40 protein-coding genes and 2 tRNA genes (1 of these 42 cut by a window edge) are annotated in these 44,539 nt (G+C 68.5%); 25 read left to right on the top strand and 17 right to left on the bottom strand.

The genetic code is table 11. From position 1 onward, the window contains the following. Positions 1–109: 109 nt before the first annotated feature. The 6 genes from SM757_RS14705 to SM757_RS14680 all read right to left on the bottom strand — a co-directional run bounded on the left by SM757_RS14705 (position 110) and on the right by SM757_RS14680 (position 7,401). The gene (locus SM757_RS14705; protein ID WP_066337052.1) at positions 110–652 is read right to left on the bottom strand and encodes a histone; all 543 of its coding nucleotides are present in this window, start codon (positions 650–652) and stop codon (positions 110–112) included. 352 nt (positions 653–1,004) lie between these two features. Next, the gene (locus SM757_RS14700; protein ID WP_066336964.1) at positions 1,005–2,198 is read right to left on the bottom strand and encodes a ribonucleotide-diphosphate reductase subunit beta; all 1,194 of its coding nucleotides are present in this window, start codon (positions 2,196–2,198) and stop codon (positions 1,005–1,007) included. Between the two features lie 194 nt (positions 2,199–2,392). After that, on the bottom strand, positions 2,393–5,290 hold the full coding sequence (locus tag SM757_RS14695) for a ribonucleoside-diphosphate reductase subunit alpha (RefSeq protein ID WP_322466025.1): 2,898 nt from the start codon (positions 5,288–5,290) through the stop codon (positions 2,393–2,395). Positions 5,291–5,638: 348 nt separating this feature from the next. Beyond that, on the bottom strand, positions 5,639–6,241 hold the full coding sequence (ampD, locus tag SM757_RS14690; protein WP_322466024.1) for a 1,6-anhydro-N-acetylmuramyl-L-alanine amidase AmpD: 603 nt from the start codon (positions 6,239–6,241) through the stop codon (positions 5,639–5,641). Further along, positions 6,238–6,474 (bottom strand): PP0621 family protein, encoded by a 237-nt coding sequence (locus SM757_RS14685; protein ID WP_066336971.1) that lies wholly within the window; start codon positions 6,472–6,474, stop codon positions 6,238–6,240. The genes ampD and SM757_RS14685 overlap by 4 nt, the downstream gene beginning before the upstream one ends. 96 nt (positions 6,475–6,570) lie before the next feature. Further along, a complete protein-coding gene (locus SM757_RS14680) occupies positions 6,571–7,401 on the bottom strand; it encodes a cytochrome C assembly family protein (protein ID WP_322466023.1) in 831 nt (276 codons plus the stop codon). Positions 7,402–7,460: 59 nt separating this feature from the next. Between SM757_RS14680 and ffh the strand changes: the two genes are divergently transcribed. Continuing rightward, positions 7,461–8,840, top strand: coding sequence for a signal recognition particle protein (gene ffh / locus SM757_RS14675; protein ID WP_322466022.1), 1,380 nt, complete (start codon positions 7,461–7,463; stop codon positions 8,838–8,840). A 97-nt stretch (positions 8,841–8,937) separates the two neighbouring features. Here ffh and ftsY read toward each other — a convergent pair whose 3' ends face one another. After that, entirely contained in the window at positions 8,938–10,092 is a 1,155-nt protein-coding gene (gene ftsY / locus SM757_RS14670) for a signal recognition particle-docking protein FtsY (RefSeq protein WP_066336977.1), read from the bottom strand. A gap of 74 nt (positions 10,093–10,166) precedes the next feature. Here ftsY and SM757_RS14665 point away from each other — a divergent pair. The 3 genes from SM757_RS14665 (at position 10,167) to miaB (ending at position 13,709) form a co-directional block, all read left to right on the top strand. Beyond that, positions 10,167–10,243: transfer RNA gene (locus tag SM757_RS14665), tRNA-Met, on the top strand. Between the two features lie 109 nt (positions 10,244–10,352). Beyond that, positions 10,353–12,197, top strand: a complete 1,845-nt coding sequence (gene pabB, locus SM757_RS14660; protein WP_322466021.1) for an aminodeoxychorismate synthase component I — start codon at positions 10,353–10,355, stop codon at positions 12,195–12,197. A 165-nt stretch (positions 12,198–12,362) separates the two neighbouring features. Continuing rightward, positions 12,363–13,709 carry a tRNA (N6-isopentenyl adenosine(37)-C2)-methylthiotransferase MiaB gene (gene miaB / locus SM757_RS14655; protein ID WP_322466020.1) on the top strand — a complete coding sequence of 449 codons (1,347 nt, stop codon included), beginning with the start codon at positions 12,363–12,365 and terminating at the stop codon, positions 13,707–13,709. A 62-nt stretch (positions 13,710–13,771) separates the two neighbouring features. Here the strand turns inward: miaB and SM757_RS14650 are convergent, their stop codons facing one another. Together SM757_RS14650 and SM757_RS14645 are read right to left on the bottom strand one after the other, a co-directional pair. Further along, a complete protein-coding gene (locus SM757_RS14650) occupies positions 13,772–13,987 on the bottom strand; it encodes a hypothetical protein (protein ID WP_066337057.1) in 216 nt (71 codons plus the stop codon). A gap of 167 nt (positions 13,988–14,154) precedes the next feature. Continuing rightward, positions 14,155–14,439: a hypothetical protein gene (locus tag SM757_RS14645; protein ID WP_322466019.1), complete on the bottom strand. Its 285-nt coding sequence runs from the start codon at positions 14,437–14,439 to the stop codon at positions 14,155–14,157. Between the two features lie 119 nt (positions 14,440–14,558). On the opposite strand from SM757_RS14645, the gene hemA reads away from it, so the two are divergent. From hemA to SM757_RS14615, 6 genes are all read left to right on the top strand, one after another. Further along, entirely contained in the window at positions 14,559–15,860 is a 1,302-nt protein-coding gene (hemA, locus tag SM757_RS14640; RefSeq protein ID WP_322466018.1) for a glutamyl-tRNA reductase, read from the top strand. 62 nt (positions 15,861–15,922) lie between these two features. Beyond that, on the top strand, positions 15,923–17,011 hold the full coding sequence (gene prfA / locus SM757_RS14635; RefSeq protein ID WP_322466017.1) for a peptide chain release factor 1: 1,089 nt from the start codon (positions 15,923–15,925) through the stop codon (positions 17,009–17,011). Continuing rightward, on the top strand, positions 17,008–17,859 hold the full coding sequence (gene prmC / locus SM757_RS14630) for a peptide chain release factor N(5)-glutamine methyltransferase (RefSeq protein ID WP_322466016.1): 852 nt from the start codon (positions 17,008–17,010) through the stop codon (positions 17,857–17,859). Before prfA ends, prmC begins: the two co-directional genes overlap by 4 nt. Before the next feature lie 138 nt (positions 17,860–17,997). Next, positions 17,998–18,576 carry a hypothetical protein gene (locus SM757_RS14625; protein WP_066336999.1) on the top strand — a complete coding sequence of 193 codons (579 nt, stop codon included), beginning with the start codon at positions 17,998–18,000 and terminating at the stop codon, positions 18,574–18,576. 94 nt (positions 18,577–18,670) lie between these two features. Next, on the top strand, positions 18,671–18,988 hold the full coding sequence (grxD, locus tag SM757_RS14620; RefSeq protein WP_066337001.1) for a Grx4 family monothiol glutaredoxin: 318 nt from the start codon (positions 18,671–18,673) through the stop codon (positions 18,986–18,988). Positions 18,989–18,990: 2 nt separating this feature from the next. After that, positions 18,991–19,551, top strand: coding sequence for a UbiX family flavin prenyltransferase (locus SM757_RS14615; RefSeq protein ID WP_322466015.1), 561 nt, complete (start codon positions 18,991–18,993; stop codon positions 19,549–19,551). A gap of 40 nt (positions 19,552–19,591) precedes the next feature. Here SM757_RS14615 and SM757_RS14610 read toward each other — a convergent pair whose 3' ends face one another. Then, positions 19,592–20,194, bottom strand: coding sequence for a lytic transglycosylase domain-containing protein (locus tag SM757_RS14610; RefSeq protein ID WP_322466014.1), 603 nt, complete (start codon positions 20,192–20,194; stop codon positions 19,592–19,594). Next, positions 20,191–21,936: a proline--tRNA ligase gene (locus SM757_RS14605; protein WP_322466013.1), complete on the bottom strand. Its 1,746-nt coding sequence runs from the start codon at positions 21,934–21,936 to the stop codon at positions 20,191–20,193. The genes SM757_RS14610 and SM757_RS14605 overlap by 4 nt, the downstream gene beginning before the upstream one ends. A 134-nt stretch (positions 21,937–22,070) precedes the next feature. On the opposite strand from SM757_RS14605, the gene SM757_RS14600 reads away from it, so the two are divergent. Next, complete coding sequence (locus SM757_RS14600) at positions 22,071–22,652, top strand: RNA pyrophosphohydrolase (protein ID WP_066337010.1); 582 nt, start codon at positions 22,071–22,073, stop codon at positions 22,650–22,652. A 72-nt stretch (positions 22,653–22,724) separates the two neighbouring features. On the opposite strand, the gene proB is transcribed toward SM757_RS14600, so the two are convergent. From proB to rplU, 4 genes are all read right to left on the bottom strand, one after another. Continuing rightward, positions 22,725–23,843, bottom strand: a complete 1,119-nt coding sequence (proB, locus tag SM757_RS14595; protein WP_322466012.1) for a glutamate 5-kinase — start codon at positions 23,841–23,843, stop codon at positions 22,725–22,727. Then, positions 23,840–24,919 (bottom strand): Obg family GTPase CgtA, encoded by a 1,080-nt coding sequence (cgtA, locus tag SM757_RS14590; RefSeq protein ID WP_322466011.1) that lies wholly within the window; start codon positions 24,917–24,919, stop codon positions 23,840–23,842. Before cgtA ends, proB begins: the two co-directional genes overlap by 4 nt. Positions 24,920–24,993: 74 nt before the next feature. Continuing rightward, positions 24,994–25,251, bottom strand: coding sequence for a 50S ribosomal protein L27 (gene rpmA, locus SM757_RS14585; RefSeq protein WP_028996465.1), 258 nt, complete (start codon positions 25,249–25,251; stop codon positions 24,994–24,996). A 26-nt stretch (positions 25,252–25,277) separates the two neighbouring features. Next, positions 25,278–25,589, bottom strand: a complete 312-nt coding sequence (gene rplU / locus SM757_RS14580) for a 50S ribosomal protein L21 (RefSeq protein ID WP_066337013.1) — start codon at positions 25,587–25,589, stop codon at positions 25,278–25,280. A 202-nt stretch (positions 25,590–25,791) separates the two neighbouring features. Between rplU and ispB the strand changes: the two genes are divergently transcribed. The 9 genes from ispB (at position 25,792) to groL (ending at position 34,242) form a co-directional block, all read left to right on the top strand. Then, complete coding sequence (ispB, locus tag SM757_RS14575) at positions 25,792–26,781, top strand: octaprenyl diphosphate synthase (RefSeq protein ID WP_169805913.1); 990 nt, start codon at positions 25,792–25,794, stop codon at positions 26,779–26,781. Positions 26,782–26,846: 65 nt separating this feature from the next. Further along, positions 26,847–26,923, top strand: a tRNA-Pro gene (locus SM757_RS14570). A 243-nt stretch (positions 26,924–27,166) separates the two neighbouring features. Next, the gene (gene pilB / locus SM757_RS14565) at positions 27,167–28,903 is read left to right on the top strand and encodes a type IV-A pilus assembly ATPase PilB (protein ID WP_322466029.1); all 1,737 of its coding nucleotides are present in this window, start codon (positions 27,167–27,169) and stop codon (positions 28,901–28,903) included. 60 nt (positions 28,904–28,963) lie between these two features. Next, positions 28,964–30,193 (top strand): type II secretion system F family protein, encoded by a 1,230-nt coding sequence (locus SM757_RS14560; RefSeq protein WP_322466010.1) that lies wholly within the window; start codon positions 28,964–28,966, stop codon positions 30,191–30,193. 35 nt (positions 30,194–30,228) lie between these two features. Next, complete coding sequence (locus SM757_RS14555; RefSeq protein WP_322466009.1) at positions 30,229–31,122, top strand: prepilin peptidase; 894 nt, start codon at positions 30,229–30,231, stop codon at positions 31,120–31,122. A 13-nt stretch (positions 31,123–31,135) separates the two neighbouring features. Continuing rightward, the gene (coaE, locus tag SM757_RS14550) at positions 31,136–31,783 is read left to right on the top strand and encodes a dephospho-CoA kinase (protein WP_322466008.1); all 648 of its coding nucleotides are present in this window, start codon (positions 31,136–31,138) and stop codon (positions 31,781–31,783) included. 104 nt (positions 31,784–31,887) lie between these two features. Further along, on the top strand, positions 31,888–32,094 hold the full coding sequence (locus SM757_RS14545; RefSeq protein WP_066337068.1) for a DNA gyrase inhibitor YacG: 207 nt from the start codon (positions 31,888–31,890) through the stop codon (positions 32,092–32,094). A gap of 167 nt (positions 32,095–32,261) precedes the next feature. Further along, a complete protein-coding gene (locus tag SM757_RS14540; protein WP_066337023.1) occupies positions 32,262–32,552 on the top strand; it encodes a co-chaperone GroES in 291 nt (96 codons plus the stop codon). A 43-nt stretch (positions 32,553–32,595) separates the two neighbouring features. Next, a complete protein-coding gene (gene groL / locus SM757_RS14535; RefSeq protein ID WP_066337025.1) occupies positions 32,596–34,242 on the top strand; it encodes a chaperonin GroEL in 1,647 nt (548 codons plus the stop codon). Between the two features lie 92 nt (positions 34,243–34,334). Here the strand turns inward: groL and yihA are convergent, their stop codons facing one another. Then, the gene (yihA, locus tag SM757_RS14530; protein ID WP_322466007.1) at positions 34,335–35,120 is read right to left on the bottom strand and encodes a ribosome biogenesis GTP-binding protein YihA/YsxC; all 786 of its coding nucleotides are present in this window, start codon (positions 35,118–35,120) and stop codon (positions 34,335–34,337) included. 56 nt (positions 35,121–35,176) lie between these two features. Between yihA and SM757_RS14525 the strand changes: the two genes are divergently transcribed. The 5 genes from SM757_RS14525 to SM757_RS14505 all read left to right on the top strand — a co-directional run bounded on the left by SM757_RS14525 (position 35,177) and on the right by SM757_RS14505 (position 41,356). After that, the gene (locus SM757_RS14525) at positions 35,177–35,818 is read left to right on the top strand and encodes a c-type cytochrome (RefSeq protein ID WP_322466006.1); all 642 of its coding nucleotides are present in this window, start codon (positions 35,177–35,179) and stop codon (positions 35,816–35,818) included. Between the two features lie 136 nt (positions 35,819–35,954). After that, on the top strand, positions 35,955–38,114 hold the full coding sequence (locus tag SM757_RS14520) for a cytochrome c biogenesis protein ResB (RefSeq protein ID WP_066337032.1): 2,160 nt from the start codon (positions 35,955–35,957) through the stop codon (positions 38,112–38,114). Then, positions 38,111–39,457, top strand: coding sequence for a c-type cytochrome biogenesis protein CcsB (ccsB, locus tag SM757_RS14515; protein ID WP_322466005.1), 1,347 nt, complete (start codon positions 38,111–38,113; stop codon positions 39,455–39,457). The genes SM757_RS14520 and ccsB overlap by 4 nt, the downstream gene beginning before the upstream one ends. A gap of 227 nt (positions 39,458–39,684) precedes the next feature. Then, positions 39,685–40,677, top strand: coding sequence for a protein-methionine-sulfoxide reductase catalytic subunit MsrP (gene msrP / locus SM757_RS14510; RefSeq protein WP_066339077.1), 993 nt, complete (start codon positions 39,685–39,687; stop codon positions 40,675–40,677). 13 nt (positions 40,678–40,690) lie between these two features. Then, entirely contained in the window at positions 40,691–41,356 is a 666-nt protein-coding gene (locus SM757_RS14505) for a protein-methionine-sulfoxide reductase heme-binding subunit MsrQ (protein WP_322466004.1), read from the top strand. 131 nt (positions 41,357–41,487) lie between these two features. On the opposite strand, the gene uvrA is transcribed toward SM757_RS14505, so the two are convergent. Then, positions 41,488–44,539, bottom strand: partial view of an excinuclease ABC subunit UvrA gene (gene uvrA, locus SM757_RS14500; RefSeq protein WP_322466003.1) — the 3' portion only. The gene runs 2,618 nt beyond the window's last position; the window shows 3,052 of its 5,670 coding nt (coding positions 2,619–5,670); its start codon lies beyond the right edge, outside the window; it ends in the stop codon at positions 41,488–41,490.

Genomic DNA, 44,539 nt, shown 5'->3' with positions numbered 1-44,539 from the left:
CTTGTTTTTTTCAGACCTGCAAGAAGCGAAGCCCTTGAAAACACGCGGCCCGCAAGGCCGTGAGGCCTGCGGGCCGTTGCTGTACGCGCCGCTGGCGCGGCGCGACGGCTCAGGGCTTTTCGCCCGTCGGGAAGGGCCAGGCGGCGGCGGGGCTCAGGGCCGTCTTGGCCGAGGCCGTACCGGCAGCGGCGGCAGCCTTCTTGGCCGGGGCCTTCTTGGCAGCGGCCTTCTTGGCCGGAGCGGCAGCCTTCTTGGCGGCAGCCTTCTTGGCCGGGGCAGCAGCCTTCTTCGCCGGAGCGGCGGCGGCCTTCTTGGCGGCGGCCTTCTTGGCCGGCGCCGGAGCAGCGGCGGCCTTCTTGGCGGCAGCCTTCTTCGCCGGGGCCGCAGCGGTCTTGGCCGCGGCCTTCTTGGCCGGAGCGGCAGCCTTCTTGGCAGCGGCCTTCTTCGCCGGCGCCGGAGCGGCAGCAGCCTTCTTGGCGGCGGCCTTCTTGGCCGGCGCCGCAGCGGCCTTCTTGGCGGCAGCCTTCTTGGCCGGCGCGGGGGCCGGCGCCGGGGCCGCAGCCGCCTTCTTGGCGGCAGCCTTCTTGGCCGGTGCCTCGGCCGCCTTCTTCGCCGCAGCCTTCTTGGCCGGGGCCTTCTTCGCAGTTGCCATCACGTTCTCCTTGATCAAGTGACAAAGCGCCGCGCCGCGTTGCCGCGGCCCGGCTGCTCACCGTCCGTTGTTCTGCCCTCTAGGGGTGTCCGGTACGGTGAACGCGGGAGCGCAGGCCCGGCAGCGCTTCTGCTGTCGCCGCTTGGGCCTGCGCGGATCTTGATCGCTTGCTTCTTCTTATGGTCCGGTGACCGGCTCACGGCAAGGCGCCTGCCCGCGGGCTGCCTGCCTTGCCGCCGACTTCAGCGGGCTGCTGCGCAGAAAGGCCTGTGCGGCCTATGGGGCCTGGCCGGCCGTTGCGTCCGTCTGGCACCGGCTCCATGGGCCGGCACCGCGGACTCGGCCAGAGCGTTCAGTCCCAGCTCAGCGCGCCGCCGCTTTGATACTCGATCACGCGGGTTTCGAAAAAGTTGCGCTCCTTCTTCAGGTCAATCATTTCGCTCATCCACGGGAACGGGTTGTCCTCGTTGGGAAAGAGCGCCTCCAGGCCGATCTGCGTGGCGCGCCGGTTGGCGATGTAGCGCAGGTAGCCCTTGAACATGGATGCATTGAGGCCCAGCACGCCACGCGGCATGGTGTCCTCGGCGTAGCGGTACTCCAGGTCCACCGCCTTGAGGAACAGCGCCTTGATCTCGGCGCGGAACTCAGGCGTCCACAGCTGCGGGTTCTCAAGCTTGATCTGGTTGATCAGGTCGATGCCGAAATTGCAGTGCATCGACTCGTCGCGCAGGATGTACTGGTACTGCTCGGCGGCACCGGTCATCTTGTTCTGCCGGCCCAGTGCCAGGATCTGCGTGAAGCCGACGTAGAAGAACAGGCCTTCCATCAGGCAGGCGAAGACGATGAGGCTCTTGAGCAGCGTCTGGTCGGCCTGCAGCGTGCCGGTCTTGAAGGTCGGGTCCATGATCGCGTCGATGAACGGGATCAGGAACTCGTCCTTGTCGCGGATGGACTGGACCTCGTGGTAGGCGTTGAAGATCTCGCCCTCGTCCAGGCCCAGCGACTCCACGATGTACTGGTAGGCGTGCGTGTGGATGGCCTCCTCGAAGGCCTGGCGCAGCAGGAACTGGCGGCACTCCGGCGCCGTGATGTGGCGGTAGGTGCCCAGCGTGATGTTGTTGGCCGCCAGCGAATCGGCCGTGACGAAGAAGCCCAGGTTGCGCTTGATGATGCGGCGCTCGTCCTCGCTCAGGCCGTTGGGGTCCTTCCAGGTCGCGATGTCGCGCGACATGTTGATCTCCTGCGGCATCCAGTGGTTGGCGCAGGTGGCGAGGTACTTCTCCCAGGCCCACTTGTACTTGAAGGGGACGAGCTGGTTGACGTCGGTCTGGCCGTTGATGATGCGCTTGTCGGCCACGTTGACGCGGCGCTGGCTCAGGGCTTGGGCCGATGCGGAGGAAGCAGCCGGCTGCGCCTGCGGCGCGGAGGCGAACGAGGGGGCAGCGATGGAGGCGGCGGGCACCTCGCCCAGGCCTTGCGAAGGATTGCTTGGGGTCGTCTGCGGCGTATGCGCTTCGCCTTGGACGTCGTCTTCCCAGACCAGCATGTGTGTACTTCCTAATGTGTGGAAATTATGAGAGGGATGCGATCAAACACCAAGCACTTGTTGCCTCATTGCGCAGCAGCCTGAGGGCCTGCGCCAGCGCTGCAAAGCGGACTTCGTGCAAGAAGTCCGCTTTGCAACCATGAGGCGTCAGCAAGCGGCTTGCCGATCGCTTCCCGCCAAGGTCGCTGCAGCGCTTACTGGCAGGCCTCGCAGCCGGGGTCGTCGATGGCGCAGAACTTGACGTCGGTGGCCGGCACGTCGGCTTCGACGGTTGCGGGAGCCATCACCGTGGCCGGGGCCGACAGCGACGACACGGCGTTGAGCGCACCGGCCTTCACGGTGGACTTCTCCACGTGCGTGGCCGCCATGGTGCGCAGGTAGTACGTGGTCTTGAGGCCGCGCAGCCAAGCCAGCTTGTAGGTCTCATCGAGCTTCTTGCCCGAGGCGCCGGCCATGTAGAGGTTCAGGCTCTGGGCCTGGTCAATCCACTTCTGGCGGCGCGCGGCCGCTTCCACCAGCCAGTGCGTCTCGACCTCGAAGGCCGTGGCGTAGAGCTGCTTGAGCTCGGCGGGCACGCGGTCGATGCGGCGCAGCGAACCGTCGAAGTGCTTGAGGTCCATGAGCATCACGTCGTCCCACAGGTTCAGCGCCTTGAGGTCGCGCACCAGGTACTCGTTGATGACGGTGAACTCGCCCGACAGGTTGGACTTCACCGAGAGGTTGCCGAAGCAGGGCTCGATGGAGGCATCCACGCCGATGATGTTGGAGATGGTGGCCGTGGGGGCGATGGCCACGCAGTTGCTGTTGCGCATGCCGTGGGCCTTGATCTGCTCGCGCAGCGCGTCCCAGTCCATGGTGGAGGCCGTGTCGGCCTCGATGTAGCCGCCGCGCTCCTGGGCCAGCAGCTTGAGCGTGTCCAGCGGCAGGATGCCGCGGCTCCACAGCGAGCCGTCGTAGCTGGAGTAGTGCCCGCGCTCGGCCGCGAGCTCCGTGGAGGCCCAGTAGGCGTAGTAGCACAGCGCTTCCATGGAGCGGTCGGCGAACTCCACCGCTGCCTGGCTGGCGTAGGGGGTGCGCAACTGGTAGAGCGCGTCCTGGAAGCCCATCACGCCCAGGCCCACGGGACGGTGGCGCTCGTTGGCGCGGCGCGCCTTTTCCACCGCGTAGTAATTGATGTCGATGACGTTGTCGAGCATGCGCATGGCCGTGCGCACGGTCTTGCGCAGCTTGTCATGGTCGATGCCGCCGTCCTTGACGTGGTGCGCCAGGTTCACCGAGCCCAGGTTGCACACGGCGATCTCGTCGGGGCCGGTGTTGAGCGTGATCTCGGTGCACAGGTTGGAGGAGTGCACCACGCCCACGTGCTGCTGCGGGCTGCGCACGTTGCAGGCGTCCTTGAACGTGATCCAGGGATGCCCGGTCTCGAACAGCATGGTGAGCATCTTGCGCCACAGGTCGCGGGCGGCCATGCGCTTGAAGAGCTTGATCTCACCGCGGTCGGCCATGGCTTCATAGGCCACGTAGGCCTGCTCGAAGGCCTTGCCGAACTTGTCGTGCAGGTCCGGGCAGTTGGAGGGCGAGAACAGCGTCCAGGGGCCGCCTTCCATCACGCGCTGCATGAACAGGTCCGGAACCCAGTTCGCGGTGTTCATGTCGTGGGTGCGGCGGCGGTCGTCGCCGGTGTTCTTGCGCAGCTCCAGGAACTCCTCGATGTCCAGGTGCCAGGTCTCCAGGTAGGCGCACACGGCGCCCTTGCGCTTGCCGCCCTGGTTGACGGCCACGGCCGTGTCGTTGACCACCTTGAGGAAGGGGACGACGCCCTGGCTCTTGCCGTTGGTGCCCTTGATGTAGGAGCCCAGCGCGCGCACGTTGGTCCAGTCGTTGCCCAGGCCGCCGGCGAACTTGGACAGCAGCGCGTTTTCCTTGAGCGCCTCGTAGATGCCTTCGAGGTCGTCGGACACGGTGGTCAGGTAGCAGCTGGAGAGCTGCGAGCGACGCGTGCCGGCATTGAACAGCGTGGGCGTGCTGCTCATGAAGTCGAAGCTGGAGAGCACGTCGTAGAACTCGATGGCGCGCGCCTCGCGGTTGGTCTTCTCGCCCAGCGCCAGGCCCATGGCCACGCGCATGAAGAAGGCCTGCGGCAGCTCGATGCGCTGCTCGTCGATGTGCAGGAAGTAGCGGTCCACCAGGGTCTGCAGGCCCAGGTAGTCGAACTGCAGGTCGCGATCGGCCTTGAGCGCGGCGCCCAGGCGGGCCAGGTCAAAGCCCAGCAGCGCCTCGTCCAGCAGCTCGGCCTTCACGCCCTTGGCGATGAAGCCGGGGAAGTACTCGGCGTAGCGCGCGGCCATCTCGGCATGCGTGACCTCGCTGCCCAGTACCTGCTTGCGCACCGTGTGCAGCAGCAGACGGGCGGTGGCGCGGGTGTAGCCGGGTTCCTTCTCGATGAGGGTGCGCGCGGCCAGGATGGCGGCCTTGTGCACCTCTTCCATGGGCACGCCGTCGTAGAGGTTGCGGTGCGTCTCGGCCAGGATGGGCGCGGGCAGCACGTCGGCCCCCAGGTCCGCGCAGGCGGACTCGACCAGGGCGTGCAGGCGCGCCTCGTTCAGCGGCACGCGCTGGCCGTCCTCCGTCACGTGCAGCACGGGCTTGGCGGCCGCGGCTTGGGCGGCGGCTGCCGCGGCGGCGGCGCGCTGGGCGCGCTCCTGCGCATGGCGCTCGCGGTAGAGCACGTAGGCGCGGGCCACGTCGTGGTGGCCGCCGCGCATGAGCTGCAGCTCCACCTGGTCCTGCACGTCCTCGATGTGGAAGGTGCCGCCGGCCGGGCGCGAGCGCAGCAGCGAGCGCACCACGGCCTCGGTGAGCGCATCCACCGTCTCGCGCACGCTGGCCGAGGCCGCGCCCTGGCTGCCCCGCACGGCCAGGAAGGCCTTCATCAACGCCACCGCGATCTTGCTGGGCGTGAAGGCGACCACCGCCCCGTTGCGCCGGATGATCTGGTAGCCCTCGTAGGTCTCGCGCGCTGCCGGCGCAGAGGTCTCGCCGATGAAGACGCCTTCGGCGTCCGTGGGGGTGTGCAGTTCAGGTGCGCTCATGTCTTTCCTTCTGGTCAAGAGAGCCTTGCGCCGCCGCAAGCCTGTGGCTTGCGGCCGGGCAAAGGCTCCACAGCCGCCGCGGCGATGCCCAGGCATCAAGGGCCTGCGAGCCGGGGCGTGTGCAAAAACTTGTGGATAACCGGTGGGCCGCTGGTGGATAGCGGACACTACCTGTGGGGTGCAGAGACGTATTAGACCACTACATCTAGTGTCGGAAAAGCCAAAGTCACCAAATTGCCACGCTTGCGTGATGGCTTGCCCAAAACGGCATCCGGCTTGCAGTGGGCGCGCGAGAACCGCCGCAGCGGACGCGGGAGGTTGCGTGGGAAACCGAATTCGGACAAGGATTCAGGCGGGCCTGCGCAGCGAATGCCCTTGTGCCTGCCAGCCGCTCAGGCGCTCCAGCAGCGGCCAACTGAAGCCGGCGCCGGGGTCGTGCTTGCGGCCGGGCGCGACGTCTTCGTGGCCCGTGGCTTCGCTCAAGGGATAGCGTGCCGCCAGCGCCCAAAGCAGGCGGGCGAGGCGGCGGTACTGCACGGCGGTGAAGTGCTCGCCCTCCAGCCCTTCAAGCTCTATGCCTATGGAGTAGTCGTTGCAGTTGTCGCGGCCACGCCAGGCGGAGCGGCCCGCATGCCAGGCGCGCGCATCGCAGGAGACGAACTGCAGCAGCTCGCCGCCGCGGCGCAGCAGGAAGTGCGCGGACACTTCCAAGCCGCGTATCTGCTGGAAATAGGGATGGGCATCCCAGTCCAGCCGGTTGGTGAAAAGGCGCTCTATGGCGTCGCCGCCATAGACGCCAGGCGGCAGGCTGATGGAGTGGATGACCGCCAGGTCGATGCTCACGCCCGCGGGGCGCGGGCCGAAGTTGGGCGACGGGCAGCGCCGCGCCGCCGCGTACCAGCCCTGCTCCCAGGCCGCGCCGTCCGCGGGCGGCGGCACCCAGGCGCTCATGACGTGCGCGGACCGGCGATGCGGTGCGGAACGCTGCAGAACACCCGGCCCTGCTCGTCCAGCACCGCTTCGCTGCGCGGCAGGTGCAGTCCGCAGTGGCTGCAGCGCACCATGGCTTCCAGCCGCGGCGGGCTGTTGCGGCGCGGCGGCGCAGGCGGCGGCGGCAAGGACGCGCGGCGCATGGCCCACAGCACCACGAAGACCACGGCAATCAGCAGCAGGAACTTCAGCATGGTGCGGACCTCGCGGCGAGGGCCGGACGCAGGCGCGGGGCGGACGGTGTGTTCATGGCGGGAACGGCGGCGCGGGGCTGCGGCAGGGCGACGGCGTCACACGGTGCGGTGCAGCACCACCTCCATCACGAAGCGCGAGCCGATGTAGGCCAGCAGCAGCAGTGCAGCGCCCGCATAAAGCCAGCGGGTGGCGCGCCGTCCGCGCCAGCCCCAGGCCAGCCGTCCGCTGATGAGCAGGGCGAACGTGGCCCAACCCAGCAGCGAGAACACCGTCTTGTGGTCCCAGCGCCAATGCGGGCTGAGCCAGGCGCCCAACAGCAGCGCGGCGCTGAGCACCACGAAGCCGGCCTCGACGAAGCGGAAGGTCAGCCGCTCCAGCCGCAGCAGCGGCAGGCCGAACGGGCCGCCACCGCCCTGCGGCGGGATGAGTTTCAGGCGCATCTGCCGCTCGGCGCGGTCCAGCAGCATGGCGTGCAGCACCGCGGCGCCAAAAAGGCCATAGGAGGCGATGCCCAGCATCCAGTGCAGCGGCATCCAGGCCGAGCCGCTTTCGTCCAGGCGTATCTCGCCTGGAAAGGCCGCGGCCAGCAGCACCACCGGCGCACCCACCGTGGCGAGCTGGCGCCGCACGCCCGGCAGCGAGAAGAGGCGGCTTTCCACCGCGTGCACGGCGAGCACGAACCACACCGTCAGCGACAGCGCCGGGCCGAAACCGAAGCGCACGCCCGGCGGCTCGCGGCCCACGGCGCCTATCTCCAGCGCCAGCGCCACACCGTGCAGCACCCAGCCCAACTGCAGCGCAGCCGTGTGCAGCCGGCGGCCATCGGGCGCAGGCATCAGGGCGATGAGGTAGGCCACCACGGCGCCCAACGCGGGCAGCCAAGGCCATGCGACGGAAGCCGCGGCAGGGCCGGACGATAAAATCATACGAACAGTGTACTTTCGCGGCCAGCGCCTCCCGGCGCGCTACAGCCGCCCTCCCCGCCATGGCCTCTGCCCTTACCGACCGTCTGTCACGCCTGGTCAAGACCATGCGCGGCCAAGCCCGCATCACCGAGAGCAACGTGCAGGACATGTTGCGCGAGGTGCGCATGGCACTGCTCGAAGCCGACGTGGCGCTGCCCGTCGTCCGCGACTTCATCGCCCGCGTCAAAGAGAAGGCGTTGGGCCAGGAGGTGGTGGGCTCGCTCAACCCCGGCCAGGCGCTGGTGGGCATCGTCAACAAGGAGCTCGCCGCGACCATGGGCGAGGGCGTGGCCGACATCAACCTCGCCGCGCAGCCGCCGGCGGTGATCCTGATGGCGGGCCTGCAAGGCGCGGGCAAGACGACCACCACCGCCAAGCTGGCCAAGCACCTCATAGAGCGCCGCCGCAAGAAGGTGCTCACCGTCTCGGCCGACGTCTACCGCCCCGCCGCCATCGAGCAGCTCAAGACGGTGACCAAGCAGGCCGGCGCCGAGTGGTTCCCCTCCGCGCCCAACCAGCAGCCGCGCGACATCGCGCTGGCGGCGCTGGACCACGCGCGGCGCCACTACTTCGACGTGCTGCTGGTGGACACGGCCGGCCGCCTGGCCATCGACGAAGCGCTGATGGCCGAGATCCGCGACCTGCACGCCACGCTCAAGCCGGTGGAGACGCTGTTCGTGGTGGACGCCATGCAGGGCCAGGACGCCATCAACACCGCGCGCGCCTTCAAGGAGGCGCTGCCGCTCACCGGCATCGTGCTGACCAAGCTGGACGGCGACTCCCGCGGCGGCGCGGCGCTGTCGGTGCGCCAGGTCACGGGTGCGCCCATCAAGTTCGCCGGCGTGTCCGAGAAGATCGACGGGCTGGAGGTGTTCGATGCCGAGCGCCACGCCGGGCGCGTGCTGGGCATGGGCGACATCGTGGCCCTGGTCGAGGAAGTCCAGAAGGGCGTGGACCTGGATGCGGCGCAGAAGCTCGCCGCCAAGGTCAAGAGCGGCGACGGTTTTGACCTCAACGACTTCCTGGCCCAAATCAGCCAGATGAAGAAGATGGGCGGCCTGTCCGGGCTGATGGACAAGCTGCCGGCCCAGATCGCCGCCAAGGCCGGCCAGGCCGACATGGACCGCGCCGAGCGCGACGTGCGGCGCATGGAAGGCATCATCAATTCCATGACGCCGCTGGAGCGGCGCAAGCCCGAGCTCATCAAGGCCAGCCGCAAGCGCCGCATCGCCGCGGGCGCAGGCGTGCAGGTGCACGAGGTGAACAAGCTGCTCAACCAGTTCGAGCAGATGCAGGGCATGATGAAGAAGATGAAGGGCGGCGGCCTCATGAAGATGATGAAGCGCATGGGCGGCATGAAGGGTCTCAAGGGCATGCTGCCGCCGGGCATGGGCGGCTGACGCGCGTCACGCGAAGGCACAAGACAAAGAGGGCGGGCGCCGCGAGGCACCCGCCCTCTTCTCTATGTGACTGGGCCCTGTTGCCGCAGCGGCTGCGTCAGCCCAGCAGCGCCTGCGCGAACTCGCGGGCGTTGAAGGTTTCCAGGTCTTCCAGCTTTTCGCCCACGCCGATGAAGTACACCGGCACGGGGCGCTCGCGCGCGATGGCGGCCAACACGCCGCCCTTGGCGGTGCCGTCGAGCTTGGTGACCACCAGGCCCGTGAGCTGCAGCGCCTCGTCGAAGGCTTTCACTTGGGCCAGGGCGTTCTGGCCGGTGTTGCCGTCCACCACCAGCAGCACCTCGTGCGGCGCGTCGGCCTGGGCCTTGGCGATGACGCGGCGGATCTTCTTGAGCTCTTCCATCAGGTGCAGCTGCGTGGGCAGCCGGCCCGCGGTGTCGGCGATCACCACGTCGCAGCCGCGTGCGCGGCCGGCCACCACGGCGTCGTAGGTCACGGCGGCCGGGTCGCCGCCTTCCTGGCTCACGATCTCCACGCGGTTGCGGCCGGCCCACACGGCGAGCTGCTCACGCGCCGCGGCACGGAAGGTGTCGGCCGCGGCCAGCAGCACGCGCTGCTCGGCGTCGGCCAGGTGGCGGGTGAGCTTGCCGATGCTGGTGGTCTTGCCCGCGCCGTTGACGCCCACGACCATGACCACCGTGGGCGACGCTTCGCCAATGGCCAGCGGCTTTTCCAGCGGCGCCAGCAGCTCGGCGATGGCGTCCACCAGCAGCGCCTTGACGGCCGCGGGGTCGCTGGCCTTGGCGTCCTTGACGCGGCGCTTGAGGTCCTTGAGCAGGAACTCGGTGGCCTTGACGCCGGCGTCGGCCATGAGCAGCGCCTCTTCGAGCTGCTCGTACAAGTCCTCGTCGATCTTGGTGCCGGTGAAGACCTGGGCGATGCCGCTGCCGGTCTTGCGCAGGCCCAGCTTCAAACGCTCCATCCAGCCCGCGCGCGGGGCGGTGGGCTTCTCGGCGGTTTCCATGATCTCCGGCTCGGCGGCGGGCTCGACCGGCGCGGGCGCAGGCGCCGATATGGGGGCGGGTTCGGCCTCGGACTTGCCGAACAGTCCACCGAACCAGCCGCTGCGCGCCGCCGGAGCCTCGGCGGCCGGCGGGACGACAGGCGCGTCAGCGGCAGCGGGCGAAGCTTCAGGAATGACCTGCGGCTCGGCCGGCGGCGGGGGCGCCTTCTTCTTGAAAAAGCTGAACATGAAGAAATTGTCTGATGAATTCGCTAAGGGGCTTGCGTCGAAGTTAAAAATATCGATAGAATGGCGGTCTCGCAGGCGCTTTAGCTCAGTCGGTTAGAGCGACGGAATCATAATCCGCAGGTCCGGGGTTCGAATCCCTGAAGCGCCACCAAACACGAAGCCCTGCAGGCCACAAGCCTGCAGGGCTTTTCGCTTTGGGCGAACGGCGGGCACAGGCGAGAGTTCAAAGCAAAGATGCAGCAACGGGCATGCTCAGCGCCATGAAGTTTTTCTCATCTTTCGCACTGCTCGACGATTGCACCGCGTCGGACGCGGCGCCGCGCAGCCGGCTCTACGCCGATCTCGTGCGCGAGCACCGCTGCACCGACCCACGCACGCTGGACGCCGTGTGCGCCGCGGCCCAGTCCGACCTGCGCGCCGGGCTGCACGCCGTGCTGCTGGTGGACTACGAATGGGGCGCCAAGCTGCTGAACGCCGGACAGGAGGCATTGCCCCCCGGCGACGCCTCCTGCCTGCGGTTGCTGATGTTCCGCGAGCTGCGCCGCTTGAGCAGCGACGAGGTGCAGGCCTGGCTGGCCGGGCAGGACGCGGCCCTGGCAGCCGATCTGCCCACCGCCGGGCTGCTGCCGCTGCAGCCCAGCCTGGACCGCCAGGCCTTCGACGCCGCCATCGCATGCATCCACGAGGCCATACGCGCCGGCGAGAGTTACCAGGTCAACTTCACTTACCGGCTCACCGGTGAAGCCTACGGCGAGCCGCTGCGGCTGTACCGCCGGCTGCGCCAGCGCCAGAGCGTGCCTTACGGCGCCTTCATACAACTGGAGGACGGCACCAGCGTGCTGTCGTGCTCGCCGGAGCTGTTCCTGCGCCACGAGCAGGGACGGCTGACGGCGCGCCCAATGAAGGGCACGTCCGCGCGTCTGCCTGACGCGCAGGCGGACGCGACCGCGGCGCTGGCGCTGGCGCAGGACGCCAAGAACCGCGCCGAGAACCTGATGATCGTGGACCTGCTGCGCAACGACCTGGGCCGCATCGCCCAAACCGGCTCGGTGCGCGTGCCCGCCCTCTTCACCGTGGAGCCGCACGGCGTGGTGTGGCAGATGACGTCCACGATTGAGGCCCGCGCGCTGCCGGGGCTGGACCTGCCCGCCCTGCTGCGCGCCACCTTCCCCTGCGGCTCCATCACCGGCGCGCCCAAGCTGCGCACCATGGAGCTGATCGCCGGGCTGGAAAGCACGCCGCGGGGCCTGTACTGCGGCGCCATAGGCTGGCTGGATGCGCCACGCGGCGATGCCGCCTGCGGCGACTTCTGCTGTTCGGTGGCCATACGCACGCTGGTGCTGGGCCCGCAAGGCGAAGGCGGCCTGCGTCCCGTGCGCATGGGCGTGGGCGCGGGCATCGTGCTGGACAGCGACGCCGTCGCCGAATTCGAGGAGTGCCGGCTCAAAGCCCGCTTTGCCACCGGGCTGGGCCACGAGTTCGAGCTGTTCGAAACCCTGTTCGCGCAGCAGCCGCAGGGCTTCAGGCATTTGGACAGGCACCTCGCGCGGCTGTGCCGCAGCGCCCAGGCCTTGGGTTTCAAGCTGGACGAACAGGCGGCGCGGCGCCGGCTCGATGCCGCGCTCTGCGCCTTGCCCGCCGACGTGCCGCACCGCGTGCGCCTGGCCCTGGGCCATGACGGCCAGCTCGGCGTGACGCAGGCGCCGCTGGCGCCCCTGGCTGGCGGCCCCGCGGGCCTGCTGCTGGCCGGGGAGCCGCTGGCGCCCTCCCCGCTGTCGGCCCACAAGACCACGCTGCGCGCGCGCTACGACGCCGGCGTGCGTGCGGCGGAGCAGGCCGGCGCCTTCGACACGCTGTTCTTCACACCGCAAGGCCATTTGATTGAAGGCGGGCGCAGCAACGTCTTCGTCCAGCTCGATGGCCGCTGGTGGACGCCGCCCTTGGGCGACGGCGCGCTGCCGGGCGTCATGCGCGAGGTGGCGATGGGACAGCTCGACGCCGCCGAGCGCAGCCTGCGGCGTGAGGATTTGGCGCGCGCTGAATCTTTGATCGTCTGCAATGCCTTGCGTGGCTTGCTGCCGGCCCGCCTGGTGGCGGCCGACTAAAATTTCGCCTTTCGCCCGCGGGCCCTCAGGCCCGCATCCCACACAGCCCCTGGATCTACACCATGCCCGCTGTGCCGGCGCCTCCCTTGAGATGACCAGGGGGCGAGCCGCCGTCTCGCGCATGGATCCGGATCACATGCCAGCGCCTTGCGCTGAAGGATCCTCATGAGCGCCAAGAAAGTTTTCATCCGCACCTTCGGCTGCCAGATGAACGAGTACGACTCGGACAAGATGGCCGACGTGCTGCAGGCCGTCGAAGGCTACGAGCCCACGGACGACGTGGAGCAGGCCGACCTCATCCTCTTCAACACCTGCTCGGTGCGGGAGAAGGCGCAGGAAAAGGTCTTCTCCGACCTGGGCCGCGTCAAGCACCTCAAGCAAAAGGGCGTGCTCATTGGCGTGGGCGGCTGCGTGGCCAGCCAGGAAGGGGCGGCCATCATCGAGCGCGCGCCCTACGTGGACATGGTGTTCGGCCCGCAGACCCTGCACCGGCTGCCGCAGATGATCCAGGCGCGCCAGCAGCAAAAGCGCCCGCAGGTGGACATCAGCTTCCCCGAGATCGAGAAGTTCGACCACCTGCCGCCCGCGCGCGTGGAAGGCGCCTCGGCCTTCGTCTCCATCATGGAAGGCTGCTCCAAGTACTGCAGCTATTGCGTGGTGCCCTACACCCGCGGCGAGGAAGTGAGCCGCCCCTTCGAGGACGTGCTCACCGAGGTGGCGGGCCTGGCCGACCAGGGCGTCAAGGAAGTGACGCTGCTGGGCCAGAACGTCAACGCCTACCGCGGCAAGATGGGCGACGGCGACGAGATCGCCGACTTCGCGCTGCTCATCGAGTACGTGGCCGAGATCCCCGGCATAGAGCGCATCCGCTACACCACCAGCCACCCCAACGAGTTCACGCAGCGGCTCATAGACGTCTACGCCAAGGTGCCGCAACTGGTGAGCCACCTGCACCTGCCGGTGCAGCACGGCAGCGACCGCGTGCTCATGGCCATGAAGCGCGGCTACACGGCGCTGGAATACAAGAGCACCATCCGCAAGCTGCGCGCGGTGCGGCCGGACATCAGCCTGTCCAGCGACTTCATCGTCGGCTTCCCCGGCGAGACGCAGGACGATTTCGAGCGCACGCTCAAGCTGATCGAGGACGTGGGCTTTGACGCCAGCTTCAGCTTCGTGTTCTCGCCGCGCCCCGGCACGCCGGCCGCGGCGCTGCAGGACGACACGCCGCAGGGGGTGAAGCTCAAGCGGCTGCAGCAATTGCAGGCGCTGATAGAGGGCAACGTGCGCCGCATCAGCGACAGCCGCGTCGGCACGTTGCAGCGCATCCTGGTCGAAGGCCCCTCGCGCAAGGACCCGGCCGAGCTCATGGGCCGCACCGAGTGCAACCGCATCGTCAACTTCAAGGGCCAGCCGCGACTGGTGGGGCAGATGGTGGAAGTGCGCATCACGCAGGCGCTGCCGCACTCCCTGCGCGGCGAAATGGTGCTGCGCGGCGACGACGCGGCGGCCTGAAAGGCCGTCAGCACCTCCAAGTGCTGACGCAGCGGCCGCGAACGCCGCCTTGCCGCGGCGGCTCAGTGCAGATCGCTGAGCTGCACGCGCGGCGTGGCGAACTCGCGGCCCACCATGGCGCGGGCGTAGAGGTAGTTGCCGCGGGCCCGCTCACTCAGCCCGTCGATGTTGACGTGGCCGTGGCTGTCACACGGAAAAGCCAGCGCATGGCCTTCGCGGAACAGTGAAGGGAAGCGGATCTCGTAGGCCTGGACGGACTCGGCAAGGAACTGGGACATGACCTTCTCCTGCATTGTTCGGTGCTTGACGATCTCACTGTGCAGCCATGGGACTGTCACGGGACAGTCAAGTCCAAGCAACGTGCGTGCCGGCGTTTGGCGATACCGCTTGTCCGGCTTTTTCGGGAGAGCCTAGGCGTTGATCCGACGCCGCTTGCGTCGCTTTCCTACAAACGGGACGCTCGGGAGAAACCCGCCCACCACAGTGCCAGCGCGCAACTCAGCAGCATGACGCCGTAATTGAGCATGCGGCCGTCGCGGCCGCTGACCACCAGCATGGCCACCAGCGCCAGCGCCGCGGCGGCGCAGCCCCACAGTGCCAGCCGCTTCCAGGCAACGGTTGCCAGCTCGCGGCGCCAGCACAGCTTGGCCGCCGTCGCGCTCAACATACCCACGGCCAGCGCGGGTGCGAAAAAATCGAGCAGATGCCACAGCGCATCCAGCGGACCCATGGCGCGCTTCCCTCGTGTCGCTTCTTGAGGTTGATATTGGTCAAGCACGGCAGCCTGGACTGCGGCGACCATAACCGGCCGGAAAAGCGGCCCAAACCGCAGATCATACAATTCCCACCATGAGCGTTTTTGCACTCGGCCTGAACTACCAGACCGCCCCGCTGGACTTGCGCGGGCGGTTTGCTTTTGGCGCCGAGCAGCTCTCGCCGGCCCTGCGCGGCTTTCGCGAACGGCTGCAGCGCGCCATGCCGGAGGCGGCACTGGTTTCCACCTGCAACCGCACCGAGCTGTACGTGGCCGCCGAGCCCGGCCGCGCGCGCGAGCTGGTCAGGCCCGCCATGGACTGGCTGGCCGAACAGGGCGGCGTCGTGGGCACGCAGCTGGAGTCCTGCACCTACGTCATGGAAAACCGCGAGGCCGCGCGCCACGCCTTCCGCGTCGCCTCGGGGCTGGACTCCATGGTGCTGGGCGAGCCCCAGATCCTGGGCCAGATGAAGCAGGCCGTGCGTCAGGCCGAGACCGCGGGCACGCTGGGAACAACGCTGCATCAGCTCTTCCAGCGCAGCTTCTCGGTAGCCAAGGAGGTGCGCACCTCCACCGAGATCGGCAGCCACTCCATCAGCATGGCCGCCGCCGCGGTGCGGCTGGCCTCGCAGCTCTTCGAGGATCTGCGCGACATCAAGGTGCTGTTCGTGGGCGCGGGCGAGATGATCGAGCTGGTGGCCACGCACTTCGCCGCCCGCGAGCCCAAGGCCATGGCCGTGGCCAACCGCACGCTGGAGCGCGGCGAGAAGCTCGCCGGCCGCTTTGGCGCACAGGCGCTGCGCCTGGCCGACCTGCCCAGCTGCCTGCACGAGTTCGACGCCGTCATCTCCTGCACCGCCAGCACGCTGCCCATCATCGGCCTGGGCGCCGTCGAGCGCGCGCTCAAGGCGCGGCGGCATCGGCCTATGTTCATGGTCGACCTGGCCGTGCCGCGCGACATCGAGCCGGAAATCGCCCAGCTCTCCGACGTCTACCTCTACACCGTGGACGACCTCTCCGCCCTCGTTCAAAGCGCGGGCGAGAAGCGGCAGGCCGCCGTGCAGCAGGCCGAGGCCATCATCGACGCCGGCGTGCAGAGCTTCAGCCACTGGCTGGACCAGCGCGGCAGCGTTCCGCTCATCCAGGCCCTGAACCAGCAGGCCGACCGCTGGCGCACGGCCGAGCTGACCCGCGCACGCAAGCTGCTGGCGCGCGGCGAAGACATAGACACCGTGCTCGAAGCCCTGAGCCGGGGCCTCACGCAAAAGCTGCTGCACGGCACCTTCGCCGAGCTGCACTCGGCCGACGGCCCGCAGCGCGAGCAGGTGGCGCACACCGTCTCGCGCCTGTTCCTGCGCCAGACCAGCCGCAATCCCGAATCCGACGGCGGCCGCTAGCGGCCCCTGCCCTGCCGCCGGGTGCGCAGAGCTGCCGCGTGCCCGGCGCACACGCTTGCCCCATGAAAGACACCCTGCGCCAACAATTCGAACGCCTGTCCATGCGGCAGGCCGAGCTCGACGCCACGCTGGCCGATCCGCAACTGATGTCGGACATCAAGCGCTGGCGCTCGCTCTCGCGCGAGCAGGCCGAGGTGGCCGAAGTGGTGGCGGACTTTCGCCTGTACCAGCAGCGCGAGCAGGACCTGGCCACCGCGCGCGAGCTGCTGGATGACCCCGACATGGCCGACATGGCGCGCGAGGAGATCGCCGCCGCCGAAGCCGACCTGCAGCGGCTGCAGCAGCAGTTGCAGGCCGCACTGCTGCCGCGCGACCCGGACGATGCGCGCAACGCATTCCTGGAAATCCGCGCTGGCACCGGCGGCGACGAATCCGCCCTCTTTGCCGGCGACCTCGCGCGCATGTACCTGCGCTACTGCGAGCGCCAGGGCTGGCGCACCGAGATCCTGAGCCAGAGCGATTCCGAGCTCGGCGGCTACAAGGAAATCGTGCTGCGCATCGAGGGCGATGCCGCCTACGGCCGGCTGCGGTTCGAGAGCGGCGGCCACCGCGTGCAGCGTGTACCGGCCACCGAGAGCCAGGGCCGCATACACACCAGCGCCTGCACGGTGGCCGTGATGCCGGAACCCGACGAGACCGAGGACATCACCCTCAACCCGGCCGAGCTGCGCATAGACACCTTCCGCGCCAGCGGCGCCGGCGGCCAGCACATCAACAAGACCGACAGCGCCGTGCGCGTGACGCACCTGCCCACGGGTCTGGTGGCCGAATGCCAGGACGACCGCAGCCAGCACCGCAACAAGGCCAAGGCGCTGGCCGTGCTGGCCGCGCGGCTGCGCGACAAGGAAACGAGCGAGCGCGCCGCCAAGGAGGCGGCCACGCGCAAGGGCCTCATAGGCAGCGGCGACCGCAGCGACCGCATACGCACCTACAACTTCCCGCAGGGCCGGCTCACCGACCACCGCATCAATCTCACGCTCTACAAGTTGGGCGCAGTGATGGACGGTGACCTGGACGACGTCCTCGCCGCGCTGCAGGCCGCACGCGCGGCCGAGCAGCTCGCGGCGCTCGAGAGCAGCGGCCTGGCATGACGGCTCCTCAAGACACCACCGTCACGGTGCGCGAGGCCCTGGCCCGTGCCAAGGCGCTTGGGCTGGACCGGCTGGATGCCCAGCTGCTGCTGTCGCACCACCTGTCGCGCCCGCGCAGCTGGCTGCTGGCGCATGACGACGCGGCACTCACCCCGGCGCAGCACCAGGCGGTGGACGCCGACCTGACACGCCGCGCCGACGGCGTGCCCATGGCCTACCTGCTGGGCCAGCACGAGTTCCACGGCCTGATGCTGCAGGTCACGCCGGACGTGCTGGATCCGCGCCCGGACACGGAAACGCTGGTGGATTGGGCGCTGGAGCTGCTGAGCACCGAGCTGGCGGCACTGCCCGCGCCGCAGGTGCTGGACCTGGGCACGGGCAGCGGCGCCATCGCACTGGCCGTCAAGCACGCGGCGCCGCGCGTGCGCATGCGCGCCCTGGATGCCAGCGCCGCCGCCCTGGGTGTGGCTCAGGGCAACGCGCAGCGGCTGGGCCTGGAGGTGGGATTCACCCTGTCCGACTGGTGGAGTGCCTTCACGCCGCCCAAGCTGCACCTGGCCCTGAGCAACCCGCCCTACATCGACGGCGACGACCCCCACCTGGCCCAACTGCGCCACGAGCCGTTGCAGGCCCTCACGCCCGGGCCGGACGGGATGCAGGCCATTCATTGCATCGTGCAGGGCAGCCGCGAGCACCTGGAACGCGGTGCCTGGCTGCTGCTGGAGCATGGCTTCGACCAGGGCGCCACGGCGCGGCAGGTCTTGCAGTCGCACGGTTTCACCGACATCACGACGCGGCGTGACCTCGCCGGCCACGAGCGCTGCACGGGCGGCCGCTGGCCGGGCTGAAGCCGGCGGCAACCCATTACTGTGCAGTGTTTCACCCGGGTCGCGGACCCGGGGTTGGCACGGGTCAGGCCCTGCCCCACAGCCCTGCCGTGGCGGCGTAGCATGCTTCGACAGTGGACTTGCAAGGGGGGTACCGCGATGAAGGCAATCCGGGATCTGGCCGTGCTGTGCATGGCGCTGGGCAGCATGGCCGCGCAGGCCGATGGCGGGCTGCGGGTGGCACCTGAGCAGGCGCCATGGCCGCGCTGGCAGGCGCGCATCGGGCTGGACCAGGCTGCGGCGCCGTGGCGCGGCGATCTGGCCCCCACAGGCAACGGACTGCGCAGCATGAAGCTCCTGGGCGACGTCTACCTCAGCGGCCCGGGCTTTGGCGCCGGGCAGGTGGTGGGCGGCCTGCGCGCCACGGGCGGGCTGCTGTTGGGCAGCCGCTCGCCGCTGCTGGGTGCTTCGCCCAACGGGAATCCGCTGTCGCTGAGCGTCACGCAAAGCCTGCTCACGCCCGGCCGCGGCGAGGACGCCTCCGAAGTGCCGCCCGTGGGCTACTTGGGCATTGGCTACAGCAGCCTGTCGCTGCGCGGGGGCTGGGGCTTCAGTGCCGACTTGGGCGTGATGACGGGCTCAGGCCTGCGCCCGCCGGAAACGCGCAACCTGGACGACGCGGTGCGCGAGCTGCGCCTGCGGCCCGTGCTGCAGTTGGGCGTGTCCTACGCTTTCTGAAGCGCGTTCTGCCAGGGAATTGAACCTGTTCACGGCGGCGGCCTGCCGCATGCCGTATAACGCGGGCTGTTTGAATCCCTCGTTCAGAGACACCATGGAAGACGTTCAAAAGCGCATCGACGACCTCGTGAAGGGCAACCGCGTGGTGCTGTTCATGAAGGGCACGGCGCAGTTCCCGATGTGCGGCTTCTCCGGCCGCGCCATCCAGATCCTCAAGGCCTGCGGCGTGCAGGACCTGCAGACCGTCAACGTGCTGGAAGACGAGGCCGTGCGCCAGGGCATCAAGACCTACGCCAACTGGCCCACGATTCCGCAGCTCTACATCGACGGCGAGTTCGTCGGCGGCTCGGACATCATGATGGAGATGTACCAGGCCGGCGAGCTGCAGCAGGTGCTGTCGCCCAAGAGTTGAGCATGCAACGGCTGGTCGTGGGCCTCACCGGTGCCAGCGGTGCGGTCTACGGCGTGCGGCTGCTGCAGCGCGCGCGGGCCCTGGGCGTGCACACGCACCTGGTGGCCACGCCCGCGGGCGTGCTCAACGCCCACCACGAGCTTGGCCTGGATCGGCGCTCCCTGGAGGCGCTGGCCGACGAGGCCCATGCGCCCGGCGACGTGGGCGCCTGCATCGCCAGCGGCTCGCACCCCGTGGACGCGATGCTCATCGCTCCCTGCTCCATGAAAACGCTGGCCGCCGTGGCGCACGGCTTTGGCGACAATCTCCTCACCCGCGCGGCCGACGTGATGCTCAAGGAGCGCCGCCGCCTGCTGCTGCTGGTGCGCGAGACGCCGTTCAACCTGGCGCACCTGCGCAACATGACGGCGGTGACGGAGATGGGCGGCATCGTCTTCCCGCCCCTGCCCGCCTTCTACAACCACCCGGGCAGCATCGACGAGATGGTGGACGACACGGTGGAGCGCGTGCTGGCCGTGGCCGGCATCACGGCCGCTCAGCCCAGCGCCTGGCAAGGGCTGTGACGGGCCAAGCGGCGCTTTTCAAGCGCGCCGCCCCTTCGGCTCAAGCGTCCGGCATTGCCCATTGGCGGCGGGCGCCAAACACCATGTTGGGATATTCCGGCCGGCCGCGGCTGCCGTTGTAGCGCCCCAGCGCCATGAAGAGGTCGCCGTCCTCGCGCTCCAGGTAGTGGCGCAGGATGACGCAGCCAAAGCGCAGGTTGGTCTGCATGTGAAAGAGCCGGCTGGCGTCGCCGTCCCCGATGAGGCGTGCCCAGAAAGGCATCACCTGCATGTAGCCGCGCGCGCCGGCGCTGCTCACCGCGTACTTGCGGAAATTGCTCTCCACCTGCACCAGGCCCAGCACCAGATCGGTTTCCAGCCCGGCGCGGCGGCTCTCGTACCACAGGGTTTGCAGGAACTCCACGCGCGTGCGGCGCTCGGCCTTGCGCGGCTGCAGCCGCTCGCTCATGGCGGTGAGCCAGTGCAGGTAGGCCATGCGCTGCGCGGTACCGGCGAATTCGGGATGGGGCGGCGCATCGGCCGCGATGGCGGCGGACAGCACCGAGCGCACGGCGTCCGACAAGTCCTCTTCCCGCTGCGCACCGGCCCGGGCAGGCCCAAAGGGCAACCCCAGCGCGGCACCCAGCAAGAGGCGCCGCTTCACGCCAGCAGCTTGTCCTTCAGGAAGGCATCGACCTCGGCCTGCGCCACCGGCGTGGCCTGCGCGTCGCGCCGGCCCTGGTATTCCAGCTTGCCTTCCTTGAGGCCGCGGTCGGAGATGACGATGCGGTGCGGCACGCCAACGAGCTCCCAGTCGGCGAACATCGCGCCCGGGCGCTCGCCGCGGTCGTCCAGCAGCACGTCCACGCCCAGGGCCTGCAGCGACTGGTACAGCCGCTCGGCCTCGGCGCGCACGGCCTCGCTGCGGTCCATGCCGATGGGGCAGATCACAATGCGGAACGGCGCCATGGCGTCCGGCCAGATGATGCCGCGCTCGTCGTGGTTCTGTTCGATGGCCGCGCCCAGCAGCCGCGTCACGCCGATGCCGTAGCAGCCCATTTCCATGAACTGGGGCTTGCCCTTCTCGTCCAGGTACGTGGCGTTCATGGCCTTGGAGTACTTGGTGCCGAGGTAGAACACGTGGCCCACCTCGATGCCGCGCTGGATCGCAAGCAGGCCCTTGCCGTCCGGTGACGGGTCACCCTCGACCACGTTTCGCAGGTCGGCCACCACGTCGGGCTCAGGCAGGTCGCGGCCCCAGTTGACGCCGGTGTAGTGGTAGTCCTCGTCGTTGGCGCCGCAGACGAAGTCGGACATGCGGGCCACCGTGCGGTCCACCACCACCTTCACCGGCTGCTTCATGCCAATGGGCCCCAGGTAGCCGGGCTTGCAGCCGAAGTGCGTGTCGATTTCGGCCAAGGTGGCGAAGCGGAAACCGCCCTTGAGGCCTTCGACCTTGCTGGCCTTGACCTCGTTGAGCTCGTGGTCGCCTCGCACCATCAGCAGCCAGACGGTGGACTTGGCGACCTTGCCGGCCTCGTCGAACTCGTCGGTGGCCAGCACCAGCGTCTTGACCGTGCGCTGCAGCGGCAGGCCCAGGAACCGCGCCACGTCGGCGCAGGTGGCCGTGCCCGGCGTGGATGTCTTTTCCAGCGGCAGGGTGGGCGCAGCGCGCTCGGCCAGCAGCGGCAACGCCTCGGCCAACTCGATGTTGGCGGCGTACTCGCTGTTTGGGCAGTAGATGATGGCGTCCTCGCCCGTATCGGCGATGACCTGGAACTCGTGCGAGCGGTCGCCGCCTATGGCGCCGGTGTCGGCCGCGACAGCGCGGTACTGCAGCCCCATGCGGTCGAAGATGGCGATGTAGGCCTTGAACATCGCGTCGTAGCTGCGGCCGGCGGCCTCCACGTCACGGTCGAAGGAGTAGGCGTCCTTCATCGTGAACTCGCGCCCGCGCATGATGCCGAAGCGCGGCCGCCGCTCGTCGCGGAACTTGGTCTGGATGTGATAGAAGTTTTTGGGCAGCTGCTTGTAGCTGCGCAACTCCTGGCGCGCGATGTCCGTCACGACCTCTTCGGACGTGGGCTGGATGATGAAGTCGCGCTCGTGCCGATCCTTCACACGCAGCAGCTCCGGCCCCATCTTGTCGAAGCGCCCCGTCTCCTGCCACAGCTCGGCAGGCTGGACGATGGGCATGAGCAGCTCGATAGCGCCGGCGCGGTTCATCTCCTCGCGGATGATGCCCTCCACCTTGCGGATCACGCGCAGCCCCATGGGCATGTAGTTGTAGATGCCCGCGCCCAGGCGCTTGATGAGCCCGGCGCGCATCATGAGCTTGTGGCTCACGATCTCGGCATCGGCGGGGGCCTCCTTGAGGGTGGAGACGAAGAACTGCGAGGCTTTCATGGGTAGGGAATCTGCAGATTGCACAACGGCGCCGCGGGGGGTGCCGCAGGCTCGGAGGTCACGGGTTAGCGAGGTAACGCAAGCCGTGCCGAGCCGGTGCAATAATGAAATCAATTCAAGAATTGGGGTTGATTATGCTCGACCGTGAAGGCTTCAGGCCCAACGTCGGCATCGTCCTGCTCAATGCGCGGAATCAGGTGTTTTGGGGCAAGCGGCTGCGCACCCACTCCTGGCAGTTCCCGCAAGGCGGTATCAAGTACGGAGAAACGCCTGAGCAGGCCATGTTCCGCGAACTGCACGAGGAGGTGGGCCTTCGACCCGAGCACGTCAAGGTGCTGGCCCGCACCCGCGACTGGCTGCGTTACGAGGTGCCTGACCACTACATCCGGCGCGACGCGCGCGGACACTACAAGGGGCAGAAACAGATCTGGTTCCTGCTCAAGCTGTTGGGCCGCGACTCGGACATGAACCTGCGCGCCACCGACCATCCCGAGTTCGACGCCTGGCGCTGGAACGACTACTGGGTGCCGCTGGACATGGTCATCGAGTTCAAGCGCGACGTGTACCAGATGGCGCTGACCGAGCTGGCCCGCTTCCTGCCCCGCGCCAACCCGCACAACCGCTACCTGCGCGCGGGCATGCGCTCGCACCAGCGCCATGAGGACCCGCCGGACTCCTCAGTCGTGCCTCCGGTCACGCCGGGCGGCAGGGCCTGAAGAGATCAGGCCCAAGGCAAAAAAACAGGCCGCTTGCAGCGGCCTGTTTTTTGGCAGTCTCTCGGGGCTGACTCAGGCCAGCACGAGGTTGGCGCGATCAATCAGCTCGGGCTCGTTGACGTAGCCCAGCAGCACCTCGATCTGCGAAGACGGCTTGCGCATGATCAGCCGTGCCTCGGCGCTGGAGTAGTTGGCCAGACCCCGAGCCACCTCGGCGCCGGCCTGGTCGCGCACGGCGATCACGTCGCCCCGATGGAACTCGCCCTGCACTTCCATCACACCTATGGGCAGCAGGCTCTTGGCCTCCTCGCGCAGCTTGGCCACGGCGCCGGCGTCCACCACCACGCCGCCGCGCAGTTGCAAGTGGTCGGCCATCCACTGCTTGCGCGCGGCCAGCTTGGGCGTGGCGGCGATCAGCGCCGTGCCTATGGACTCGCCCTGGGCCAGGCGCAGCAGCACGTCGTCCTCGCGCCCGTAGGCGATCACGGTGCTGGCGCCACTGCCCGCGGCGCGCTTGGCGGCCAGGATCTTGGTGATCATGCCGCCGCGGCCGATGCTGCTGCCCGCGCCGCCGGCCATCTGCTCCAACTCCGGCGTGCCGGCGGCCGCCTCGTCGATGAAGCGCGCGTCCGGGTTCTTGCGCGGGTCGGCCGAATACAGGCCACGCTGGTCGGTGAGGATCACCAGCGCATCGGCCTCCACCAGGTTGGCCACCAGGGCGCCCAAGGTGTCGTTGTCGCCGAACTTGATCTCGTCGGTGACCACCGTGTCGTTCTCGTTGATGACCGGGATCACCTTGAGCGACAGCAGCGTCAGCAGCGTGGAGCGGGCATTGAGGTAGCGCTCGCGGTCGGCCAGGTCGGCGTGCGTGAGCAGCACCTGCGCGCTGCCCATGCCCTGCTCGCGCAGCTTGCTCTCGTACATCTGGGCCAGGCCCATCTGGCCGACGGCGGCGGCGGCCTGCAGCTCGTGCAGTTCCTTGGGCCGCGCCGTCCAGCCCAGGCGCTTCATGCCCTCGGCGATGGCCCCGCTGGAAACCATGATGACCTCGCGCCCCTGCTGCGCCAGTGCCGCGAGCTGGCGGCACCAGTTGCCTATGGCCTCGGCATCGACGCCGCGGCCTTCGTTGGTCACGAGGCTGGAGCCCACCTTGACGACGATGCGCCGCGCCTGGCGCAGCACCTCGCTCATGCGGCGCCTCCGTCGGTGCTTTGCACGCCGTCAAAGCGCGGATCGACTTCCGGCGCCACAGGGTGCTTGTGCGCCTGTACATGGTCGAAGATGGCGCGCAGCAGCGGGTCCAGCCCCTCGCGCGCCAGCGCCGAGATCTCGAACACCGGGCCCTTCCAGCGGTAGCGCTTGACGAAGTCCTTCACCCGCGCGGCACGTTCCTCCATGGGCACCATGTCCAGCTTGTTGAGCACCAGCCAGCGCGGCTTGTCGTAAAGCGTCTGGTCGTACTTCTTCAGCTCGGCCACGATGGCCTTGGCCTGCGCCACCGGATCGACGCTCTCGTCGAAAGGCGCCAGATCCACCACGTGCAGCAGCAAATGCGTGCGCTGCAGGTGGCGCAGGAACTGGTGCCCCAGGCCCGCGCCCTCGGCCGCGCCCTCGATCAGGCCCGGCACGTCGGCAACCACGAAGCTCTGCTCCGGGCCCACGCGCACCACGCCCAGATTGGGATGCAGCGTGGTGAAGGGATAGTCGGCAATCTTGGGCCGCGCGTTGGAGATGGCAGCGATGAGCGTGCTCTTGCCCGCGTTGGGCATGCCCAGCAGGCCCACGTCGGCCAGCACGCGCAGCTCCAGCTTGAGCTTGCGGCGCTCGCCGGGCCAGCCCGGCGTCTTTTGCCGCGGCGCGCGGTTGGTACTGCTCTTGAAGTGCAGGTTGCCGAAGCCGCCGTCGCCGCCCTTGCAGATCAGCACCTTCTCGTCCGGGACGAGCAGCTCGGTGAGGGTCTCCTCGGTCTCGGCGTCCTTGATGATGGTGCCCAGCGGCATGCGCAGCACGATGTCGTCACCCGCAGCGCCGAACTGGTCCGAGCCACGCCCGGCCTCGCCGTTGCGGGCCTCGTGGCGGCGCGCGTAGCGGTAGTCGATCAGCGTGTTGAGGTTGCGGTCGGCCACGGCCCAAATGCTGCCGCCGCGCCCGCCGTCGCCCCCGTTGGGCCCGCCAAAGGGAATGAACTTCTCGCGCCGGAAGCTGACGCAGCCTGCTCCGCCATCGCCCGCGGCGACATCAATGGTGGCTTCATCTACGAATTTCATGGCGCAAGAATAGTGAGGTCGGAAACGACAAAGCCCCGGCGGGCCGGGGCTTGGCTGGTGCGAAGTGCTTCAGCTCAGACCGGGGTGACGAAAACCGTCTGACGGTTGAGCGCACCCTTGGTGGCGAAGGACACCTGGCCGTCCACGAGGGCGAACAGGGTGTGGTCCTTGCCCACGCCGACGTTGGTGCCGGCATGGAACTTCGTGCCGCGCTGGCGAACGATGATGGAGCCAGCCGAAATGGTCTGACCGCCGAACACCTTCACGCCCAGCATCTTCGGTTTGGAGTCGCGGCCGTTCCGTGTGGAACCGCCGCCTTTTTTCTGTGCCATGGTTCAGTTCTCCTGGGGCAACTGGATCAGCCGTTGACCGCGCCGATCTGGATTTCGGTGAAGGCCTGGCGATGACCTTGGCGTTTCTGGTAGTGCTTGCGGCGACGCATCTTGAAGATGCGCACCTTGTCGTGCTTGCCGTGCGCCACGACGGTGGCGGTGACAGTGGCGCCGCTGACCAGAGGCGTGCCCACCTTCAGCTCAGCGCCGTTGCCGACAGCCAGAACCTGGTCGATCACGATCTCCTGGCCCACGTCCGCAGCAATCTGTTCTACCTTGATCTTTTCGCCGACAGCAACCTTGTATTGCTTGCCGCCGGTTTTTATGACCGCGTACATATGTGACCTTTCTCTTGGACATCCGCGCGTCACGGAAAGCCGTAACGCACGGAACCCGCGATTCTAATCCATGCCGATCAAATCCCGACTGCGGAACCGGGAAAGCGAGGCTTGCGGCGCGTGCGAAAGCTCGCATGTCCCGCACGTTTCGGGGGAGGGTGCGAGGCGCTTCCTATAATCCGCGCCGACTTTCCCAGCATTCATGACTTCATCGGCCCCCACTCCACAAACCTCCTTCGCCGACGAGCTCATGGCGCAGGAGATGCAGACCGTCGATGCCGTCATCATCGAGCGGCTGCGCTCCGAGGTGGCGCTCATCAACCAGATCGCGCACTACATCATCAGTGCCGGCGGCAAGCGCATACGTCCGCGCCTGGTGCTGCTGTTCGCGCGGGCGCTGGGCTTCCAGGGGCCGGAGCGCTTCACGCTGGCAGCCATCGTCGAGTTCATTCATACCGCCACGCTGCTGCATGACGACGTGGTGGACGAATCGTCCCTTCGCCGCGGCCGCCAGACGGCCAACGCGCTGTTCGGCAACGCCGCCAGCGTGCTGGTAGGCGACTTCCTGTACTCGCGCGCCTTCCAGATGATGGTGTCCGTCAACCGCATGCGCGTGCTCGACGTGCTGGCCGACGCGACCAACGTCATCGCCGAGGGCGAGGTGCTGCAGTTGATGAACATGCACGACCCTGATCTCGCGATCGAGGACTACCTGCGCGTCATCCGCTACAAGACCGCCAAGCTCTTCGAGGCCAGCGCCCGCTTGGGCGCCGTGCTGGCCAATGCCGACGCCGCCACCGAGGAGCGCTGCGCCGACTACGGCCGCTCGCTGGGCACTGCCTTCCAGCTCGTGGACGACCTGCTCGACTACCAGGGCGATACGCAGGAGCTGGGCAAGAACGTGGGCGACGACCTGCGCGAGGGCAAGCCCACGCTGCCGCTGCTCATCGCCATGGCTCGCGGCACTGAAGCCGAGCGGCTCACCATCCGCCACGCCATCGAGCACGGCGAGGTGGAGAAGCTGCCGGAAATCGTGCAGATCGTGCAGCGCACCGGCGCGCTGGAAGCCACCCGCGAAGCCGCCCGCGCCCAGGCCGAACAGGCTCGCGCCGCGCTCGAATCAATTCCTGATTCCGAAGCGCGAAAATCTCTGCTAGAATTTTGTTCTCGGTCGGTGGACAGGTCTTTCTGAAGAAAAACCTGCTAAACTGATAGAAGTTGAGACGGCAAAGCAATCGCAACGCCGTCAAAACAATTCGGGGTGTAGCTTAGCCTGGTAGAGCGCTACGTTCGGGACGTAGAGGCCGGAGGTTCGAATCCTCTCACCCCGACCAGGTTTCTTCTTTCGTCGTCTCACACAAGCTCCTGCAGCAGGAGGCACGACACGCAAGGTGTCGTGCGGAGACGGCAAAGCGCCGCGGTTCAGCGACTTGCTCCCCAAACATTAAGTTGTTCGATAGTCGTTACGACTTGTAGCGCACTCAGTCCATTAGGGCTGCTGCGTGTTGTGGCAAATCGCTTGTGCAGGCGATCATTTTTTCCACTTTCGCCACTGCACGCGCACTGCCTTGTCCGCCCTGTCGATCTCCACGCCCGCGGCTCCTTTACCCCCCACGCTGACCGGCGCCGCGCGCGTGCTCGCCTACATCGGCAAGCTCGACGCGGAGACGGCGCTCGCCCTGTCGCAACGGGCACAGCACGAGCACGTCAGCTTTGCACAGGCGGTGGTGGAGGCGGGTGCCCTTTCGGCCTCGGAGCTGGCCCACGCGCTGGCCGGCACCCTGGCATTGCCGCTGCTGGACCTCGACGCCCTGGACATGCGTGCGCTGCCGCGCGGCGTGCTCGACACGCGGCTGGCCCGGCAATACCAGGTCGTGGCGCTGGGCCGGCGCGGCAACCGCCTCTTCATTGGCGGCGCCGACCCGACCGACCACACCGCGATGGAGCGCATACGCTTTGCCACCCAGCTCTCCACCCAGTGGATCGTCGTCGAGCAGGACAAGCTCGCGCGGCTGCTGCAAGCCAACGCCGGCACGCTGGAGCTGCCGCCAAGCGGCAACGGTGGTGGCGGCACCGACTTCCGCTTCGACCTGGCCGACGACGAGCCCTCCCCCGCTGCCGCCGAGGCCGCACAGGTCGAGGCCGAGGTGGAGGACGCGCCCGTCGTCCGCTTCCTGCACAAGATGCTGGCCGACGCCGTCAACGCCCGCGCCTCGGACCTGCACTTCGAGCCCTACGAGACGCACTACCGCGTGCGCTTTCGCATCGACGGCGAGCTGCGCGAGGTGGTGCAGCCGCCGCTGGCCATCAAGGACAAGCTGGCCTCGCGCATCAAGGTCATCAGCCGGCTGGACATCGCCGAAAAGCGCGTGCCGCAGGACGGCCGCCTGCAACTGACCTTCGGCACGCGCGCCATCGACTTTCGCGTCAGCACGTTGCCCACGCTGTTCGGCGAAAAAATCGTCATCCGTATCCTGGACGGCTCCAGCGCCAAGCTGGGCATAGACGCCCTGGGCTATGAGCCTGAGGAAAAGGCGCGGCTGCTGCACGCCGTGCAGCGGCCCTACGGCATGGTGCTGGTCACGGGCCCCACCGGGTCGGGCAAGACGCTGTCGCTCTACACCTGCCTGAACCTGCTCAACCGGCCCGGCGTGAACATCTCCACCGTGGAAGACCCGGCCGAAATCCGCCTGCCCGGCATCAACCAGGTGGACGTCAACGAGAAGGCGGGGCTGACCTTTTCCTCCGCGCTGCGCGCCTTCCTGCGCCAGGACCCGGACGTGATCATGGTGGGCGAAATACGCGACCTGGAAACGGCCGACATCGCCGTCAAGGCCGCGCAGACCGGCCACCTGGTGCTCTCCACGCTGCACACCAACGACGCGCCCTCCACGCTCACGCGGCTGCTGCAGATGGGCGTGGCGCCCTTCAACGTCGCCGCCAGCGTGCTCCTGATCACCGCACAGCGTCTGGCGCGGCGGCTGTGCGAGGACTGCAAGGCGCCGGGCGACTATTCGCGCGAGGCGCTGCTGCGCGCGGGCTTCAGCCATGAGGAGCTCGACGGCCGCTGGCGGCCCTACCGCGCCGTGGGCTGCGCGGCCTGCAACAACGGCTACAAGGGCCGCGTGGGCCTGTACCAGGTGATGCCGGTCAGCGAGGCGCTGCAGCGCCTCATCCTGGCCCAGGGCACGGCGCTGGACATTGCGCAACAGGCGCGGCGCGAGGGCGTGCGCGACCTGCGCCAGGCCGGGCTGGTCAAGGTGCGCGCCGGGGTGACGTCGCTGGAGGAAGTGATCGCCGTCACCAACGATTGATTGAAGCCACGGCCCCGCGCGAACGGGGCCGGGACGCGGGAACGACCGGGGGAGGAATTCATGGGCGCTGCGGACACGGCCTCCAGGGCCAGGGAATTCGTCTTCGAATGGGAAGGCCGCGACCGCCAGGGCAAGCCCGTGCGCGGCGAGCTGCGCTCGGCCGGCGAGGCGGCCGCGGGCGCCTGCCTGCGCCGCCAGGGCATCGTCGTGCTGCGCGTGAGCCGCAAGCGCCAGAGCCTGCGCGAGGCCGGGCGCGCCATACGGCGCAAGGACATTGCCCTCTTCACCCGGCAACTGGCCACGCTGCTGCGCGCGGGCGTGCCGCTGCTGCGGGCCTTCGACATCGTGGCGCGCGGCAGCGCCCATGTGCGGCTGGCGCGGCTGCTGTTGTCGGTGCGCGCCGACGTGGAAACCGGCACCAGCCTGTCCGCCGCGCTGCGCAGGCACCCGCGCCACTTCGGCGCGCTCTACTGCAACTCGGTGGAAGCGGGCGAGGCCGGCGGCGTGCTGGAGCCGCTGCTGGAGCGGCTGGCGCTGCACGAGGAAAAGGCGCTGGCGCTGCAGGGCCGCATACGCTCGGCGCTGTTCTACCCGGTGACGGTGCTGGCGGTGTCGGCACTGGTGCTGTCGCTCATCCTGGTGCTGGTGATCCCGTCCTTCACCGACGTGTTCGCCTCCTTCGGCGCGGACCTGCCCGCGCCCACGCGCTTCGTGATCGCCCTGTCCGACTTCTTCGTCGCCTGGTGGGCGCCCATGCTGGGTGCGCTGGCGGCGCTGGCCCTGGGCGCTTCGCAGGCGTGGCGGCGCTCGCAGCGGCTGCGCGACGCGGCGCAGGCGGCGCTGCTGCAGGTGCCGCTGTTTGGCGCCCTGGTGTCCAAGGCCGTCATGGCGCGCTGGACGCGCACGCTCTCCACCCTCTTTGCTGCCGGCGTGCCGCTGGTGGAGGCGCTGCCCTCGGCCGGCGCCGCCGCGGGCAACGCGGTGGTGCAACACGCCACGGCGCAGGTGCGCAAGGACGTGGCCGCGGGCATGGCGCTCAGCAGCGCGCTGCAGGCGGCGGGCTGCTTTCCGGCGCTGGTGCTGCAGCTCACGGCCATAGGCGAGGAGTCCGGCGCGCTGGACGCCATGCTGGCCAAGGCGGCCGAGCTCTACGAGAACGACGTGGACGAGTCCGCGCGCGGCCTGGCCAGCCTGATGGAGCCCGCCGTCATCGTCGTGTTGGGCGCGCTCATCGGCGGCATCGTCGTGGCGATGTACCTTCCCGTCTTCAAACTCGGAGCCATCGTCTGATCGACCTGACCTTTCTGCAGCCGCTGCTGCACCCGTTGCCACTGGCCCTGCTGGGCCTGTGCATAGGTAGCTTTCTCAACGTCGTCGCCCACCGGCTGCCGCTCATGCTGGAGCGCAACTGGTGGCAGGACGTGGCCGAGCAGCTCACCGATGCCGACTCGCACGCGCGCACCCTGGGCCACGCGCCCGCACCGCAACTGGCCGACAGCGCCGGCACGCTGCGCCAGGCGCTGGACGCGCTGCCCGCGCTCACGCTGTCGCGCCCCGCGTCGCGCTGCCCGCATTGCGGCACGCCCATCGCCTGGCACGACAACCTGCCGCTGCTAGGCTGGCTCAAGCGGCGCGGGCGCTGCGCCGCCTGCGCCGCGCCCATTTCCCTCCGCTACCCGCTGGTCGAGGCCGGCACGGCGCTGGTGTTCGCCGCCATAGGCGCGCGCTTCGCGGGTGAGCCGCAGGCGCTGCTGTGGTGCGCCGTGGCCGCGACGCTGCTGGCCGCGGCGCTGATCGACTGGGACACCACGCTGTTGCCCGACGGCCTGACGCTGCCGCTGCTGTGGGCTGGCTTGGTGGCCGCGGCGCTGGGCTGGACGCTGCCGCTGGCCCAATCGCTGTGGGGCGCGGTGGCCGGCTACGGGTCGCTGTGGTCGGTGTACTGGCTGTTCAAGCTGGCCACCGGCAAGGAAGGCATGGGCTACGGCGACTTCAAGTTGCTGGCGGCGCTGGGCGCCTGGTTCGGCGCGTGGATGATCCTGCCCATGCTGCTCATGGCCTCGGTGCTGGGTGCGGCGGTGGGCATCGCCATGAAGCTGCGCCACTCGCTGCGCGAAGGCCAGTACGTGCCCTTCGGCCCCTTCCTGGCCGGCGCTGGGCTGGCGGCCATGCTGGCCGGCAGGGGAGCCCTCCTGGGCTGGATGGGATGGAACTTCTGACGGTTTGAACGTGATGGTTTCAAAGACAACGACCACGGCGGCCGCGACGGCCGCTTTCGCCACGCCGCTGCGCGTGGGCCTGACCGGCGGCATCGGCAGCGGCAAGAGCACGGTGGCGACGATGCTGGCCTCGCTGGGCGCGGTGGTGATAGACACCGACGCCATCTCGCGCGAGCTCACCGCCACGGGCGGCGCGGCGCTGCCGGCCATCGCGGCGCTGTTCGGCGCACAGGCCATTGGCGCCGACGGCGCGCTGGACCGCGCCTGGATGCGCCAGCGCGTGTTCGCAGACACGGCAACGCGCCAGCAGCTCGAAGGCATCCTGCACCCCCTGATCCAGGCCGAAACCCAGCGCCGCAGCGACGCCGCCGGCGCAGCGCCGCGGGTGTTCGACGTGCCGCTGCTGGCCGAGTCGCTGCACTGGCGCGCGCGCGTGCAGCGCGTGCTGGTGGTGGACTGCAGCGAGGCAACGCAGGTGCAGCGCGTGATGCAGCGCTCGCAGTGGAGCGAGGAGACGGTGCGCCGCGTCATCGCCCAGCAGGCGCCGCGCGCGCGCCGGCGCGCCATCGCCGACGCCGTCCTCTTCAACGAGGGGCTGACGCTGCAAGGGCTGACCGAGCAGGTCCAGACCCTGTGGCGCGGATGGTGCCCGGCCGCGTGAAAGAATCCGCGCCCCGCTGACGCCCGACGGCCGGCGCCGCCCGGCCCTCGCGTTCCAACCTCCACGCCTTGCGCGCCGCCGCCGGCGCCTCCACCTGGCTTGCCATGACCGGTCCCCGCCTCGTCCCCTGCCCCCATTGCGGCCAGCCCGCGCCCTTCGAGCCCGCCAACCGCTGGCGGCCGTTCTGCAGCCAGCGCTGCCGCGAAATCGACCTCGGCGCCTGGGCGCGCGAGGACTACCGCGTTCCTGACCAGGGCCGCGACGGCGCCGAGCCCGGCCTGCCGGACGACCCTCAGGATTTCCCGCACTGAAGCGTCGCACCCCCTTGAAGCCGGGAAAGCCGTCCCTATAATCTGTTTCGCTAGCACTCGCCGCCGGTGAGTGCTAACAGCCGGTCGAGGTGACCGGCTGCGAATTTGTAAGGCGCGCCCGGTGGCGCGTTTGTCATCCCTCCCGAAAAGCGAACCAAGGAGAAGCAATGAAACTTCGTCCGTTGCATGACCGTGTGATCGTCAAGCGTCTTGAAAACGAAACCCGCACGGCCTCGGGCATCGTGATTCCCGACAACGCCGCGGAAAAGCCCGACCAGGGCGAGGTGCTGGCTGTCGGCCCGGGCAAGCGCAACGACAAGGGCGAGTTCGTGGCCCTGAACCTGCAAGTGGGCGACCGCGTGCTGTTCGGCAAGTACAGCGGCCAGACCGTCAAGGTTGATGGCGAAGAGCTGCTGGTGATGCGCGAAGAAGACCTCTTCGCCGTCATCGAGAAGTAATCGCTCCTTCCCCACCCGCATCTACTGAATCCGGAGAATTCCAATGGCAGCTAAAGACGTCGTGTTCGGCGGTGAAGCCCGCGCCCGCATGGTTGAAGGCGTGAACGTTCTGGCCAACGCCGTGAAGGTCACCCTGGGTCCGAAGGGCCGCAACGTGGTGCTCGAGCGCTCCTTCGGCGCCCCCACCGTGACCAAGGACGGTGTGTCCGTGGCCAAGGAAATCGAGCTCAAGGACAAGCTCCAGAACATGGGCGCGCAAATGGTCAAGGAAGTTGCTTCCAAGACCAGCGACAACGCCGGTGACGGCACCACCACCGCCACCGTGCTGGCCCAAGCCATCGTTCGCGAAGGCATGAAGTACGTGGCCGCGGGCATGAACCCGATGGACCTCAAGCGCGGCATCGACCGTGCCGTGGCCGCCCTGGTCGAGCAGCTGCGCGCCGCTTCCAAGGCCACCACGACCTCCAAGGAAATCGCCCAGGTCGGCGCCATCTCCGCCAACTCCGACGAATCCATCGGCCAGATCATCGCTTCGGCCATGGACAAGGTCGGCAAGGAAGGCGTGATCACCGTCGAAGACGGCAAGAGCCTGGACAACGAGCTGGATGTCGTGGAAGGCATGCAGTTCGACCGCGGCTACCTGTCGCCCTACTTCATCAACAACCCCGAGAAGCAGTCGGCCATCCTGGACAACCCGTTTGTCCTGCTGTTCGACAAGAAGATCAGCAACATCCGCGACCTGCTGCCCACGCTGGAGCAAGTGGCCAAGGCCGGCCGTCCGCTGCTGATCATTGCCGAGGAAGTTGAAGGCGAGGCCCTGGCCACGCTGGTGGTCAACACCATCCGCGGCATCCTGAAGGTCGTGGCCGTCAAGGCGCCGGGCTTCGGCGACCGCCGCAAGGCCATGCTGGAAGACATCGCCATCCTGACGGGCGGCAAGGTCATCGCCGAGGAAGTGGGCCTGTCGCTGGACAAGGTCACGCTGGCTGACCTGGGTCAGGCCAAGCGCGTCGAAGTGGGCAAGGAAAACACCACCATCATCGACGGCGCCGGCGCTGCCGCGGACATCGAAGCCCGCGTCAAGCAGATCCGCATCCAGATCGAAGAAGCCACCAGCGACTACGACCGCGAGAAGCTGCAAGAGCGCGTGGCCAAGCTGGCCGGCGGCGTGGCCGTCATCAAGGTCGGTGCCGCCACCGAAGTCGAGATGAAGGAGAAGAAGGCCCGCGTGGAAGACGCGCTGCACGCCACCCGTGCCGCCGTTGAAGAAGGCATCGTCGCCGGCGGCGGCGTGGCCCTGCTGCGCGCCCGCCAGGCTGCCGGCACCATCAAGGGCGACAACGCCGACCAGGACGCCGGCATCAAGCTGGTCCTGAAGGCCATCGAAGCCCCGCTGCGCGAGATCGTCGGCAACGCCGGTGGCGAGCCCAGCGTGGTCGTCAACGCCGTGCTGGCCGGCAACGGCAACTACGGCTTCAACGCCGCCAACGACACGTACGGCGACATGATCGAGATGGGCATCCTGGATCCCACCAAGGTCACCCGCACCGCGCTGCAGAACGCCGCCTCCGTGGCCTCGCTGATGCTGACCACCGAAGCCATGGTCGCCGAAGCCCCGAAGGACGACGCTCCCGCCATGCCCGGCGGTGGCATGGGTGGCATGGGCGGCATGGGCGGCATGGACATGTAATGTCCGGCGCCCTGTAGCCTTACAGAGCACCCAAACGAAAAGCCCGCGGCTTGCGCCGCGGGCTTTTTTCGTTGGGGCAGGACCGGAAGAACTCAGCCCTGGGCCGGCGGCGCGACGCCCTCGCTCTCGCTCTCGGTCTTGGCGCCTTCCAGTGCTTCATCCTCCTGCGGCGGCACGTCCACCGGGTCCGGCGCCTCCACGCGCACGTGCTCGCTGATCCAGCCGCGCAGCGTCAGCGCCGCGTCGTCCACGCCGGACTTCTTCAGCGCCGAGAACAGCAGCACGCCGATGTCGGCCTCGTCGCTGGCAATCTCGCCCAGCACTTCGGAGACGCTGCGCAGCGAGGCATCGGCCTCCTTGCGCGAGAGCTTGTCGGCCTTGGTCAGCAGCACCAGCAGCTTCACCTCGCCCGTCTGCACGCGCGGGGCGATGAAGCCCAGGAGCTGCTTGTCCAGGTCCGTGAACCCCAGGCGCGAATCCACCATCAGCACCACGCCCGCGAGGTTGCGGCGCACTTCCAGGTAGTTGGCCATCACCTGCTGCCAGCGCAGCTTGGCCGAGCGCTCCACGGCGGCGTAGCCGTAGCCGGGCAAGTCGGCGAAGAGCGCGTCCGGCGCGTCCTTGGGCCCAAGGTGGAACAGGTTGATGTGCTGGGTGCGCCCGGGCGTCTTGGACGCGAAGGCCAGGCGCTTTTGCTGGGCCAGGGTGTTGATGGCGGTGGATTTGCCGGCGTTGCTTCGGCCGACGAAGGCGACTTCCGGCAATTCGGTGACGGGAAGCTGGTCGAGCTTGCTGGCGGTGGTCAGGAATCGCGCCGTGTGGGTCCAAGCCAGTGAAGACTTGGCGTCAGGGGCACCTGATGTAAGGGACGTGTGCATGAGGCATTGTAAAATTTCAAGGTTTGCCCCCATTGACCCTTTCGGCAGCCCAAGAAATGAAGTCGATCTTTGCCCGCACCATCAAGACGGCGCTTGTTGCGCCGGCCCTTGCGTTCGCTCTGGCGACGCCCGTTTTGGCTGCCGAAGCGGCAGCGCCGGCCAAGCCGGACCTGGCCAAGGGCCAGGCCACGGCCATGGTCTGCGCCGCCTGCCACGCTGCCGACGGCACGCGGGGCATTCCCACCAACCCCATCCTGCAAGGCCAGCACGCCGAGTACCTGGTCAAGCAACTGACCGAGTTCAAGGCCGGCAAGCGCCAGAACCCCATCATGCAGGGCATGGCCGCCTCGCTGAGCGAGGAAGACATGCGCAACGTCGCCGCCTTCTACGCCAGCAAGCAGGCCGAAGCCGGCGCCGCTGCCGACAAGGACCTGGTGCTGTTGGGCGAGAAGATCTACCGCGGCGGCCTGGCCGACCGCAACATCCCGGCCTGCGCCGGCTGCCACAGCCCCTCCGGCGTCGGCATCCCCGCGCAATACCCGCGCCTGGCCGGCCAGCACACTGACTACACCATGAGCCAGCTCAACGCCTTCCGCGCCGGCACCCGCGGCAACAGCGTGCAGATGACGGGCGTGGCCGCCAAGATGAGCGACCGCGAAATCAAGGCCGTGGCCGACTACGTCGCCGGCCTGCACTGAGCTTTCGCCAAGGCGAAAGCCTTCCCGTAGTACCCCAAGGCCGGTCCCGTACCGGCCTTTTTTATGGCGCGGCGCCAACCCTTCACGCTTGACCGTTATCAAGCGGGGTACATGCGCTGGCCCGGACAATCCTGCGATGACCGTCTCCGCCCCCGCCGCGCGCGCGCCTCAGCAGCGGCTGCGCGACACCCTAGAGCTGGTGTCGTCGATGCGCTTTGCCATCGCGCTGCTCACCGTGATCTGCATCGCCTCGGTGATAGGCACCGTGGTCAAGCAGCACGAACCGCTCAACAACTACGTCAACCAGTTCGGCCCCTTCTGGGCCGAGGTCTTCGGCGCCGTGGGCCTCTACAGCGTCTACAGCGCCTGGTGGTTCCTGCTCATCCTGGGCTTCCTGGTGCTCTCCACCAGCCTGTGCATCGCCCGCAACACGCCGCGCTTCCTGGCCGACATGCGCTCCTACAAGGAGAACATCCGCGAGTCGGCCCTGAAAGCCTTCCACCACAAGGCCCAGGGCGTGCTGCCGGACGAGGCGCCGCAGGCCAGCCTGCAGCGCGTCTCCCAGCTCCTCACCGGCAACGGCTGGAAGGCCAAGGTGCAGCAGCGCGAGGGCGGCACGCTCATTGCCGCGCGCAAGGGCGCGGCCAACAAGCTGGGCTACATCGCGGCGCACTCGGCCATCGTCCTGATCTGCCTGGGGGGCCTGTTCGACGGCGACCTCATCGTGCGCGCGCAGATGCTGCTGCTGGGCAAGACGCCCTTCAACGGCGGCGGGCTGATCCGCGACGTGGCGCCTGAGCACCGCCTCTCGCCGGCCAACCCCACCTTCCGCGGCAACCTGCTGGTGCCTGAGGGCGTGAGCGCCGGCACGGCGGTGCTGAACATGTCCGACGGCGTGGTGCTGCAGGACCTGCCCTTCGACGTCGAGCTGAAAAAGTTCATCGTCGAGTACTACGACACGGGCATGCCCAAGCTGTTCGCCAGCGAGATCGTGATCCACGACCACGAGAGCGGCCAGGCCACGCCCGCCACCGTCAAGGTCAACGAGCCCGCCTTCCACCGCGGCATCGCCATCTACCAGAGCAGCTTCGACGACGGCGGCTCCAAGCTCAAGCTGCAGGCCGTGCCCATGAAGCCCGGCGCCAAGGCCTTCACCATCAACGGCACCGTGGGCGACAACTCGCCGCTGGACAAGGTGAACCTGCCCTACACGCTGGAGCTCACGGGGCTGCGCGTGATCAACGTCGAGAACATGGGCGCCGCCAGCACCGACTCCGGCGCCGACGTGCGCAAGGTGGACCTGGCCGACTCGCTGCAAAAGCACCTGGGCTCCGGCGCCAAGTCGCAGACCGAGAAGCAGCTGCACAACATCGGCCCCTCGTTCAGCTACAAGCTGCGCGACGCCAGCGGCCAGGCGCGCGAGTTCAACAACTACCAGTTGCCCGTGGAGCTGGACGGCCAGCGCGTGCTGCTGGCGGGCATGCGCGACAACCCCAACGAGGCCTTCCGCTACCTGCGCATTCCCGTGGACGAGCAGGACCGCATGGACACCTGGCGCCGCATGCGCGAGGCGCTGCTGGACCCGGCCGCCCGCGAGCAGGCCGCGCGCCGCTACGCCAAGGCCGCCTCGCCCGCCGACAAGCCGGAGGTGATGCAGCAGCTCCAGGTCACGGCGCAGCGCGTGCTGGGCCTGTTTGCCGGCGCCGACAAGCCGCCGGCCCTCGCCCCCGCGGCCGGCGCGGCCAGCGGCGCCGCAGGTGCCGCGGCGGCCGAGGCCGACCCCCCGCCCGGCGGCCTGGCCGCCATGGCGCGCTTCATGGAAACCACCGTGCCGGAAGGCGACCGCGCCCGCGTCTCCGAAGTGCTGCTGCGCATCCTCAACGGCAGCCTGTTCGAGCTGGCCAACATCGCCCGCGAGCAGGCTGGGCAGCCGGCCATGACCAACAGCGAGAAGACGCAGGCCTTCATGACGCAGGCCGTGGTGTCGCTGTCCGACAGCTTCTACTACCCCGTGCCCGTGCTGCTGCAGCTCGACGACTTCCAGCAAATCCAGGCCAGCGTGTTTCAGATTGCGCGTGCGCCGGGCAAGAAACTGGTGTATTTAGGCGCCGTGCTGCTGATCCTGGGCGTGTTCGCCATGCTCTACGTGCGCGAACGCCGCCTGTGGGTCTGGGTACAGGCACAAGACCAGGGCTCCCGCATCACCACCGCCTTGTCCACCACGCGCCGGACCATGGACGCCGACGCTGAATTTGAGCTGCTCAAGAAGGCCATCCTGAAGGACGCTGCCGCATGAACACCGCAACCACCACCCTCTTGCTGGGCCGCAGCCACCCGCTGTCCGGCCGCAGCCCCTACGACTGGCTGTTCGCCCTGCTGGCCGTGGCCGGCGCCGTGTTCGCCTTCTCCCGCTACGGCGAGGCGATGGACGTGTACGAAAAGGGCATCCTCGTCGGCAGCGTCCCGGCCGTGATCTGGCTGGGCTGGTTCTGGGGCCCGCTGCGCACGCTCATGTTGGGCGTGACCGGCGTCACCCTGCTGGCCATCTCGCTGTACTCGCGCACGCCGGATGCCTTCGGCGCCGACCTCGCGGCCGGGGAGAAGGTCTTCCTTTTGAAATATTTCCTCTCCAGCCAGAGCGCGATCCTGTGGATGTGCGTGCTGTGCTTCATGAGCACGGTCTTCTACTGGTTCGGCTTCGCCGCGCGCGGCACGGACAACGTGGCGCAGCGCCTGGGCTCGCGCTTCGCCTGGGGCGCCGTGTTCATGGCGCTCACCGGCACCATGGTGCGCTGGTGGGAAAGCCACCAGATCGGCGCCGGCATCGGCCACATCCCGGTGAGCAACCTCTACGAGGTGTTCGTCCTGTTCTGCTGGCTGACCGCCCTCTTCTACCTGTACTTCGAGCAGCACTACCGCACGCGCGCCTTGGGCGCCTTCGTGATGCTGGTGGTCAGCGCCGCGGTGGGCTTCCTGCTCTGGTACACGGTCGCGCGCGAGGCGCAGCAGATCCAGCCGCTGGTGCCCGCCCTGCAGAGCTGGTGGATGAAGCTGCACGTGCCGGCCAACTTCATCGGCTACGGCACCTTCGCGCTGTCAGCCATGGTGGCGTTCGCCTACCTGATCAAGCAGCACGCGGGCGAGACGGCCTGGTGGAAACTCGCGCCGCTGGCGCTGCTGGGCATCGTGCTGTGCTTCGAGCCGCTGGTGTTCCGCCCGGGCGCGCAGACGGCGGGTGCGAGCTACTGGATCGTCTACTTCGGCATCAGCGCGCTCATCGTGGGCGGCATCCTGTTCGCGCGACGCGCCATCGCCGAGAAACTGCCGGCGCTGGAGCTGCTGGACGACCTCATGTACAAGGCCATCGCCGTCGGCTTCGCCTTCTTCACCATCGCCACCATCCTGGGCGCCTTCTGGGCCGCCGAGGCCTGGGGCGGCTACTGGAGCTGGGACCCCAAGGAGACCTGGGCGCTGATCGTGTGGCTGAACTACGCCGCCTGGCTGCACATGCGGCTCATGAAGGGCCTGCGCGGCTCCATGTCCGCCTGGTGGGCGCTGGCCGGCCTGGTGGTCACCAGCTTCGCCTTCCTGGGCGTGAACATGTTCCTCTCCGGCCTGCACTCCTACGGCGAGCTGTGAGCCCGGCTTGAACGGATAAAACCCTTGAACGAGACGGCGCCCAATGCGGGCGCCGTTTTCATTTGCGGCCCGCGGGCGACGGGGTTTTTCCAGGCCACTGGCGCTTCACCGCCCCATGAAAGCTGGCAGCGCTGACAGCTTTCTCACGAAAACTTCACATCGACAGGCCTCCAGGAACTTCGCCGGTTCGTACACGGTCTGGACCACAAGCAACCAGGAGACTTCATATGCATCCGATCAGGGACCGCGGCTTCAACCACGCCACCCCGTCCGAGATCACGCCGCAGGCCGTTTATGAGCAGCGCCGGCAGTTCCTCAAGACCATCGCCACCGGGGCGGCCGGCAGCGTGCTGGCCACGTGGGCGGCGCGCGACGCCCGCGCCGCCTTCACCGGCCACGGCCAATATCCCAAGCTGGCCTCCGTGCCCAGCACCCTGCCCAGCGCCAACGCCATGGACAAGGTGACGGACTACCAGGACGCCACCACCTACAACAACTTCTACGAGTTCGGCACCGACAAGTCCGACCCCTTCGCCACGGCCGGCCGCATGAAGACGCGGCCCTGGACGGTGACGGTGGAGGGCAACGTCGCCAAGCCGCAGACCTTCGACATCGAGCAGCTCATGAAGCTGGCGCCGCTGGAGGAGCGCCTCTACCGCCTGCGCTGCGTGGAGGGCTGGTCCATGGTGATTCCGTGGATAGGCTTTTCGCTGTCGGAAGTCATCAAGCGCGTGCAGCCCACGGGCAACGCCAAGTACGTGGAGTTCGTGACCCTGGCCGACCCCAAGCAGATGCCCTTCGTGGGCTCCCGCGTGCTGGACTGGCCCTACGTGGAAGGTTTGCGCATGGACGAGGCCCTGCACCCGCTGACCATGCTGGTGTTCGGCATGTACGGCGAGGTGCTCCCCAACCAGAACGGCGCGCCGCTGCGCCTGGCCGTGCCCTGGAAGTACGGTTTCAAGAGCGGCAAGTCCCTCGTGAAGATCCGCTTCGTGGAGCAGCAGCCGCGCACGGCGTGGCAGAAGTCGGCGGCCGAGGAATACGGCTTCTACTCCAACGTGAACCCCAACGTGGACCACCCGCGCTGGAGCCAGGCCACGGAGCGGCGCATTGGCGAGGGCGGCCTCTTCGCCAAGAAACGGCCCACGCTGATGTTCAACGGCTACGAGCCGCAGGTCGGCCAGCTCTACGCGGGCATGGACCTGAAGAAGAACTACTGACAAGGCGGCCGACGTGGCGAACCCCGCAATCGCCGCCGGCGCGGCGAGGAAAAAGCCTTTGCTGCTGCACCCGGCGTCCAAGCCGCTGCTGTTCGCTCTCCTGCTGCTGCCGCTGGCCTACCTGGTGTGGGCTGCGGCCACCGACAGCTTGGGCGCCAACCCGGCCGAGGCGCTGATACGCCGCAGCGGCGACTGGACGCTGCGGCTGCTGTGCGCGACCTTGGCGATCACGCCGCTGCGGGTGCTGCTGAAACAGCCGGCGCTGGTGCGCTTTCGGCGCATGCTGGGCGTGGCGACCTTCGGTTATGCCGTCGTGCACTTCGTCTGCTACGCGGTGCTGGACCAGGGCTTGGACCTGCAAGTGATCCTGAAGGACATCGCCAAGCGGCCCTTCATCCTGGTCGGCACGGCTGCGCTGGTGCTGATGACGCCGCTGGCGCTGACCTCCTTCAACCGCGCCATCAAGGCGCTGGGCGGCAAGCGCTGGCAGCGGCTGCACCAGAGCATCTACGCCATTGCACTACTGGCGCTGCTGCACTTCTTCTGGATGAAGGCGGGGAAGAACGATTTCACTCAGTGGTCGATCTACGCGGCGGTGATTGCGGCGCTGCTGGGGTGGCGGGTGTGGGAGGCGAAGAAGCGCAGCAGCGCTGCGCTGTTGAAGCAGCCCGTGAGCTGAAGCGGCTCACACCCAATTTCGTCATTCCCGCGAAGGCGGAAATGACGAAGTAGAGGACGAAACGCTTGAGCTTTCGGCATGTGTCGAGTCAGTCAGCCGGTCGCTGCAAGCTTCGCCCTGGGCCGCCCTCGTCACCTGCTCAACACCGGCGCCAGCGCCTTGCCCGTATGGCTGCCCGCCTTGACCAACGCTTCCGGCGGGCCGGCCACGACGAGCTTGCCGCCGCCGCTGCCGCCTTCGGGGCCCAGGTCCAGCACCCAGTCGGCTTCGGCGATCAGGTCCAGGTCGTGCTCGATCACCACCACGCTGTGGCCGCCGGCCACCAGCCGGTGCAGCACGTGGATCAGCCGCTCCACGTCCGACATGTGCAGGCCCACCGTCGGCTCGTCCAGCACGTACAGCGTGTGCGGCGCCTTCTGGCCACGGCGGCCCACTTCGTCACGCACCTTGGACAGCTCCGTCACCAGCTTGATGCGCTGCGCCTCGCCGCCTGAGAGCGTCGGCGAGGGCTGGCCCAGCGTCAGGTAGCCCAGGCCCACGTCCTTGAGCAACTGCAGCGGGTGCGCGATGCCGGGCATGGAGGCGAAGAACTCCACCGCCTCGTCCACCTCCATGTTCAGCACGTCGCCAATGCTCTTGCCGCGCCAGGTGACGGCCAGCGTCTCCGGGTTGAAGCGCTGGCCGTGGCACACGTCGCAGGGCAACTTCACGTCCGGCAGGAAGCTCATCTCTATGGTGCGCAGGCCCTGCCCCTCGCAGGCCGGGCAGCGGCCTTCGCCGGTGTTGAAGCTGAAGCGCCCCGGCCCATAGCCGCGCGCCTTGGCCTCCAGCGTCTGCGAGAAGAGTTTGCGGATGGCGTCCCAGAAGCCGATGTAGGTCGCCGGGCAGGAGCGCGGCGTCTTGCCGATGGGCGTCTGGTCCACCTCCAGCACGCGGTCCACGTGCAGCCAGCCTTCCACGGCGCCGCAACCGGTGAGCGAGACGCCCTTGCCGCGCGCCGCCACCAGCGCCTGCACGTTGGAGAGCAACACGTCGCGCGCCAGCGTGCTCTTGCCGGAACCCGAAACGCCCGTCACCGCCACCAGGCGGCGCAGCGGCACGCCCACGTCCACGCTCTGCAGGTTGTGCAGATTCGCCTTGCGCACGCGCAGCCACTGCACGCCGTCGTCCACCGGGCGGCGCGCCTCGATCGGGTGCTTCAAGGGCGAGGCCAGGAAGCGGCCGGTGATGGACGCCGGCTGCGCGGCCAGCTCCTCGGCCGTGCCCTGGGCCACCACCTGGCCGCCGCGGCGGCCGGCGCCGGGGCCGATGTCGATGATGTGGTCGGCGCGGCGGATGGTGTCCTCGTCGTGCTCCACCACCACCAGCGTGTTGCCGCGGCTGCCCAGCTCCTGCAGGGCGTCCAGCAGGATGCCGTTGTCGCGCGGGTGCAGGCCGATGGTGGGCTCGTCCAGCACGTAGCACACGCCCTGCAGGTTGCTGCCCAACTGCGCCGCCAGGCGTATGCGCTGCGCCTCGCCGCCGGAGAGCGTGGGGGCGGCGCGGTCCAGCGTCAGGTAGCCCAGGCCCACGGCTTCCAGGAATTTCAGCCGGCTGGCGATTTCCGTCACCACGTCGCGGGCGATGCCGGCGTCACGCCCAACGAGCTTCAAACCGTCCATCCACTCGCGCGCCTGCTGCACGGACCAGGCCGCCACCTCGCTGATGGGGCGCTGGTCGAACTGCACGGCCAGCGACACGGGGTTGAGCCGCGCCCCGTGGCAGGCCGGGCAGGCGCGGTCGGTGACGCCTTCGGCCTCGGCCTCCTCGGCCGGGAAAGCCTGCTCGCGGCCGCGGTTGTCCTCGTCGCGCACCGAGTCGTCATAGACCTTGCGCTGCTCGCGCGTGAGCGCCAGGCCCGTGCCCACGCACTCGCCGCACCAGCCGTGCTTGCTGTTGTAGGAAAACATGCGCGGGTCCAGCTCGGGGTAGCTCGTCCCGCAGGTCGGACAGGCGCGCTTGGTCGAAAAGACTTTCACGTGGCACAGCCCGCTGGTCGGCTTGCCGCAGGCCATGGCGTCGCGCAGCTTGTCCAGCGGATGCAGCAGGTGCATCACGCCCTTGCCGTGCTCCAGGGCGGACTGCAGCAGCTCGCGCAGGCGGTTCTCGTTCTCCGGCGTCACCAGCAGGTCGCCCACCGGCAGCTCGACCGTGTGCTCCTTGAACCGGTCCAGGCGCGGGAAGGGCTGCACCGGGACGAACTCGCCGTCCACGCGCAGGTGCGTGTAGCCGCGGGCCAGGGCCCACTTGGCCAGGTCCGTGTACAGGCCCTTGCGGTTGACGACCAGCGGCGCCAGCAGGCCCACGTGCTGGCCGCGGTGCTCGCGCAGCAACTGCGCGGCGATGCTCTCGGCGCTTTGCGGCATCACCGGCGTGCCGTCGTGGATGCAGCGCTGCAGGCCCAGCTTCACCCACAGCAGGCGCAGGAAGTGCCAGACCTCGGTGGTGGTCGCCACCGTGCTCTTGCGCCCGCCGCGCGACAGGCGCTGCTCGATGGCCACCGTGGGCGGGATGCCATACACCGCATCCACCTCCGGCCGCCCCGCGGGCTGGACGATGGAGCGCGCATAGGCGTTGAGCGACTCCAGGTAGCGCCGCTGCCCCTCGTTGAACAGGATGTCGAAGGCCAGCGTGCTCTTGCCAGAGCCGGAGACGCCGGTGATGACGCTGAAGCGGCCGTGCGGAATCTCCACGTCCACGCCCTTGAGGTTGTGCTCGTGGGCGTTGACGATGCGGATGGACTCGGCCGGCGGCGTGGCGCGCCGCGACGCGACCAGCGACTGCAGCGGCCGCCCCTCCTCCACCGCGCCGTCCAGCCCAAGCGCGCGCTCGTAGGCGCACAGCGCCCGGCCGGTGTGCGAGATGGGGTGGGCCTTGATGTCCTCCGGCGTGCAGGCCGCCACCAGCTCGCCGCCGCCCTCGCCGCCCTCGGGGCCCAGGTCGATGAGCCAGTCCGCGGCGCGGATCACGTCCAGGTTGTGCTCGATGACGATGAGCGAATGCCCCGCCTCCAGCAACTTGCGCAGCGCGCGCATGAGGCGGGCGATGTCCTCGAAGTGCAGCCCCGTGGTGGGCTCGTCGAACAGGAACAGCGTGCCCTTGCGCGCCAGCGGCTGGCGGCTCTTGGAGGCGGACTGCGCCGCC

Origin of the sequence: Azohydromonas lata (assembly GCF_034427735.1) — a bacterium.
GTDB lineage: Bacteria > Pseudomonadota > Gammaproteobacteria > Burkholderiales > Burkholderiaceae_C > Azohydromonas > Azohydromonas lata.
This window is presented reverse-complemented; position numbering and strand designations above follow the sequence as displayed.

Coding starts and splice junctions, on each gene's coding strand:
- SM757_RS14700 (WP_066336964.1), bottom strand. CDS start 2,198: ATGCTGGTCTGGGAAGACGACGTCCAAGGCGAAGCGCATACGCCGCAG.
- proB (WP_322466012.1), bottom strand. CDS start 23,843: ATGAGCGAGGTGCTGCGCCAGGCGCGGCGCATCGTCGTCAAGGTGGGC.
- rplU (WP_066337013.1), bottom strand. CDS start 25,589: ATGTACGCGGTCATAAAAACCGGCGGCAAGCAATACAAGGTTGCTGTC.
- SM757_RS14685 (WP_066336971.1), bottom strand. CDS start 6,474: ATGCTGAAGTTCCTGCTGCTGATTGCCGTGGTCTTCGTGGTGCTGTGG.
- SM757_RS14525 (WP_322466006.1), top strand. CDS start 35,177: ATGAAGTCGATCTTTGCCCGCACCATCAAGACGGCGCTTGTTGCGCCG.
- SM757_RS14540 (WP_066337023.1), top strand. CDS start 32,262: ATGAAACTTCGTCCGTTGCATGACCGTGTGATCGTCAAGCGTCTTGAA.
- SM757_RS14560 (WP_322466010.1), top strand. CDS start 28,964: ATGGGCGCTGCGGACACGGCCTCCAGGGCCAGGGAATTCGTCTTCGAA.
- SM757_RS14645 (WP_322466019.1), bottom strand. CDS start 14,439: ATGGGTCCGCTGGATGCGCTGTGGCATCTGCTCGATTTTTTCGCACCC.
- prmC (WP_322466016.1), top strand. CDS start 17,008: ATGACGGCTCCTCAAGACACCACCGTCACGGTGCGCGAGGCCCTGGCC.
- SM757_RS14680 (WP_322466023.1), bottom strand. CDS start 7,401: ATGATTTTATCGTCCGGCCCTGCCGCGGCTTCCGTCGCATGGCCTTGG.
- ffh (WP_322466022.1), top strand. CDS start 7,461: ATGGCCTCTGCCCTTACCGACCGTCTGTCACGCCTGGTCAAGACCATG.
- hemA (WP_322466018.1), top strand. CDS start 14,559: ATGAGCGTTTTTGCACTCGGCCTGAACTACCAGACCGCCCCGCTGGAC.
- rpmA (WP_028996465.1), bottom strand. CDS start 25,251: ATGGCACAGAAAAAAGGCGGCGGTTCCACACGGAACGGCCGCGACTCC.
- prfA (WP_322466017.1), top strand. CDS start 15,923: ATGAAAGACACCCTGCGCCAACAATTCGAACGCCTGTCCATGCGGCAG.
- SM757_RS14600 (WP_066337010.1), top strand. CDS start 22,071: ATGCTCGACCGTGAAGGCTTCAGGCCCAACGTCGGCATCGTCCTGCTC.
- ispB (WP_169805913.1), top strand. CDS start 25,792: ATGACTTCATCGGCCCCCACTCCACAAACCTCCTTCGCCGACGAGCTC.
- SM757_RS14695 (WP_322466025.1), bottom strand. CDS start 5,290: ATGAGCGCACCTGAACTGCACACCCCCACGGACGCCGAAGGCGTCTTC.
- cgtA (WP_322466011.1), bottom strand. CDS start 24,919: ATGAAATTCGTAGATGAAGCCACCATTGATGTCGCCGCGGGCGATGGC.
- ampD (WP_322466024.1), bottom strand. CDS start 6,241: ATGAGCGCCTGGGTGCCGCCGCCCGCGGACGGCGCGGCCTGGGAGCAG.
- miaB (WP_322466020.1), top strand. CDS start 12,363: ATGAGCGCCAAGAAAGTTTTCATCCGCACCTTCGGCTGCCAGATGAAC.
- pabB (WP_322466021.1), top strand. CDS start 10,353: ATGAAGTTTTTCTCATCTTTCGCACTGCTCGACGATTGCACCGCGTCG.
- ccsB (WP_322466005.1), top strand. CDS start 38,111: ATGAACACCGCAACCACCACCCTCTTGCTGGGCCGCAGCCACCCGCTG.
- groL (WP_066337025.1), top strand. CDS start 32,596: ATGGCAGCTAAAGACGTCGTGTTCGGCGGTGAAGCCCGCGCCCGCATG.
- yihA (WP_322466007.1), bottom strand. CDS start 35,120: ATGCACACGTCCCTTACATCAGGTGCCCCTGACGCCAAGTCTTCACTG.
- grxD (WP_066337001.1), top strand. CDS start 18,671: ATGGAAGACGTTCAAAAGCGCATCGACGACCTCGTGAAGGGCAACCGC.
- SM757_RS14545 (WP_066337068.1), top strand. CDS start 31,888: ATGACCGGTCCCCGCCTCGTCCCCTGCCCCCATTGCGGCCAGCCCGCG.
- SM757_RS14605 (WP_322466013.1), bottom strand. CDS start 21,936: ATGAAAGCCTCGCAGTTCTTCGTCTCCACCCTCAAGGAGGCCCCCGCC.
- coaE (WP_322466008.1), top strand. CDS start 31,136: ATGGTTTCAAAGACAACGACCACGGCGGCCGCGACGGCCGCTTTCGCC.
- SM757_RS14650 (WP_066337057.1), bottom strand. CDS start 13,987: ATGTCCCAGTTCCTTGCCGAGTCCGTCCAGGCCTACGAGATCCGCTTC.
- SM757_RS14615 (WP_322466015.1), top strand. CDS start 18,991: ATGCAACGGCTGGTCGTGGGCCTCACCGGTGCCAGCGGTGCGGTCTAC.
- SM757_RS14705 (WP_066337052.1), bottom strand. CDS start 652: ATGGCAACTGCGAAGAAGGCCCCGGCCAAGAAGGCTGCGGCGAAGAAG.
- msrP (WP_066339077.1), top strand. CDS start 39,685: ATGCATCCGATCAGGGACCGCGGCTTCAACCACGCCACCCCGTCCGAG.
- ftsY (WP_066336977.1), bottom strand. CDS start 10,092: ATGTTCAGCTTTTTCAAGAAGAAGGCGCCCCCGCCGCCGGCCGAGCCG.
- SM757_RS14520 (WP_066337032.1), top strand. CDS start 35,955: ATGACCGTCTCCGCCCCCGCCGCGCGCGCGCCTCAGCAGCGGCTGCGC.
- SM757_RS14625 (WP_066336999.1), top strand. CDS start 17,998: ATGAAGGCAATCCGGGATCTGGCCGTGCTGTGCATGGCGCTGGGCAGC.